Below are 46,148 nucleotides of genomic sequence, written 5' to 3' on the forward strand. Positions count from 1 at the left end.
TGAGCCTTGGCGATCGCTAATAAAAGCGTATTGGGTACAAGACTCCACCATCTGTATGGTGTTTTCAATCAGGTATGGTTCAAGACCATATTTAATTGAGCTTATAGCTTATGGCTAGGGCGAAGCCCTTTATTAGAGATCGAGCAAATCGCATATACACCTATAGAATAGTAATGCAAATACCTACTGAAGAAGTTCATCTTAATAATCACCTACCATATCGAGGACTGACATCTCAACAAGTAGAACACAACCGCCAACAATACGGAAAAAATATTCTCCAACCTCCCGAACGAGAACCAGCGTGGAAACTATTTTTAGCCAAGTTTAACGATCCTGTAATTCAAATTTTAGCGATTGCCGCAATTTTGGCGATCGCCGTAGGCATAGTGGAGAGAGACTATATCGAAGGTATTGGTATTATCGTCGCGATTTTGCTGGCAACTACTCTAGCATTTATCAATGAGTACCAAGCGGAGAAAGAGTTTGATGTTCTCAATCAGGTATACGATACTATTAAGGTCAAAGTAATTCGCGATTGCAACTTTACCACTGTTCCCCGTCAAGACTTGGTAGTAGGGGACATTATCTATCTCGAACGGGGAGAAGAAGTTCCTGCTGATGGCGTTGTTTTAGAAGAGGTTGCTTTTTATATCGACCAATCTAAGATTACTGGGGAATCTGAAGCGGTTAAAAAATATTGTCAAGCCGAAACACAAGACGAGATAGCCAAGACACAAACTTATCCCGTCGACAGAGTTTATCGCAGCACTCTAGTTGAAGGGGGACACGCTTTTGTCGAGGTCAGTGCTGTTGGCGATCGCACGGAAATCGGCAAGTTAGCAATTGCCGTAGCTGTAGTGGATGACAAAACAGTTACTCCACTCAATCTTCAGTTGGAAAAACTGAGCAAACTAATTGGTGTTACTGGTTTGGCATTTGCCAGTCTGACTTTTAGCGCACTACTATTTAGAGGCTTTTTCATCGGGGAATATAGTTTAACTACTGCCCAATGGTATTGTTTTGGCTTATCTGTTGTCAGTGTTTTAGCTGCTTTGACTCCCGTATGGTTGCCAATTGTCTATGATGGTTGGGAATTGGCTGGCAAAAAACAGCAAGTTCCAGAATGGTTAGAAGCATGTGGTATAGCGACTTGGTTAAAGGCTACAGCTATCGGACTGGCAATTTTAACGATCGGAGTTGGTTTGGGTTATTTTGTAGACTTACTGCCGAGTTCGTTAAATAATTGGTTGCCAGGTGATTTTGCCAGCGCACTGCTGCAATATTTCATGATAGCAGTAACTATTATTGTCGTGGCAGTACCCGAAGGCTTGGCAATGAGCGTTACCCTTTCCTTGGCATACAGCATGAGAAAAATGGCTGCTGATAATAATTTAGTACGTCAGATGCACGCTTGCGAAACTATTGGCGCAGCGACGGTTATTTGTTCCGATAAAACTGGTACTCTGACTCAGAATCAAATGCGAGTCAAAAAAGCTCATTTCCCCAGTCTCGATGCTTCCCTATTACCCCTACATCGAGATGCTCGAGAATTAATTGCCGAAGCAATTGCCGTTAATAGTACTGCCGATTTAGAAAAAAAACCTGACGGGGAGATTCGTCCTATTGGTAACGCTACCGAAGGTGCATTACTACTCTGGTTAGAAAGCCAAAAGCTTAACTATATTCCCTACCGCAGTGACTTTGAAATCGAGGCACAAATGCCTTTTTCAACTCACAATAAATATATGGGTACTTTAGGCATCTCGGCAGTTACCCAAAGCAAGGTTTTTTATGTCAAAGGTGCGCCAGAAATAATTCTCGATCGCTCTTGTCAAATTCTAACTACTACAGGATTAAAACCCCTAACAAACCAAGCAGAAATTACTGCTAAACTTCAAGACTATCAACGTCGAGGAATGCGTACTCTGGGTTTTGCCTATCACGACGCACCAGAACAGATAGATAATCTCGATCGATTAGCCACCAATCTAATCTGGTTAGGCTTTACAGCCATTCAAGACCCCTTACGTGCTGACGTTCCTGATGCGATCGCCAATTGTCTCCAGGGAGGCATTAAAGTAAAAGTGGTCACGGGTGATAATCTAGAAACCGCACGAGAAATTGCTTCTCAGATGGGTCTGGTCACAGATACGGATCGACACCAACAATATGCTTGTTTGACGGGACAACAATTCAGTCAACTCGACGACGAACAAGCCAAAATCGCTGCGGTCGAATTGAAAGTATTAGCCCGCGCCCGTCCTTTAGATAAGTTACGTCTAGTTAAGTTATTACAAGCTAATAACGAAGTAGTGGCAGTAACGGGTGACGGTACAAATGATGCTGCTGCACTCAAACAAGCACAGGTAGGACTGGCGATGGGTAGCGGTACGGCAATCGCTCTTGAAGCCAGCGATATTGTCTTATTAGACGACTCTTTCAAGAGTATTATTAACGCGGTGATTTGGGGACGTTCTCTTTACGAAAACATTCAACGATTCATTCTGTTTCAGCTAACTATTAACGTTGCTGCTTTGGGCATAGTTTTCTTAGGACCATTCATCGGCGTAGCCTTGCCTCTAACCATCATCCAAATGCTGTGGGTCAACTTAATTATGGACACCTTTGCTGCACTGGCATTAGCCACCGAACCACCAAACCCTGAAGTAATAACCAGAACTCCCCGTAATCCCGCAGCTTTTATTATTACTCCAGAAATGTTGCGTCATATTGCCATCGCTGGGTTGAGTTTTTTGTTTATTCTGACAGGATTCTTGTTATATCTCGACCGAAATGGAGAAGCCACGACTTACGAACTGTCTCTATTCTTTACTACTTTTGTGATGTTGCAGTTTTGGAATATGTTTAACGTCCGTTGTCTGAGTTTAAATCGTTCTGCCTTTGCTGGCTTAATTCACAATCGAGGCTTTATGGCGATCGCAACTGTCATTCTGGTCGGACAAATTCTCATCGTTCAATTTGGCGGTAGCGTCTTCCGTACTGTTCCTCTGTCTCTAACTGACTGGATCGCCATTACCGTACTTACTTCCGTCGTGCTTTGGGTAGGAGAGTTAGGACGTTTCTTTAAGCGCAATCCAAAAAAGTAACAAGTAATAAGTAAAGCCCGAATTTAGTATAAACAGTTGCGGACAAACCCTACTCATTACTCGTTACTCGTGAATTGCTGCTGCTAATTTTTGCCAATCTCGAACAATAATTATTCCGCCTCTTTTATAGATCGCTATTCCCTTCAATTTTTTAAATAACCGCACGCATTCTTCATAGGTGATACCGATACTGCGTGCGATTTGATAGTAAGGCAGTTTAATATTTAAACGATCGCCTTGGGCTACAGAATAAGTGCCATCGCGATCTGCGTAATATTCAATTAATCTAACCAAACGCACCATTGCCCGTTCGGAGATTAGTCCGTGTACTGTATTGTGAAGTTGTTGTAGACGTTGGTTAAAAACTTCTAGTATCCGCAAACTAATTTCTGGCGATTGAGAAATTACCTGTAATAAGGCTTGGCGATCGATAGTTAAGATTTGCGACTCTACTTGAGCGATTACGGTTGCAGGGGAAATTCCGTTACCAAAAATTGCTGGCGCAGCAAACAGTTCACCTGGAGGAATCAGGCGCACTATTGTTTCTTTACCGTTGTCGGCGGTCTTTTTAATTTCTAGTCTTCCCGTAATTAAACCATGCAGTTGTTGGGGAAGGCGATCSCCTTCGTGCATTACTATTTCATCCTGCTGATATTCTCTAACGTAACTGCACCCAACAAGACTTTCTAATTGGGCGATCGCTAAATCTTGAAGAATTGAAAGTTGCTGTAACTGAGCGATCGACGAGTAACCTTTGACAATCATTACTTATTGACTACTCCGCTAATATTTCTGTATATTTAAATACTTTATGCGTTTTTGTCATGATATATTGATGATAACGAATAACTGTTTGTATCCAGGCTATGTTGGCTAATTTCAATAAACTTATCTGCGCTCTGTCTCAATAATGCTTTTTAAGAAAAACTTCCATCGCAAATATATTAATGGAGCAGTTCTAAGACGTTGGAAGCGTAAATTTTATGTTTTGCAACAGAGCCGAAGACACCAACCAAAGTTTTCCTGGCAACATATCATACTTTCTTATGTTGGTAGTTTTATTGGAATAGCAGCTTTAGCTTATCTTTCGGTTTATAGTTCCTATCCCTTAATTGCTGCACCCTTTGGAGCAACTGCGGTTTTAGTTTTTGGCGTTCCCGATAGTCCTCTAGCACAACCACGTAATGTTATTGGAGGGAATTTAATCGGTGCATTAACGTGCGTATTTTTAGTACATTTATTTGGTACAGCCCCTTGGGTTATGGCTCTGGCGGTAGCTACTACTATTAAATTAACTCAATTAACCAGAACCGTACATCCACCAGCAGGAGCAGTCGCTTTAGTCGGAGTCTTAAGTAATGCAGATTGGCACTTTATTTTTACTCCAGCCTTGGGAGGGTCGATTGTGATCGTTTTAGTTACTGTAATTTTTAATAATTTAGTTGAGGGTAGACCTTATCCTAGACACTGGTTGTAAACTATTATACCCATGTGTTGGCAACTACCTCGGTGCTTTACTCCAACCACGGGCGATCGCTTCTGACTCGGTGCAAAACCACTTTTCCCCTTTTGCTGGATCGATAATTGTAGATTCATAATCTTCCATCCCAGGCAGGTGATAAACTTTATTGCCCTTGTTAAAAGAAATATTGCTTAATAGTTTGCATTGAAGAATTTAGCTTACTGGCTATAAAGTAAATTAAAAATGTAGGTTGGGTAGAGATCGGCGATCGGTTAAATTAAGAAGAATATGTTGTTGAGATTTATTTAGGTTCGTGCCACCAGAATATCCCTTTCCAACCAATTTACAGGGAGAACCAGTCGAACACTTTCATCTTCTATCTAGCGAAACAGCAGGATGGAATAATTTAGGCTTGGTATACGAATTAGAACCAGCAGGAGAAATGCCTGAAGGAGTGTCTCCCGATCATTCTTTAATTATTTGTTTGGGAGATTGTCAAGCAAATTTTAACCTTGATGGTAAGCAACATCAAGAACAATATAGTGCAGGAGATATTGTGATTTTCCCTGCGGGGGAACTTTTTCCCAGAGTCAGGACAGATCGTCAAGTACCCTTACTAGAATTATTTTTACCCCACGACACTTTAATTAACGCGGTTCGCGAAACCATACCATCCCAAATAACCTTGCGATCGCATTTTAAACTCCGCGATCCTCTAATTCAACAGATGGGATTGGCATTAAAAGCCGAATTAGAAACAGGATCTGATAGCAAACTATATGCAGATTCGATGGCGACAGCACTTGCAGTACATTTAATGCGTCACTATGGTTCTCGTAACCCCAACATCAAAGAATACAGAGAAGGATTGCCACCCCACAAATTAAGTCAAACTTTAGAATATATAGATACTAATTTAGATAGAGATTTGACATTAACCAAACTAGCTAACCTGGTGCAAATTAGCCCTCATTATTTCTCTAGCTTATTCAAACAATCTACAGGATTAACACCACATCAGTACGTAACTAAATGTCGTCTGGAGCGAGCTAAAATACTGTTAAGGCGATCGCCATTCTCGATTGTGGAAATATGTCATCAGGTAGGGTTTCAAAATCAAAGTCACTTTACCAGATTGTTTCGCCAGCATTTTAAGATTACTCCCAAAGCCTATAGGAATTTGTAAACGCTAAAATCGATCGGAAGATTTGCATATTTTTGGGAAGAATAGGCAATACAGATACAGGATCGAACATCTAAGCTCGATCTTATTGAAACTTAGATAATTAGTGATGTTGAAGCAAATAGATCGGCGTATCTGGGTTGCCGAACAACCTTTTAAATATTTAGGATTAGAAGTTGGAACGAGGATGACTGTTATTTTGCAAGCGGATCGTTCTTTGTTACTTATTTCTCCCATTAAAATTAATTCCAATCTCCAACAACAGTTAGATAATTTGGGTACGGTCAAATATCTAATTGCGCCCAATCTTTTTCATCATTTATATTTAGAACACTCTCAGAAACTATACCCTCAAGCTAAAATAATTGCCCCCATAGGAATAGAAAGCAAACAACCAGATTTAGCGATCGCGCTTACATTTGAGCGAGATTTAATCGATTTTAATGGCGAACTAGAATACATTTCCTTTAAAGGTTTTCAAGTTTTTATTCCGCTCAAAATCGCCAAGGTAAATGAAATAGTTTTTTTTCATCCAGACAGTAAAAGCTTGATTATTACCGATAGTGCTTTTAACTTCGATCGCAATTTTCCTACCATAACGCAACTAGCCACTAAAATAATTGGCAGCAATTGCTCTCTTAAACCTTCGTGGTTAGAAAAAGTTGCTACACGAGATAAAGAAACAACTCGTAAAGCGATAGATAAAATACTAGCTTGGGATTTTCAACGAGTAATTATGGCTCATGGAAATATTGTGTCAGAAAACGCTAAAGAAAAACTAACAGCAGGTTATCAATGGTTAGTTAGTTAATAACAGAAAAAATATGAAAACTATCTACAATATTCAAGGATGGAATTTAGTAAAAGTTAGCACGATCGCTGTTATGAGTCTTTTGACTTTAATACTAATCTTTCATGGTATTAACGAACAAAGTATGGCAATAGCTATTAGATTAACTGCTCGTACTTCTTGTATCTTATTCTTGTTGGCTTTTTGTGCTTCTTCTTTGCGTCGGTTTAAATCTAATAAATTTACCCGATGGTTATTACAAAATCGTCGCTACTTTGGTTTATCGATGGCGGTATCTCATGGCTTTCATGCGATCGCAATTATCGGTGCAGCTATCTTGAGTACGGAAACAATTCCTACCGACAATCATGGGGGAAACTTGGGTTATCTGTTTATTATTGCCATGACAATTACTTCTTTTCGCTATCCTGCTAGCTTTTTAGGCGATCGCGGTTGGCAGATTTTACATACTGTAGGGATGTATTATCTTTGGTTGGCGTTTATTTATTCTTTTAGTAACAGACTAGATGAATCCTTATTAATATATCTCCCTTTTGTAAGTCTACTAATTATAGCGATCGCTTTACGTTGCCTAGTTCGCGTATTTAATCAAAAATCTATCCTCAAACATGAGCTACCTCAAAGACGGGACTGAAATTTAATGTCAGAGTATGAGTATCGAGTTTGGATGCTCTTTCATGATAACTACTCTTAATTTTGCCACCGCACCTGGTCATCAAGTATTAGCAGCAGCAGGAAAAAAAATTCTGCGTCCTGGAGGAAAAGCAGCCACAGAACAACTATTTACTTGGGCTAATTTCCAATCGGGAGAAACGGTATTAGAATTAGCAGCAAGCTTTGGCGAAAGTGCTATTGAAATAGCTAAAAGATTTAATGTTCGCGTTGTCGGAATTGAGAAAAACCCCGATAGCGTGGCTAAAGCGAAGGAAAATATTAAAGCTGCGGGACTATCAGACCGAGTAACTATTATAGAAGAAGATATCTTTCAATTACATAAGATTACGGACAAGTTCGATTATGTCTTGGCTGAAGCAATCCTTACCATGCAGTCGGATGCAGGAAAAGCCAAAATTTTATCAGGAATTAGAAACTGTCTTAAACCAGGGGGGAAGTTTCTTTTCCATGAGATGTTTGTCTGCGATAACGCCGAACAAGTGCGTAAAAGCTTATCTGAATCTATTCGAGTCAATGCTAATCCTTTAACTGTCTCGGAATGGTCAATAGCTTGTAAAGTTGCAGGTTTAACCTTACAGCAACAGCAAACAGGAAAAATGGGATTACTCGATCTCGATCGCATGATAAGGGATGAAGGTTTATTAGGAACAGTAAAAATTATCTCTAATATTTTAACTAAACCTAATCTGCGTCACAGAGTCAAAAAGATGCGCCGTAGCTTTCAACAGCAGCGTAATGATATCGGTTATATCGTTTTTACGTCATCAGTCACGTAGGGGCGAATGGTGAAGCAGTGCGGTCTTCGGTCACTCGGATGCAAGCTCCGAGTGCTGCGAAGACTTCGTCTTGGACGGGGGTTTAGCCGCATGTAGCAACTGCTGTTGGCGAAGCCTTCTCGAAGAGTACCCTTTAGGGTTATTCGCCCAGGTTGGGAAGGAATGAATGCAGTAGCTATAGATTTTGACAACTTCTCGAAGAGTACCCTTTAGGGTTATTCGCCCAGACAAACAAATAAACAACAAACAACAAAGGAAAAAATTATGACAACCACAACAGCTAACAGTTCTTTTAACGCTACATTACAGGATTTAATTAAATATCCCGCCAATGGTATTAATAGTAAAGTTCTACTCAAAGATAACAATAGCCAATACAGCTTATTCTGTTTGGCAGCAGGTACGAACATCGACGAACATACTTCTACTCGTAATGCGGTCATAACTGTAATTGAAGGTTCGGGAAATCTCAATTTAGAAGGAAAAGATATTGCTTTAACTCCAGGAGTATTTATTTTTATGCCAGCGAATGCGCCTCATGTAGTACAAGCAAAAGAAAACTTGGCATTTACCCTAGCTTTATCCGAACATTTACCAGCTAAAAAGGGAGTTAGCCAAAAAACCATCGATATTGTTAAATCTACTGCCCCTGTAATTAAACAACATGGTAAAAAAATTACTACTCGGATGTATGAAATTATGTTTGACACCCATCCAGAGGTAAAATCACAGTTTGATATGGCTGCACAGACTAACGGTACTCAACATGCTAAACTTGCTACTGCTGTTTATAGTTACGCTACCCATATCGACGATCTAGAATCTCTGAAAGCAATGGTAGATAAGATCGCCCATCGTCACGTAGCAACCCATGTTTTACCAGAACAATATCCGATAGTGGGAGAATGTTTATTAGAAGCAATTAAACATGTGTTAGGAGATGCAGCAACCGAAGATGTGATGACAGCTTGGGCTGAAGCCTATCAAGCTTTAGCTGGAGTGTTTATTAATCGAGAACAACAAATGTATCAAAATGCTTCCTAATTACTGTAATTGTGCTACTAAACTATTAATTTGCAGGCGTTGGTAAATCAAAGTATGATTCTAAAAATTACCAACGCCCTGATTTTATAACTGTTCAAACAACTCCAAACATTCTCACGGTGCGCTTCTAGCAGTTTTACTGGTGTTATCGCTGCTCATCCTCGATCGATGCTTGATAAATTTAGCTCAAAATCAAAGTCAAATTCTGACAAACCCGCTTTATTTAAATTTCCGCAGCCATAGGTGAAAAATTCAATAGCTCTTAGCTGTTCGATGAAACTTACACATCTACAAATTTTTTAAAAACAATGAATAATTCAACTACTCCTACTGTCATCGTTGGCGGAGGCTTCGTCGGACTTTTTACGGCTTTATATCTCAGCCATCACAATACAGTTCGGGGGGAGAGGTTATATGATAGTTGCCCTCGTAATCGAGGCTCAAATATATCTTTAATTGGAGCATTAAGCGTGGATGGTTTAATTGCCACGATGTGTTTACCTGGAAGTGTTAATACCGAAGTTTTCTTCACCTATGTTCGAGAAGTTTTGTTACCTCAACTGTGGAGAGGGGCTTTGCAGAGCCTATCGGCTCAAAACGCGCCTAGCGTCGCTTGCAGCGTTAGCTGCTGCATTATGGATAATCTTCCTGTTCATAAAGCCAGTAAAATCAGGGAAATAATCCAAACAGTCGGTTCAGAAGTTGTTTTTCTACCTCCTTATTCTCCCGATCTCTCCCCCATTGAATTATGCTGGTCTAAATTAAAACAGTGTCTGCGTTCTGCTAAAGCGAGAACTACTAAAACTATCAATCAAGCACTGAGTGAAATTATTAATCATCATATTTCTAATGATGATGCTGTTGGATGGTTTGAACATTGTGGTCTATTCATTTGAAAACTGCTGTAAATGTTGACGTTATCGGCGATGTAGGTATCACTCCTAATGAGGTAAGGCTTTTAGAAGAATTTGTGGAGAAAAAAATAGGTAAACGCTTTACTTTAATTCTGCGTGTGGCTCAACTGGAGAAAATTAGTAGAGACTCTGTGAAATAATGCCAAGGTTAACCCGATCTCGTTTTCAATTTAAAAAGCCTGTATAGGATTAGTTTGCCTGTATTTACCAATATTCCTCACTCTTCAAAAAACTCTCCTCATAAGTTCCTCAAAACTTCTGGCTATAAATAAGGTCATAGCTTAAAAGTATTTCAACCGAAGCGATACAGCGTATTTTCTGTCGAGAAATATCGATAGAGCTTTTTAAATAATTCGACACAATATGAGGAGTTCAAAATTAATGTTTTATACAAATACCAGAGCGACTGGTATATTCTTCTGTCTTGGCGCATTATTGCTACTAAAACCATTATCGGTTAATGCTCAATCGATCGAACCCTCAAACGTTAGCGATCGCCGAAACTTAGAGTCTTTGAATATAAAATCCGATGCAGAAAAGCTGGCTCAATTTGAACGAGAAGAAGTAGAAGTAGATGTAGTTGAACCTATAGAGACCAGAGAAACAAATAGAGCGCGTAGCTATATAGGCGTTGGTGGAAATATTGGTTTGGGAGGTGACGATACTCAAATTGGAGATGATGCTTTCGCTGTCTTAGGTAAAGGGGCGTTAACCAGGCATTTTGCCTTACATCCTGCGGTGTTATTTGGCGACAAAAATACAATTCTATTACCTGTAACCTACAGAATTCCAATTCAAAGCGGTTCTTCAAAAATACTTCACTCCTTCATCGGCGGCGGAATATCAATTAAAGAAATATTTGATGATTTCGATTTGGGTGGTTTGGCAACAGCAGGAATAGATGTTCCTATTACCGAAGGTCTGACAGGAACAGCCCGCGTGAATCTGGGTTTTGATGACGATACTGATGTTGGCTTACTTTTGGGAGTTGGTTACGGTAACTAACTTAGATAAACTACTCAAGTTGCATAAAAACAAGATCGAATGAAGCAAAAAAATAGCCTTTTATCATTTCGTACTTCTAAAAATCTATTAGCGCTCGCCATTGCACTCAGCATTATATTTTCTACTGTTATGAGTTCCCCCGCACAAGATAGTCAAGACAAACAATATCTTTCTGCTAGTGAAAGCAACCCGATAAAAATAAGTTGGATGCAAGGGTTTCCACCGCCAGAGGACAAACGCTTAAGTGCTGCCGACGGCTCTTTCTTTGAATTTCCCGCTTTGCGCTATAGTGTGGTGCACATGAGGCAGTTTATGCCTACAGTTAATGTTTCTCGTGGCATAAAAAATCCAGCAGTTCTCTTTGAATACGATCTAGATGAGAATATTGAATCGCTAACTTTTGTTCCCTGGGATTCGGATGAAGAGATGACTTTTGAAGCTTCTTTAAGAACAAATTATACCGATGGCATACTTATCCTACACCAAGGAAAAATCGTCTTTGAAGAGTATTTTGCTGCTCTAACCGAAGTTGGTCAACACGCAGCTATGTCAGTTACTAAATCTTTCACTGGAACGCTGGCTGAAATGTTAGTTGCTGAAGGAACTTTAGATGACAGTAAGACCGTAGTGGAATACGTACCCGAACTAGAAAATTCTGCTTTTGCCGATGCCACTGTCAGGGAGGTAATGGATATGACCACTGCCCTCAAGTTTAGCGAAGACTATTCCGACCCCAATGCCGAAATCTGGCAATATGCCACTGCGGGAAGTCCATTACCCAAGCCCAAAGACTATGACAGACCAATCGGCTATTACGAATACCTACAAACGGTACAAAAAGATGGCGAACATGGCGAGGCATTTGCTTATAAGAGTGTCAATGCAGATGCTTTGGGCTGGATAATTTCTAAAGCGACGGGAAAACCAGTAAATCAATTACTGTCAGAAAAAATCTGGCAAAATCTCGGCATGGAACAAGATGGTTACTACAACGTAGATGAATTAGCAACTCCTTCTGCTGCGGGCGGATTGAGTGCAGGTTTACGAGACTTGGGGCGTTTTGGAGAAATGATGCGTAGGGGTGGAAGTTGGCAGGGCGAACAGGCCATACCTCAAAGTGTCGTCGAAGATATTCAACAAGGCGGAAGTCAAGAGAAATTTGCTAAGTCTGATTATGACAAGTTGAAGGGCTGGTCTTATCGAAATCAGTGGTGGATTACCAACAATGAAGACGGTGCATTTGCTGCCAGGGGCGTACACGGACAAACCATTTACATCGATCCTACTGCGGAGATGGTCATCGTGCGTTTTGCTTCCCATCCCGTTGCAGCTAATTCTGCCAATGACCCCTATTCTTTACCAGCCTATCAAGCTGTAGCCGATTATTTGATCGAACAAAATTAATCACAAACAATAAATATCATGAACACAGAATTATTTAACTTAGAAGGCAAAACTGCGATCGTTACTGGAGGCGCAAACGGTATCGGTAAGGGATGCTCTATGATGCTCTCCGATTTTGGTGCGAATGTCGTCGTGGCGGATTTGAAACTAGAAGATGCTCAAAAAGCAGTAGATGAAATTAAGGAAAAAGGTGGAAAAGCGATTGCCGTATCCTGTAACGTAATGAAAGATGCAGACCTGACCAATTTAAACCGCATCTACTTTGAAAACCGTAGTTTTTCTTCTTCTGGATCGAGGTGTTTTTTAACCCACAAGCGATCGCTTAAAAACAGTGGAGTAGTATTAATTAGATGCTGAAAATCAGCAACAGCAGAAATTAACTCTTGTTGTTGGTCATAACAAACATGATAAGTTATGTCTTCTCTGAGCCATTGCCAAAGATGTTCGACAGGCATAAAATCTGGGCTATAGCCAGGTAATTGTAGAAGATGGATGTCCATTGCTGATGCTGCCTCGGTGACCACTTTAGCACGATGATATGGTGCGCCATCCCAAACCACAGTTATTTGTTGCTGGGGAAATTCGACTCGCAACTTTTTGAGAACATCAATGGTATTAATTTTCTCTGCTTTCTCATAAGGAAAAATTCTGGTTTGCGCCTGATTATAGAGGTAAACACCATAAAAAGAGACTTTCTTTCTTCCAGGAGAACTAGAGCTGACCCAAAACCTTTCTCCCCGAATTGACCAACCGTAACCTTCATCGGTATCTAAATGTATATGGGCTTCATCAATATAGATAATTAATCGCTTTTGATGAAGTGCATCCTCTAATAATTCAGTAATTTGTTCGACAAATTCAGCTCTTTTGGCGGTATTGCCTTTATTAAGCAACTTCTTCGCTTTCTTCCAGGAAAAACCCATCTGCTTAAGAGTTTTTCTGACTGTCTCTCGACAACAATTTATCTTCCACTTCTGTTTCAGCCAGTGGACGAATCTTTTTAACGTCCAACGTGGAAACCCTTGAGATTTCCTCCCTCTTTCTTGTGGTGCTAATGCTGACCTTAAAAGAGCTTTCTGGATTTGATTCCCTAAATCTTTTCGCACCGTTTCGGAAAAAAAGGGTTTCTTCCTCCCGTTCTTTGATACTCGACGGCTTTGAGACCTTCTTGATTATAACGATGCACCCATTCCATTACTGTTTGGGGATTTCTTCGGGTTTGTTCCCCTACCTTTGTAGCACTTTTCCCTTCACTAATTTCATACAATGCCATCAGTCTCTCTCTTGTTCGAGGATGTTTGGCAGCCAATGCCTCTGTTCTTAATAACTCTTTGCTTTGATTCCAACGAGCGTAATCTACTTTTAACATCAAATCGATCTTATTTTTCTTCTCTTAATCAGCCTATTTGATTTTGAGCCAAAACTCCAGTTTTCAAACTGGACGGGGTTTAGTAGAACGCACAATTGAAGAATTTGGCAGTATAAATATTTTAGTCAATAACGTTGGTGGTGGGGGTGCGGGCAAAGAAAGCCCCTCTGATATTTCGGTAAATGACTTTGCTCGAACTTTTCAACTTAATGTATTTAGTGCTTGGCGGTTATCGCAACTATGCGCCCCTGAGATGAAGAAGTCTGGGTATGGTTCGATTATCAGTATGTCTTCTATGTCTTCAATCAATAAAAGCCCTGCTATCAGCGCCTACGCTTCATCCAAAGCAGCAATCAATCACATGACTGCCAATCTAGCCTTTGATTATGGTCCTGATATTAGGATTAACGCAGTAGCACTAGGAGCGATAAAAACTGATGCTTTAGCTTCTGTGCTAACACCAGAAAGAGAAGAAAAAATGCTATCACACACGCCTTTAGGACGACTGGGTGAAGCAAAGGATATTGCAGGTGCAGTACTTTATTTTGCAGCACCCATATCCTCTTGGATAAGTGGACAAGTGCTGTTTGTCAACGGTGGTGGCGTACAAACCTTAGATTAATTAATTCAATAGTAGTAAATAAAACATTTAAAGGAATATAATGCGTAATTTGATTCAAAACTTGTCGGCAGGAATTCTTTTCTCTTTTGTCTCAACCGCAGCCCATGCAGAAGGAATATCAACTCATGTACTAGATATAGCAAATGGTGTTGGTAGAGCAGACGTACCAGTCACACTTTCGATGCAGGATGACAACAATTCTTGGACCGATATCGGTAGTGCGATAACGGAAGAAAATGGTCGTGTCGAATCTTTTGGCGAAGATATCACAGTAGAAGAAGGTGTCTATAAACTTACCTTTGATATGTCAGAAACGGGAGAGACTTTTTTCCCAGAAATTGATGTGGTATTTAACGTTGAAGATCCAGAAGAACATTATCACGTACCAGTAGTTGTCAGTCCTTATGGTTACAGTACCTATCGTGGAAATTAATCTTTTGCTCCACCTCCAATTTCTCAAGGAAAATAGCAAAAATTCCCGCTATGAACATAGCTGTTAGTTAAAGCGATCGCTTTATTAACGTCAGTTCGGGTTAAGAAAATTAATCTGTTGAGGTAGCTTAGAGCTTAAAGCTTTCGATCGTTCATAATAATTGTCATGAAATTTAACTTTAAAGCTGTAACACAGCTTCTACTAATAGTTACGTTAAGCACTACAGCGATGCCTACGGCTAGCTTCGCAATCGCTTGTACGGATAATTCCGAAGAGCCTACAATTATCCCACCTGCAAACGAAGAATCTGAAGTTGGTCGGGAGTCAGATGTGGCACAGCTAACTGCTATTGAAGGTACAGTTTGGAATTTAGTCAGCTATAACCAGCAGCCAATTCTAGCCGAAAGCGAAATAACCGTCGAGTTTGCCGAAGGGCGTGTAAACGGTTCGGCAGGCTGTATTTTTATTTTGCAGACTATCAACTCGACGATACATAGCTTAATATTGAGAGAGTGGGTTCGACCAAGAGAGCTTGTCCAGATGACTTGATGCAACAAGAGACTACCTACTTAAACTTACTGGATAAAGCAGAAAGTGCTGCTGTGGTAGATAATGTGCTGACTATTAACACTCCCGATGGAGACTTATTGTTTGAAGCTACTAAGGGAAATAAACAATGAACAATTAACAGTAAACATTAAACAAAAATTGATAAATGCTAAATGTTAAATGCTAAATGATATCTAAACCGATTTTAATTCCAAAGACATCTTGCAAAGTTCTTGACATTTGGTTTTTACCTTGGATTTACTAAGCAAAGAGATTTACATCAATGAAGAACCCAACTAAAACTATTGTTGCTACACTTTTATCAACGATTATAGGTGCAGGAGGGATGGCTGCTATCGTCTATGCAGAAAATTTTGAAGAACAGCAAGAAACCAAAAGCCTGCAATCTTTAGCCAAAATCACTCTCGAACAAGCCAAGCAAGCTGCCGAAGAAGCTGTAGGCGGGACGGCGAGCAGCGTTGAATTAGAAGTTGAGGACGGCAGCCTAGTGTATCAAGTTGAGATCGGTCAGACAGAAGCGGTTGTTGATGCTGGGAATGGAGAAGTTCTGTATACCGAGTCAGAAAATGAAGCTAATGAAGCTTCTCGACCCCAAGGCAGCATTCAAGTTCCCTATACTGATGATTGATGAACAATTCTACAATTTCTGCGATTGCGCTAGAGCCGAGCGCGTTGATATCTAGCCCAAACACACAATGGATTCCTCTATCTGAGATTCCTACTCTTGGCTCTGCTCGTTATTACCATCGTTCCTTAATTAAGTAGAATTTACGCTCGTGTGTGTAGCTGGGAGGCAAACTTGAAAACAACTGCCAACTCCAATCTGACTGGTAACGGTAATTACGCCACCGTGATTTTGAACGATCGCCCTGGCAATAGCTAACCCCAAACCAGAGCCAGCCCGAACGTAAGAACGAGAGCGATCGCCGCGCCACAACCGCTCAAAAATCTTGTCTAAATATTCGCGCTCGATACCGATTCCCGTATCTGTCACCGTTACTCGAAGCTCTCGACCGTGGCGATTGGCAAAAATTTCTATGTTTCCACCTTCTAAGGTATACTGAAGCGCGTTTTGAATTAAATTAGTAAAAACTCGCGTTAGTTTGGCTTCATCCCCAATTAGCTCTAGATTACTTGCAATTTCGGTCTTAAGTTCAATTTGCTTTGCTCGTGCTTGAACTCGATACAGGTGAACTAAATCTGCTAGTAACACCGAGAGATCGAGCCTCTTACGCTCAAAATCGGCAATGTTATCGGTTCGGGCTAGCAGCAATAAATCTTCTGTTAGCTGAGACATTTGGTTAGTAGCAGAAGCGATCGCCTGAAATTTTTCTTCATCGCTGGTTCGCATCCCTTGGGGATAAGTTAAGGCAACTTCGGTATTAGTACTAATTACCATTAGCGGACTTCGTAGTTCGTGAGAGGCATCGGCAGTAAACTGTTTTAAACGCTTGATACTTTCCTCAATTGGCTGCATTACCTGTCGGTTAAGCCAAGTTGACCCAGTGCAACCTAAAAGCAGTGCCACAAGCGCACCAAAGCCAAAGCCGTAATCTAATTGACGAATGGTTCGCTCGAACTGTTTGAGAGATTGACTGACACGAAGATAGCCAATCAATTGTCTATTATCACTATCAAAAATGGGTAAAGTCACCGCCTGAACTGGTGGTGCTTGGGACTGAATCTGCACTGTTAGCTCGGAGTCGAAAGGTAAAGTTGTCGTATCTTCACCTTGCTGTTCGAGCAAATGACCACGAAGGTCAAATACCTGTAAAGCTTGACGGCGTTCTAATAGTTCTCGTTCTTGAAACTCTGCTTCTAAATCTAGCTCTCCCTCCTCAAGTTCTGCACCTGCTGCTGCGCCTTGTCCCAAAGCAGTCAGTCGCTCTGTTAGTTGTTGTCTCAAGTTTCGCACGAAGACAAATCTAACAGCCCCTGCAAATCCAGTGATAACAATAGCAAAAGCTAATAAATTAGATAGAAAAATGCGAGTTCTAATTTTTTTGAAGTCAGTCAACTCATTTAGCATTTATTGGAACTCAAACGATAGCCAATGCCATAAACCGTTTCGATCTCAGAACCCGAACCTCCAGCAGCTTTTAGTTTGCGACGTAGGTTAGTAATATGGGTCTTGATTGTACCTTCCATCGATGAGTTATCGAATTCCCAAAGGCGATCGAGAATTACCGCTCGCGTGATAATTTGTCGGGGATGGCGTAAAAAGTATTCTAAGATTAGGTACTCTTTGGGGGTTAAAGACAATAAATTGTCTCCATAGGTGACTTCTGCCGTACTCGGAGCGAGCTTGAGGTTGCCATAGCTCAAAATCGGGGGTTGAGTTTCTGGGCTTCTGCGAGCTAAGGCTCTGATTCTAGCTGCTAATTCCTTAAGTTTGAATGGTTTTACCAGGTAGTCATCTGCACCAGCATCCAAGCCAATTACTTTATCGTCAGTAGTATCTTTAGCCGTTAGCATTAAAATTAGTGCTGGAGATTTAGCTTCCCGTAGCTTTTTGCAAAGGCTAATGCCATCTAGTTTGGGCAACATTAGATCTAACAAAATTAGATCGTAAGCGCTCGCCTGGGCGTACTCCCATCCCTCAACGCCATCTCCAGCGATTTCAACGACGTGATATTCGTTTTTTAAACCTTCTGCTAGGGGTTTAGCAATGCGATCGTCGTCTTCTACTAATAAAATTCGCATAACATTTAATCTAATTTCTCTCAAATTGAGTTGAGGGCAATTTTACCGCGATCGAATACTTTTCCGTCAGTACCTATTCCTAAAATTTCTAAGCGGTCGCGATATACTTCCACGACGGCAAAACCCAATCTAGAAACACTATAAGCCGTCCAATCTGACTTTCCTACCTCACGCAGTTTAGCACCGATACCGCAGGTTAAATAAGTCGTACCTTCTATTGGTTTGGTTCTTTCATAGTGATGTTCGTGTCCATTAATATAAAGTTGAACACCATAGCGAGATAGGAGAGGAATTAATTTTTCAGCTAGTTCTCGAGCTACTCCTCGCTTACCCGAAGCATAGATTTGATGATGTCCGAAAACCACTTTCCAAGGCTGTTGGGCGTTGGCTAATTCTCGTTCGAGCCAATCTAATTGCTCTTGCCAAGGTGCTTCTGAGTTCGTATCGAGAGCGAAAAATTGAACTGGTTGGCGGGTGAAGGTATAGTAGCGACCGTTCATATTAAAACCCGCGTAGCGAATTTGATCCTCTCCGTTGTTGGTGCGGATATCATGATTGCCGAGGGCTGCGTAAAATTTTACGTCCTGCTGAAGAAGTTCTCGATAGGGAATTTCAAAAGTTGTATCGATTTTTTCTATTTCTCCATGCTCGTAAATATTATCTCCTGCCATCAGAACTAAAGGAAAGGGATTGCGCTCGCCATAACAACTCATTGTTTTAGCAACTAGATACTGGTTTGCATCTCCCGTACCGAAATCGGCGATTGCTGCAAAACGCCACAAAGATGTAGATGTTGCCGAGGCGATCTTGGAACAGCTTTTAAAAGTTAAGGGGTGCCGAGCGACTAAATATTGATGACCTCCTAAGACTAATCCTAGCCCTCCTAAAGATGAGATGAGAAATTTACGGCGTTTCAAAGATTTTGGTTCTCCCGATAATCGAACGGTTTAAACCTATCTAGAGAACGTCAAGAACTTTGCAAGATAAGCGCGCTCGCTACTCGCACCTACTTGTTAAATTTTGCCGACGCTGATGAACTACTGTTTACGACTTTTAGTTCCTAGTTTTTGTAAATTCAGCATCGTAATACACAAAGTAATCCATAAAAACCCAACTCCATAACCAGCAATTACATCCGTCGGCCAGTGAACACCCAGATACAGCCGACTCAAACCGATCGCCCCAATGATGATAGTTGCCAAGATATAAATAACCTTGACAAACTGAGGATAGCGAGCGGCTAATAAATTAGCGATGAACCCATACAGTACCATCGAACCTAAAGCATGACCGCTAGGGTAACTATAGGTTTCTTCAGAAATTAGCGAATCCCAAAGCTGAGGACGGGATTTGTTAAAAGCCAGCTTTAGTCCATCACTGAGAATGACCCCTCCGATACAATTGACGATAAAAATTTTCGCTTCCGTGCGATAACGTCGCCACCATAGTATTGTCAGGGTAACTCCCGCAATAGTCCCTACAGTAACTGGATCTCCTAAATGCGTAATCCCTAACATAATGCGATCGAGAGTTGGGTTAGCAAAGGAATGGATTTCTAGCAGAATCGTTTTGTCAAAAGCAAAAGCTTCTCGCTCTAAAACCTCTTCTGAAAGTTCGGACAAGACGTAAATAATCAGCAGGCAGCTAACTAGTCCGAAGAATCCAATGGTGGCAATTAACGAAGCAATTCTGGGATAGATTCTTAGCTAAAAGCGAGCCAGTTTGCGGAGGGTAGCTTGGTATAATTTTTGCCATTTTTCCATTGTGATGAAATATTTTGGTGAGGATGTTAAAGCTTTTTGCTAAATAGCATCTTAGGGAAAAGTGAGATTAAGGGCTATGAGAATCTAGCACTTCAAAATCAGAGGCTTCTAAAGACAGCAGCAGCGTTTGGCTGGGATTAGCCAAGTTTTTCTCTAACCTCACTATCCAGCGACCTAAATTTTCTTGAGCGATAAGCTTTCCTCTAAGACCAGCCACATAGTCAGGATAATGCACTCTAACCCTCGTTCCTATCTTAAGCATTTACCAATTTATTCAACGTTGTCAGAAGCAGATCGAATACAAAGCTGCTTTTTCGATTGTTTTAACTGTTTCCAATTTGCCTTAATCTGTTGATAAGCGTTTTGGGAAGATAGTTTCCCGTTCGTTGCTAGCCCGCAGATATAGTTAACCCGTGTAGAAAATTCTTGTAGATTAGCGTTGAAAACCAGATTTTCTGGTTGAACTTCTCCGTGATAAGAATGTCGAGGATATAAAAAATCTGATTTTTTCATTTTTATCTCCTTTTTTTGTTAATAAGACATTAGATTTTTCTTAACGTCATCTTAACTAAACTTGGAACAGTAAAAATATTTGACTATGTTATCAATTTATTAATTTTTTCTAAATTCAAACGATTACTGTCGCCAGGGTATACGAACCGCCATTTCGGGAACTGATTTGTGTTCTGCATTCGATCTTTAGTCTCTTGCTTATCGTCCAGGCGATCTCCATACCAATTCGCTCCAGTGCTGCATCTGTAGGGGTCAAAATGGTAGCTAGTACCGCAGCCTCCCAAATATTTAAAGAGGGAAATAATAATAGGGCAAATATTGTACCCAAAGCGATTGTAATTGGTAAACCCAAACCGAGTAAGCGCAGGGGTAGATTATACTCTCTCCGCAATAGTTTTAATTGAATCCGTGACGCATCGGTAAATAAAACTAATGCTAGGGTAATTTCGGCTAAAACTCTAATCACTTCATTGTCGATCTCGACCGACTGTATTAACCCTAAAGCAGCAGAACTAATCAGTAAACCATAGACAACATAAGCCATCGGCGGAGTAATAACGCTTTTTTCTAACCTGCGGAAAATCGAACCAAACAGCAGCACGAAGATAGCGATTGCGCCTATTGCTTCTGTATTCATAACTATAGAAATAGGTAAATTCTATTCACGAGCGATAACAAAATCACAGGCAGTTTTTTACAACAGTCGTAAGTAAGGTATTCAAATTCGCTTTAAAAAATAATTTTTAAAACCAGATTTAAAAAACTATTTTCTGGCGCACATCTGGTAAGCGATCGAAATCGACCTGAGATGGTTGAGCAATTTCTCGATCGGCTATTTGAGCTATGGCTTTAACAGTAGAATCAGTATAGGCTAAAAAATTATTTGTTTCCTTAACTAAGGATAAAATTAGCTTGGTATTAAGCTGAATCTCTTCGGTAGGAAATTGGCGCATCAAATTAATTGCTGTCAAACCTTCCGAGTCAGATGCAGCCAAAATTATGGCAGCGCGAATGGCATAAATACCGTTACGTTCGGGATGAGTATAAACTACTTTTCCCATCTGTCTGAGAAACCGTTCGCCCAAAGGAGTATTAGTTAGCCTATAGATGGTAATAGGACTAATTTCAAACTGCTGCTGTAATAATTCACGCAGTTGGGCTAGAGTTTCTGGATCTAACCGTTTGGCATAAAAATCAAATTCATTAGTAATCTTTCCCTCATTGGCAAAAACTTCTAATGAATCTACAGAAAGGTGAAACTCACCAAAGACTGGGAGAGAAAAACTAATACGTTCTGCTCCTAAGCTGGGCTTAGGTTTTAATACTGTGGATACTACTCCTAAACTAGCAACAAGACTCAACAGCGCGATTCTATAAGTTGCATATCTAGCGCTCAATATTGAGGTTAAAACTTTTTGTTGGTAGAACCTTGGAATCATTTTTGCTTCAAATCTTTGCGCGATCGCATAGCTCAGATCGCATTTTTTCTTTAGCGAATTTCATTATCTCAGCTTTTGTCTCTTTAACAATGTAAAAAAAATTTGACGCGATCGCCAGAAATAAAAAGTGAAAATATTGTTGAGTTTCTAACTCATAAATTCCTCATAAGCTTTTTTGTAAACTTTTATATACGAGGTCAAAGGGTGTCTGTCACTCTCAGAAGACTCCTTCCTACTCTTATTCAATCAAAGGATGCTATAGGAAATAAAAATAGCCTATGCGCGGCATTCTTTGCGTTTGATGACAAATTAAAAAATTGACAAAATGAAGTTAATTATGAAAAACCATGCAATTATTGCCTACTTCCTTGCTTTAAGTTTGACAGTCCTAACTGCCTGTAGTAATTCTGGTGACTTAGATAAAAGAGACTTAAGCTACGACGACATTGTAAATACAGGACTGGCTAACTCTTGTTTAACATTGCCCGATAGCAGCCGTGGTACGATTCCTATTGAAGCTGGCAAACAATATGCAGTTCAAGATATGTGTATTGAACCCAGACAATTCTTTGTTAAAGAAGAACCTGTCAGTAAGCGTCAAAAAGCCGAGTTTATTGAAGGGAAGCTGTTAACTAGATATACCTCCAGTCTCGACCAGATTCAGGGAACTATTGACACCAACGATGATGGGACTCTAACCTTTACCGAGATTGATGGAATCGATTTTCAACCAGTTACAATTCTTTTGCCTGGTGGCGAAGAGGTTGCTTTGCTGTTTACAGTCAAGCAGTTCCAAGGAACTACTGTAGCTAGTGCCGATAGCATTAATACTTCAACTGACTTTGAAGGTGAATTCCACGTTCCTTCCTATCGCGGAGCAGTATTTCTCGATCCTAAAGGACGTAGTTTTGCTAGAGGTTACGACCACGCTGTAGCCTTACCAGGACGCGCCGACGATCCAAAATTCTCCAACGTTAAAGAGTTTGTTTCTAGCAAAGGTAAAATGTCTTTGAACATCACCAAAATTGATAGCGATACGGGAGAAATTGCTGGAGTATTTGAAAGCGAACAGTTTTCTGCGACAGATTTGGGTGCAGGAGAACCACAAGAAATCAAAATCAAAGGCAACTTCTACGGCAGAATTACAGATAATGCTTAGTTAGCTTATTTACTAAATATTTGGATATTTGGGCATTGCACCTGTTATTGGACTTGGAGACTTGGAGACTCGCTTTGCGCCCCGCAGAAAGTCCTTTAGGGCAACCGCATCACGGAACTTCGCACTTTGTCCCGAAGAGGGATATCTCTTTGGGGACAAAGTGAAAACATATTACCGACATTCCGCAGGTAAATGAGGAGTAGATGGTATTTTTAAACCATGACATCATCTACTTCAGAAATCCAAGTACAAGATCTCAATCACTACGGCATTATCGCAGGAATAGTTGACCAAATTGGTTTAGTCGAACAAATCAACCAAATTATAGGAGTACATCATCAACAAATAGTGACTCCAGGTCAAGCAGTTAAGGCGATGATTATCAATGGTCTGGGAATGGTCAGTGCGCCCCTCTACTTGTTCGATAAATTCTTTGCAGGTAAAGCTACAGAACATTTACTGGGAACAGGAATCTATCCAGAACATTTAAACGATGATTGCTTGGGCAGAGTACTAGACAAACTGTTTGAAGCAGGTTTAACCCAAGTTTTCGTAACGGTGGCTCTAGCTGCGGCAAAAAACATGAATGTAGACAGAAAAAGTTTGCATCTCGATTCGAGTTCGTTTCATGTTGATGGCGAATATGCTGAATCTGATGAAGAGACTGAATCTACAGCAATCAAAATCCAATACGGCTATTCGAGAGATCATAGACCAGACTTAAAACAATTTATGGTCGATTTAATCTGTAGCGGAGATGGTGATGCGCCACTGTATTTGCGAGTAGCAGATGGGAATGAATCAGACCGTGCTATTTTTGCTCAAATTCTCCGAGAATTTCGCGCCTCATGGAATGTAGACGCGCTGTTTGTCGCTGATGCGGCTCTGTACAGCAAACAAAATTTACAACAAATGAAATCTTTGAGATGGTTGTCGAGAGTGCCAGCCWCCCTGAGTGATGCTCGACAACTGTTAAGTATTAATGACGAAGCTTTAGTCAGTAGCGCAGTAGAGGGATATGCCGTTGCTGAATGCTGTAGCAATTATGCTGGTATTCCACAGCGTTGGCTAGTCGTCGAAAGTCAAGCCAGACAAGAAGCTGCTCTCAAGCAATTGGAACAGCAGGTAGCCAAAAGCCTTGATTCGGCTCAAACTAAACTCAACCAATTATGCCGACAAAGATTTGCTCGGTCTTCCAGATGCACTCCAAGCAGCAAGAGATTTTGAACGCCAATTAAGATGGCATCAACTGGCTGATTTAGAGATAGTCGAACGTTCTGAATATAAACACTCTGGTAGACCCAGTAAATATCAAAAGCCAACCAACAGCTATTACCAGATTAAAGCTCGTCTCAGTTCTAATCAACTAGCGATCGCTACAGAAAAGCAACGTGCAGGAAGATTTATTTTGGCTACCAATGTTTTGGATGCCAAACTTATTAGTAATTCCGAGTTATTGGTTGAATATAAAGCACAACAATCGCCCGAACGTGGTTTTCGCTTTCTCAAAGATCCATTGTTTTTTACCAGTAGTGTTTTTCTTAAGTCTCAAAAGCGAGTAGCTGCATTGGCTATGGTTATGGGCTTGTGTCTTTTAGTCTACAGCATCGGACAAAGAGCTTTACGCAATTCTCTAGCTCAAGCCCAAGCTACTGTTGCCAATCAATTAGGTAAACCCACTACTACACCTACACTGCGCTGGATATTTCAATGTTTTATGTCCATTCATCTAGTTCACTTTGCTCAACTCAAGCAGATTAGCAATTTGACTTCAGAACGAAGTCGTATTCTTCAGTTTTTTGGCTCTCCTTGTCGAAAATATTATCTACTCTGCTAAGCTACCTGCGGAATGTGGGATATTATCAAAACTATTGAAAAAATAGTCAAAAATCATAAACGAATAAGATAGACAGATTATGGAAAATACAGCAGATAATAAAGAATTAGAAATGGATAGTAGCGGTTTTACTCTTGAAATTGCTATTAAAACTTATTTTGTCGATATCTATAACAGTAGTGCAGACAACGATACTTTACTTATCAATATCGATGGAGATGAAGATAATGATGCTCTAGCATTAGCAGGAGACGGTAAGGATACCCTAAATGGCGGTGACGGGGATGATATCTTTATCAACAGTATGGACGATGACAGTTTTCATGGAAATGATGACAGCGAAGAGCTTCACGGTGGTGCTGGTAATGATTTTCTTGATAGTGCAAGCGACGAAGATTTTCTTGATGGTGGTAAAGGCAACAACAGTATTATTGGTGGATATGACAATGACACCCTTTTAGATGCTTCGGGTAATGATAACTTAACTACTAATAATTTTCAAAATTAATTATTAACTAGATCGATAAATGAGAATTTCTGATATTATCGAACTCCTTTTAATAGCTGCATTGTGGAGTGGTTCGTTCTTATTGATGCGAATTGCTGCGCCCGTATTAGGTCCAGTTTGGTTAGCTGAAATGAGAGTATTATTGGCAGGGTTAGCCTTACTGCCATTTCTCATTCGCTCGAAACTTTGGGGGAAGGCTCGTCAGAAACTAATTCCCTTATTTGTCGTTGGCTGTATTAATTCAGCGTTACCACTATTACTATTCGCTTTTGCATCTATATTTTTACCTGTTGGGTTTACAACTATTTTAGATGCAACATCGCCTCTATTTGGTACGGTGGTAGCTGCTGTTTGGTTGAGAGAAAAATTAACCCTCAATCGAATGGGTGGTTCGATCTTAGGATTTGCTGGAGTCACGATACTGGTGGGAATGAGAACGTTTGAGACAACGCCATTTACTTTATTAGCGATCGCTGCTGGTTTACTGGCTGCATTTTCCTATGCAACTGCTGCGCCCTACAGCCAACGTCAACTATCTGGGGTTCCTCCTCTGGTAATTACAACTGTAAGCTTACTGAGTGCAGCTATATTTCTACTACCAGTCTTACCATTTACAGTACCAAAGACAATTCCTACACCGACTGTTATGCTCGCGGTATTAGCACTTGCTCTATTTTCGACAGCACTGGCATATGCTCTTTATTATCGGCTGATTAAAAAGGTAGGTTCGACAAAAGCATTAACAGTGGCATATCTCATCCCCGTGTTCGGTGTAATTTGGGGTAGTACAATTTTACATGAGCCTGTCACTTCATCAATTATCTTTGGCTGTGGCTTAATTTTATTAGGTACGGCAATCGCCAATAACCTTTTCTCGCACTTGCTCCAAAAAATTAACTAATAGTTAAGTTCAAAGATATCTTTATACTCCTCATAAGTTCCTCATAAGTTTTCTTTTACTCTGAATCTATGGAATATTAACAGGAATCTAGCTTATGAATTTAGTAAATGAGATTTCCAGAAATTTTTGGAAATGGCGATACAAAGTGTTAGACGAAGACACCACTATGTACTCACGTCAGTTCTCTGACAATACCTACCATCAGCTTAAAAGCAATTTCCATAGTGCTTTTAACTGTTTTGTCGAAGGGGACAAAACAACCGTAGTCAATTGTTTTAACTCTTATTCGAGCATTGTTGTCTTTCTGGAAAAAGCAGTAGAAAGTAGAAATGCTATCAAGCCTTATAACTCAGAGATTACAAGGGCGGAGAATAGAGAATAAAACTCTAACATCGTTCATCTTTTCTACGAGTTAAAGAAAAGACGGAAGTAGGGAACTATTTCAATATCCTGAAGGAACGCACCTCAAATCGACACAACAATAGAGGTGAAGAAAATGAAACTAACTTATCGCGGAAGACAGTACGAAGAAAATAAACAAAATTATTTAGCATCAGTATATACAACAAAGTCAGGGATTATTTATCGCGGAAATTCTTTTGAAGTAAGTGTTAATCCTAAGTTTCCTTGGATAAAATATATTAAACAGTTAATAAATAAACCTAGAGCGAATGCGGTTTTCGATCCGATCGCCTTTTGGTACGACCATAAACGAGAATTTTTAGAAGCTTGTTGGTGTTTGGACAGTAAAGAACTCAATCGCTGTTGGGATTTAACTTTACAAATTGAGAGAAATAAAGCTCTAAAATCTCAACAGAAAGTAAAACTAAAATATCGTGGGGTTACTTATTATCGTTAATTAAACTTGTGATTACGCGCTCTTAGCTACAGATCGCACTTATTACCGCTAATCTGGCATCGCCAAGCATATTTTAAATGCATGGATGCAATACGCTCGCTTTGCCTTAAAAACTACCCCTGCTTAATTCGCGCCTAAAAAAATATTTATTAACACTACGATTTAATCGCTCTATTTACGCTAATCATAGAACATAAGCGGTTAAAAAATATTCAGAAAAAGTATTAATGTTTGAACTATCCTAATTTTTTATGAAAGTCAAATCGACTATCAAAAGGCGGTTGTCTCCTATGCTAATAGGGGCAACTCTTTCCATTTCATTTTTAAGTACTGCCTGCAATTCTAGTTCCGATGTCAAAGCCGATGCCGAGGCAAATGCTGAACCAAGGGCGATACCCGTTCGAGTAGTAGAATTACAGTCCGATACCATTAGCGATCGCTCATTATTTGTCGGTAACTTAGAAGCGGTGAAAATCGTTGAGGTAAGTCCCCAAATCCAAGGTCGCATTGCCAGCATTCTAGTAGAAGCTGGAGAGCGAGTTGAAGCGGGACAAACGATTATGGAATTAGAACCTGATGAAAGCGCGCCAAACTATCAAGCAGCTTTAGAACGGGTAAATATAACGGAAGACGATTATCAAAACGCTCTCAAACAACTAGATATCGCTAAAGCCAAACGGGATAGCGCCCAAGCTGAATACGACTTGGTTAGTAAATATGTACCGCGAGTCCAGAAGCTAGCCGAAGAAGGAGGAATAGCACAAATTCGCTTAGACGAAACATTACAGAAAGCCGAAGCAGCAAAAAACAATTTAATTAGTGCAGAACAAGAGGTTTCCGAAGCCGAAGTTAAAGTCAATCAGGCACAAACGAATATTCGCCAGGCACAAGCACAGGCAGAGTCAGCTTCGGTGAGTGTGGGTTATAAGACAGTTAAAGCTCCAATATCTGGAATTATGGACGATCTACCCGTGAAAGAGGGAGCTTATGTCAGTGCTGGTCAGTCGGTAGTGGCAAAAATAGCCCAATTAGATAATTTGTTTTTAAATGTTCGAGTCCCTTCGAGTCGGGCAAACCAACTCGAACCAGGTCTGGAAGTAGATTTGCTCGATCCTACTAGCAAAGACAAATTATCTACAGGTGAAATAACCTTTATCTCGCCTACGGTTGACCAAGAGAACCAAACAATTTTGGCAAGAGCGCGTTTTAATAATGTAACGGAAAAATTGCGCGATGGACAATACGTACAGGCGCGTCTGATTTGGGTCACCGAGCCAGGAATTTTAGTTCCCACTGGGGCAATTTCTCGCACGGGAGGAAAGGAATTTGTCTATCAGGTTAGCGAAACAAACGAAAACGGTCAAGAGGTAGTTAGCCTGACCCCCGTAGAGTTGGGAGATCTTCAAGATAATAGTTATCAGGTCGTTTTGGGGCTAGAAAGTGGCGATCGCATCGCCGTCTCAAATATTCAAAAACTCCGAGATGGTGCGCCCATTCAACCTGAATCCCAAACAAGTTCTAGTACCGCTTCTGAGTAACAGGTAATAAGTAATATCATTTTACTTTTTGATTAAGAATAGCTAATAGCGTTCATGCTAATAGCTAATAGCTTTCAAAACAAAAAAACTCCAAATATATGAACTGACTATGGCTTTATTCTCGATCGCCACAAACTTTATCAAACGCCCCGTCCTCACTACAGTTTGTACTATTGTTATTGTCCTGGTGGGAGGAGTTTGTATTCCCCTACTGCCAATTAACTACCTGCCCGATGTTTCTCCCGTGCAAATTGAAGTGTCAAGTTCCTATACAGGGGCGGATATAGAAACCGTTGAAGATACCGTTACCACGATTTTGGAAGAGCAAATTAACGGTGTCCCAGGAATGGATTACTCAACCTCTCAAAGCTATGCTGGTACTAGCAGCATTTCCGTTTATTTCCCCACTGGCACTGATAAAGATATTGCTCAAGTAAACGTCCAAAATCGTGTTGCTCAAGCTTTACCGCAATTGCCCACTCCCGTTCAACAACTAGGAGTTACTACTCAAGCAGCATCTACTAGCATTTTGCTGATCTTCGGCGTTTATAGTGAAGCAGGAGCATACGACAGCATTTTTATTAGTAATTATGTCGATGCCAACATTACTGATGTTTTAAAACGAATAAATGGGGTAGGAGACGTTACCATATTTGGGGCAAAACAAAATGCGATGCGGATTTGGCTCAATCCCCAAGATTTAGCAGCTAGAGGATTAACCGCCCTGGATGTGGCTCAGGCTGTGCGATCGCAAAATGTGGTAGTGGGTGCGGGTTCTATCGGACAAGAACCTATTACAGGACAACAAGAATACGAACTACCAGTTCAAATTCAAGGTCGCCTTCAAGATGCAGATGAGTTTGAAAATTTGGTGGTAAAAACTTTAGACAGTGGGGCTGTAGTGCGTTTGCGGGATGTGGGCTATGCAGAACTGGGAGCGGAAAACTACGGACAAAATGCTAGCGTTAATGGACAGCAGGGAGTTGGGATTGCCATATCGCAGCTTCCTGGAAGTAATGCCTTGGATGTCGGTAACAACGTTAAAGATGCTATGGAGGAATTGAGTAACAATTTTCCCCCAGGTATGGTTACATCGTTGGTTTATGACACCACTGAGTTTGTCCAGGTATCGATCCAAGAGGTTTTTACTACCTTGCTTCAGGCGATCGCTCTAGTCATCATCATCATCTTTGTCTTTCTACAAGATTGGCGCACCACCGTTATTCCCGCCGTGGCAATTCCCGTATCGTTAATCGGGGCTTTAGGATTTGCCTTTGTCTTTGGATTTTCTCTTAACAGTTTGACCCTGTTTGGCTTAATTCTGGCAACAGGATTGGTTGTAGACGATGCGATCGTTATTGTCGAAGCAATTACCGCCAAGATTGAGGAGGGAATGACACCGAGAAAGGCATCTTTGGCAACGATGGATGAGATTGCGGGAGCAGTTCTCTCTACATCTGTAGTGCTAATGGCAGTATTTATTCCCGTGGCATTTTTTCCAGGAACAACTGGAATACTCTATCAACAATTTGCTTTAATTATTGCTTTTTCTGTGGCGGTGTCAACCTTTAACGCCCTAACTTTTACTCCCGCTATGTCGGCGATTTTGCTGCGTTCTCCAAAACAAAGACAGTCAGAAAATGGTAAAAAAGGATTTTTAGATAAAATATTTACGCCATTCAATCGGTTCTTGAGTTGGATTATAGACCGATACACGGCTTTCGTTAAATTTCTCATCCGCATTCGCTACATTGTAATTGGCTTGTTTGTTTTGGGTCTGTTTGCCACCTATATGGTATTAAAAGCCGTACCTGGTGGCTTTGTCCCTCCAGAGGATCAGGGGGTTATGTTGGGGATCGTACAGGCTCCTGATGGAGTATCCTTAAGCTATACGAGTCGAGTAACCGAATTTGTCTCCGAGACTTTTGAAAATACTCCCGAAATAGAAGATTATTTTGTTGCCAGTGGTGTTGGTTTAGAAGGTGCTGGTCCTAATAAAGGGGTGTTCTTTGCCAAACTCAAGTCCTGGGATGAGCGGGACCAAACCGTAGAGAGCGTAATCGAACAGCTAAACCAAAAATTTTACGTAAACCAAGACGCTACTATTGCTGCATTTAATCTACCGCCAATTCCTGGGTTTAGCTCGACTGGAGGTATCGAAATGCAGTTACAAAATCAAAGTGGAGGTAGTTTAGGTATCGATGATTTTCTAGCAAATGCCCAAGAAATTATCGCTCAAGCAAATCAATCACCTGCGGTTGGCTCGGCTTTTACTCAGTTTACAGCCAGTACACCTCAACTAAAAGTGGACATCAATCGCGACCAGTTAGAAGCTTTAAATGTTGATTTTCAGTCGGCACTCCAAACCATTGGTGCTTTTATCGGTTCGCAATATATTAATGATTTTACTCTAGAAGGACGCAGCTATCGAGTATACTTGCAGGCTGAAAGCGAATATCGCAACTCCCCCGATGACCTAGAGAGCCTATACGTACAGTCGCGGGTCGGACAGATGATTCCTCTGGGTGAAATAGCCACAGTTTCTCGTATTGTCGGACCGCAGATTATTTATCACTACAACGGCAATCGCTCGATTAAAATTCAAGGGTCAGCATCCGAAGATTCTTCCAGTGGTCGGGCGATCGCAGTGATTGATGAAGCAGTAGCAGAAGCGTCTTTACCTGGGGTGACTGGAGATTGGATCGGTTTGGCTAAAGAAGAACTGGCTGCTGGTAGTTTAGGGGCTTTGGTGTTCCTTTTTGGTATCATCATGGTCTTTCTAACTCTTTCGGCGCAGTACGAAAGCTATATCGATCCCCTAATCATTCTCTTAACCGTTCCTTTGGCAATCTTGGGAGCTTTATCTTTTGTGGCATTGGGAGGATTAGATAACAACGTTTACGTTCAGGTAGCACTAGTAATGTTGATTGGTCTTGCCAGTAAAAACGCCATCTTGATCGTGGAACTTGCCAACCAAACGCGGGAGACAGGAGTTTCCATTGTTAAATCGGCGCAAGAGGCTGCCAAAGAACGTTTTCGTCCCATCTTGATGACTGCGGTATCTTCTTTAGTTGGTTTCTTCCCCTTGGTAATTGCTTCTGGTGCTGGTTCTGCTTCCCGTCGCTCAATTGGAACGGCTCTGGTAGGCGGACTGCTGGTATCTACAATATTAAGCTTTTAAATCGTACCCGTTCTCTATGTGGTTATTAAAGGCTTGGAAGCCAAATTCCTCAACAACAAACCACCGAAAGGCAATGATGACGATCCTAAATATAACGGTCGTGTAAAAGGTGTCGAAAATGTAGAGAGCGATCGCGCTGATACTCCTGCTTCAACTCGCTTTCAAGGTGAAAATCCAGTTTAAACGAAGCTAAAGCTAAAAGCTACGAACTATTAACCTCTTAACGCAGCAAATTCACACAAAACGAAAACAATGAACCAACGTAAAATTTGGTTTGCTGGAGCAGTAACCGCAGCACTTGGTGTCGGCATTGGCTTAGTACTGGCAAAGATTGTCGAGTCTCCCTATACCAGCAAAAACTATCAAAATCTAGAACAGACTTATATGTTAATCTGTGGCACTGGAGGGCTGATTGTCGGGACAACTCAAGAAGCTCTACGACAGCTTCAAGCACAGCGAGATTTAGAAGAAGCTGAAATGATGCGCGATCGTCTAAAAAACAAACATATTTCCCGAAATAATGGAATAATCGAAAATTAATATTATTTATAGTAATGATGTTTGAAAGCAAGTTTCCACGCTGGCTGTATTGGGGATCGTTAATCACGTTCATTGTGGTCAACGGTTATTTTTTATTTCCCATATTTCGCTATTTGCAACCGACGCTGGTTTTGATAATAACAGCAGCACTACTTGCCTTTTTGTTGAATTATCCCGTGAAATTACTCGTGTCTTGGAAATTTAAACGCGGTTATGCGATCGCCCTGGTATTTTTGTTGGCACTAATAATTTTAGGTACTATAACTTTTACTTTACTTCCCGCACTACTACAACAGCTATACGAATTTCCCCGTCGCCTACCAAGCTGGATCGATTCTGGACAGGCACAGTTACAGGCTTGGAAAATTTGGGCAACTGACAAAAATCTGCCCTTCGATGTTACCGCTTCGATCGTTCAACTAGAAGAACGTTTTGCTACCGAAGTAAGGGCTTTACCCAGCTACGTCATCAATTTTTTAATTGGAGTATTTGACAGCAGTTTAGAACTTTTAATAACAGTAGTATTGACTTTCTATTTCTTAATTCATGGCAATCGCTTTTGGGCGGGAATTTGGCAATGGTTGCCCGATGATTGGGGCGATCGGGTTGAGTCATCTCTCAAACAAAGCTTTGAAAATTATTTTATCGGTCAAGCTACAATCGCTCTTTTAATGAGTGTCAGTATTACTACAGCATTTTTATTGCTCAAAGTACCCTTTGGTTTACTATTTGGTCTGGCAATTGGGGCTTTAGTACTAGTTCCTTTAGGAGATATTTTAGGCATCCTTAGCGTTAGTTTATTGATGGGACTTAGAAGTGTTGGGTTAGGAATAGAAGTTTTAGTAGTAGCAATTGTTATCGACCAGGCGATCGATAATACTCTCGCACCGCGTATTTTTGGTAGTTTGGTCGGGCTTAACCCTATTTGGATTATTATTTCTTTGTTGTTAGGGGCTAAATTAGGCGGGATTCTAGGTTTAATTTTAGCCGTACCTTTAGCAGGAGCGATTAAAAGAATTGCAGAAAGTGGACGAATTAGTGAACAATGAACAATCCGTCTGACAATCGAAGTTCGGATGTTACCATCTTTACTATTACGAGTAATGCACGCTAATATCTAAGTATATACGAAACGTATATTTCGCTACAAAACGGAGGTAAATATGACTATTATTAGCAAAGCAACTCGCCACAATAGAAATTGGACTAATCAAACACTTGTCAACTTAAGCCAAAACTTAGGTCAAGCTTACTGCCCTGGATTAGACAACGCTAAATCGAGTCAAAGGTCTGATTCTTGGACTACAGACAAGTTTATTGAAATGAGCAGAAATTTAAGTTCGGCATATGGTGTAGACTTCTAGTTCATTAGCAGAAGATCGAATGTGTAAGGTAACAAAATGCGTAACTTGATTCAAAGCTTGTCAGCAGGTATGATTTTCTCTCTTTTCTCTACAGCAGTCTATGCAGAGAGAATTTCTACTCACGTACTCGATGTTTTTGATGTAGAAGATCCAGAAGAACACTATCACGTACCAGTAGTTGTCAGTCCCTACGGCTACAGTACTTATTGTGGAAATTAATCTTTGTAACGTTAGTTTGGATTGAGTAAATTAAATTATTGACAAAAATAACTGCTATTACTTTTTATCCTGAAGATTAAGTTTGTCTTCAATATTAGCTCCTGGATTATGTTCCCAGCGATCGCCGACATGAGCATAAATCGAAGTAGTTCTGGGATCGGCATGACCCAGCAAATCTTGCACCTGTCTCAAGTCCGAACCAGTTCTCAGTGCCAGCGTACCGGCAGTATGTCTTAAACTATGGGCGGTAAGAGTTCTACCAGGTGTATGTTTGAGATTGCATTCAATCAAAGCGCGATCGCATATCTCCCGAATACTGCGTCTGGATAATTGACCTCCTTTATTGTTGTTACTAAGCGAGACAAAAACATAATCTGTAGGCTTGATTTTTCTTCTAAGAACTTTGCGTCTCAACTGAAGATAATCTTCTAGCTGAGTTGTCAAATTTTCAGTTAGAGGGACGATTCTGCTACTGCGTTTAGCAGATACTTGTAATCCTGTTTTAATACCCTGCCTGACGATATCTGATACTTTTAGTTGGTGCATTTCAACCGTTCTGCATCCTTCTAAGCTCATAATGCCAATCAAAAGGCGATCGCGCAACAAGCTCAGTCTGTCTTTATTCGTCCTCGCCCGCTCTAATTGAGACTGTAGATGGTCGAGTAGATATTTCAATTCCTCTGCCTCCATAAAGGTAATCTGAGCGGCAGGATCTTTTCTGTCCTTGGGAGCTTTAATCTTTTGAGCGGGATTATTGCCAATCAGCCCATGAGTTTGTGCTGCTTTGTAGAAGATTCTAATAATGTTGAGTTTGGTAGCAATGGTCGAGTTAGCGTATCCCGATTGAACCAAATATTGACGGTATTCCCTAATATCTTCTGCCTCTGCCTCGGTGGGCGAAAGTAAATTATCTCCACACCAATTTAAATACTGCTTGGTTTGAGACAGGTAGTTACGAATGGTATCAGAGGACGCTGCACCATCTCCTACTTCCATCATTAGGAATCGGGCAAAAATGTCTTCTAGGTCAGTGGTTTTCGTTTTAGGGACAACTATAGCTGGTTCTTCCTTGCTCCGTCCTATACGCTGAGGAAACCTCAGACGGGGCATTCGCCCCATCGTCTCGCTTTGCGAGACTGGCAACGCATTCGCGTTGCGTGGCGGTGCGCTTTTTTTCCCTGTATTATTTAATCTGGTTTCTGCTACTGGAACAATCTCAATTTTCATAAGCCAAACTCTTGTTTAATAATTTTCAACGGCAGAAATAACGATAGGGGACTATCCTGAAAAGGAATAAATTCATGCTTGAGATAGAATTGTTTAGCCCTCTCATCAATGGCATCTACTCTTACTGCATAAATACCAATCTCTGATGAGGCTCTGACTATTCTCCAGAGTGCATTGACTAATAGTTCCGTTCCCAATCCCTCTCCCTGACAAGAAATATCTACAGCCAATCTCGACCAATCAATGCTGCTGGTAAGGGATAAGCAGGCAGCTTTCGCCTTTTCTCTTCTGGTAAAGATTGAAAATCAATCGTGCTAGAACTGATTGTGTAATAACCATCAATAATCACGGGCGTATCTGACTTGACAGCAACAAAAGTTTTATTTATCCCCGACTTATCGTTCTGTCTAGCATATCGCTTCAGATATTCATTTAACTCCCAATTGCCACAATCAAAATTTTTACGATTGTGTTTCTTCTCCAAAGGTATGAATTTCCAAAAATCATTCATATTTATTTCGATATTCTGCTATGGCTGACTTTAACTTCCCTTGTAATTTGGGCGGATTAGCCATAGCAGACAGAAATAAGTCGCGATCGCGATCTGTCAAAATAAGTTTTTCTCGCTCTTCTAGATCTTTTTGTGCCTGGGGTAATAAATGTAGCAAGGTATAGGCACTCAAGGATACTCCTAATTGAGAAGCTGCTTTTTCCAACAATGCTTTCTGTTCGGCCGTGACTCTTAAATCGATACGACTATCTTTTGATGAAGCTGACATAACTAAAAGAGCGATACATTACTTTACTATTTTATTCTATATGCGGAAGATATACGTACATTTTATTTAACCTCCGATTAGTGTCCTAATAAGATGTTAAATTAAAACTTTTGTTTCTGTAATTGTTTCTGTATATGCACTGTAGATGCTTAGTATTTCTACAAGCCACAACTGTTATGCAATTGTTATGCAAAAATTAACTGGGAACGTCAGCCGATGCTAAAATTACTTTAATTGTCGGTTAACGCATAAGTTGAAAAAATCATGACAGCAATAAATTTGGCTACTTTTACCGACCGAATCAGCGATACCCAACTCGAACAGCTTTGTGCGGATAATCCAGAGGCGAGATTTGAGACTACTCCATCAGGGGAACTAATTATTATGTCGCCAACAGGTAGCCTAACAGGTGAAAAAAATTCAGATCTTTTAATCCAGATCGGGATTTGGAATCGTCAACACAAATTGGGCAAAATATTTGATTCTTCTACAGGTTTTAAATTGTCTAATGGGGCTACACGTTCTCCTGACGTAAGCTGGATTGAGATAAATCGATGGCTAGCCATACCCAAAGCGCAGCAGCGTAAATTTGCTCCTATCGATCCCGATTTTATCATCGAGTTAATGTCCCCTACCGATGACTTGGATGAGCTACGCAATAAAATGAACGAGTATATTAATTGCGGAGTCAAGTTGGGTTGGTTAATTTGCCCTGATGAGAAGCAGGTAGAAATATATCGTCAGGGACAGGAAAAGGAAGTTTTAGATAATCCTGGTAGTTTGTCTGGGGAAGATGTCTTACCAAAATTGATAGTAGATTTTACAGATATTTTTGCTGATTGATTAAATTGTGGGAAGAAAAGCCGATTCCAAATGCGTTTACTGCGCCAGGAACTATGTCACCGAAGCAGAGGCACAGACCAAGCATCCAGAATGTTATGTTGCTAAAGAGCGTCTTTGCTATTACAAACGCTATCGGTTGAGAAATCGGAGTCAGGTAAATGCTAAGCGTCGTCAAAATTCTGCTAGAGCCAAAGGTATCGAAACACTAGAGCCAATACTACCCGAAGCCTATCGAGCAGAATTAGAAATATATGGCAAAGAAAATCAGTTCGTTCACGCAATCGCACTTAAAATCTATCAGGGTAAGAAACTATCACATCAAATGTCACCCCAGCACACCCAAGGACTCAGACAACCTGAATTAGAAGATTATATTCAAAAACTTTTGGCTTATTTGGAAACAGAATATGGCATAGATTGTTTTGGTTTAATTTATTGGCTAAATCCAACTGATTGTCCCGAATGCAAAATCAATTATTAAGCAACAAGAATTTGAACTGAAGTATTGTGAACTACTCATTTGGCAGTATCATTCAACAAGTTAACTTAATTAATTCATCTCGGTTGCCAGATGAAATCAAACTACGCCAATCGGGTGAGTTGTTTTACCAGGGTAGTCTAAGTATTCTGGCACGAGCAGAAGCAGCCTTAGAAGATTCTCTACAACCAGAAATAGAGCTAACCGACACCAAAATAGATAGTAGCTTTAGTCTATTTTTAGCTTCTTTGACACAACGAAGCATTAGCACTAATTTCTTTAAAAAATATCTCCAACCCAAAGTCAGAGCAGAATACCAACGCGAATCGTCGGTCGCAATTCAAGCTTTAACATCTGGCGAAGCCATAGAAAAATATAGTTTAGAGAAAATAAGTTCGGAGGTTAGTTCCCTGGCTTACGATGAAAATATCAATGCTTGGATAGACAAAGTAGCAGAATGTCTGAGAGGTAATCCTCAAGTTAACACCTTAATTCAGATTGTTAGAGCTACCGATCTATCTACGGCTCAAGTTTTCATTTCTTTACTATTTGGCAACTTTGAACTCGTGCCATCAGAAAACTTCTATGATGGCTTTAAAATTCTCGCTCGAAATATTTAATAAAAGCGACTCAAATGCTTAAAAATTCATAACCACGCACTTGACGACGAATCTGCTGTTTTTGGTACTCTTCCAATCCACATTGATAGTCGGAACAAACTACCGAGTTAGAACGACCGAAATCTAAACTTACAGCACTACCCCAGGTTTTTTTGACAATCCAATCGCCAAAAAGATTTTGACAGAGTTCGACCGTATAAAACCGAGTATTTTTTTGCCAAAACGAACGCTGCCACAGTTCAATTTGATACATAATGTTTCAAAGCCAAAATTGTGAAAGTGAAAAAGCCGAGCCATTAGCAACCTCAGCAAGCTCTAAATTACCGCTCTACCCACATTAAGTTTCATTTAACATTTTACCTGGACGTTCAGGTAAAAACTCATGAAAGCATCTGTTCGATTTCAGTCAAACAAACTTTAACAGTATCTTTAAGAGCCATTAGTTCATCCTGCGAAAAATCTTGAAGTTTTAAACCGTCTATTTGCTTTTGAATCTTTTTAAGTTGTTTTACAGAGGACTTTTCTGTTTTTTTGCCAGAATGCTCCAGCAGAATGTTTTTCACTAAAGACTTTGTTTGAATAAAACTTAACTTTTCTTCAAGCACTTTTTCAACTGCYTTGTCTCTGATAGAGCGGATTTCGCATTCTGCTTTATTGGGCAGATATTTTTGTTTTAATTTGCTGAGAGGAAGAATATGACTACATGGCATTTCTTTCATACGTACCGCAACTTTGAGATCTTCTGGAACTGGATAAAACGCAAGATCTGTTTTTATAAACGATTTAAAATCTATTTGCARTAAAGACAACAAAGTAAGAATTGATACTTGTTCTTGCGAAAATTCCCGTAAAACTGTCTCGTTTTCTCTCAAAACTTCTGATTTTGTTGATTGCTCTATTATTTCGCCAAGCTGAGGATTCTTTTTTATTTTGTAGGCGATATTATTGAGTGCTTTAAAAGCAGTGTCAGAATCTATCTGGCATTTATCCTCAATTTCCATCATTACCGAGTCGATGCGATCGAGAGTATTAAGAGTCTCTTTATGTAAATGATGTAGTAAAGAGCGAAAGTGGAGTTCAGATTCAGATTTAGCGTTTGATAAAGATGCTGTAAGTTSTTGCCAATCGTCTTCTCCTTGTTCGACCAAAGCAGACGCGGCTCTCCAAGTCAATTCTCCATCTTCAATAGCATAGTTGTTTGTTATTTCTCCTTCTAAGGGAAACAAAACAAGAGGAGAAAGTTGACCTTGAGTTCTTAGCGATTCCATTCGCTCTGCAATCATTTTTTGAGTAAAGGTTTGACGAGATTGATTGCTAGGGCGAATATTTTTAATATCGACTAAAAATTTTCTTGAAGATTGCGAAGGAGCAAGTGGTTGGTTTTGCTTTAAATCTTCAATTTGTCGCCTAAGATCTTCAATCAAATCATGTTGACCTTTTAGCTCGGCGGTCTTRGTAAAGCGCGATTTCATCCGTTCCGACACATTTGTTTTAGCCATAGTCTATTTAGAAAATATATCGTCAATAATCTCAGAAAAAATTATATTCATAGAATCGGTAGACCTCAACTGTTTTAGAGATTTACCTTCAATGGCAGCCCTCTTAAGATTTAGCCAATACCGAATTGCTGGATATATCTTCAGTTTTAGCTCTTTTGCTACATCTTTGAGGGCTTTAAGTACCATGCGATCGCTAGAAGACTTATTATCATATTGATTGGGAAGTAGCCCCAAAATTTTAGGTGGGGGACTGAGTTCTAGCTCTTCAAAGCTTTGTAGGATTCTTTCTACAAGGTCTGGAACGCTAAAGGTTTTAACGCCCACATTGACGGGGATCAAAATATCAGTGCTAGCAACAACTACATTTTCTGTAAGAATGTCGTATCCTCCAGGAAGGTCGATAATTATTAAATCGAAGTTAAGAGGATAAGAAGAAAATATTTTTTGTAAAATATATTCCCTTCGTCTTTTTTTAGAAAGTACCTCTTTTAAATGCTCGATATCAGGATGACCTTGAATTAAGCCAATTTTATCAGTTCCCAAAATAGGAGAAATAAAAGGATAGTCTCCTTTGAAGTTAGAGTCAAAAAGCGCGAGGGAAGTTTTTGTAGGATCTTGTTGGGGTTCTGTTCCCACAAACTCTTCAATGCTGTGATTTTGATCTAAATCTATAATACCTACGCTATGTCCGCGCAAGCTAGCTTCATAAGCTAAGTTTACTGCCAAAGTTGTTTTGCCAACTCCACCCGCATTCGACAACTTGGCTAAAATTCTTGGCTGCATATTTTATTTTCTAAAAATTTTACAAATATACTAGCTGATATACTAGCTGATTAAAAATATTTGAGGTTATCTTTCCCAAGAAAACTTGTGCACTTTTTGAGAATCAATAATGTTTTCTCTAATTTGATTTGCTTCTTGATAAGTTTGATAAATATAATCTTGAGCTTTTTCTTTGTACTGAGTTTCTGGCATTGACTGTTTCCATTTTTTTAGGCGGTCGCTTTGAGACAAAACCTGTCCAACTCGCTTGAGGTTAGAATTGCAATCAATCGCGCTTCGCGATTCGCCGTTCGCGGTAGCGAACGTCGGATTGCCGAAGGCAATCGCTTCTTTAATTACCAGCATAGCTACAGCAGTATCTATTTCTTCATCTCCAGTTTGAAGAAACTTAGGATTGGCTTCGACGACTTGATTTTTAAACCTTTGATATTCTTGTCTGAAAACTTGTCTTTGCCGTTCGATACTTGTTTGAGACTGACCCAATTGTTCTTGCAACTTGGGATTCATTTCTTGAAAAAACTCTACTTCCGATTGGCTTAAATTATTGATTTGCTCCTGCCATTTTCCTTTATTGAATTGTGCTGACAATTTTGTCGAACCTTGTAGATCCTTCATTACCAGAAGCTGCTTGTCTTTATTCCAAGTAGCCGTATATTTTTGTCCTTCAAAATGTTCCGTACCTTTCAGCTTGAGAAAGTCGCGCAAGATCGGAGCAACAGTTGCGACTGCTGAAGAATTATTAACTTCGGCAGATTGCCAGGGATAGTTGAGAGTTTCTAAATCTACTTTTAAATCAGTCGTGGTAGCTGGAGAGCGAACCAAGTTKACAGGCAGAGTAACTTTATTGGATATAAGAGATAGCTTTTCTAATTTTTTAACACTATCGCGATCGATAACTCCCAAAATCTTGCCGTCCATTATCGCTACGGGCTTCTTTTTATTATTAACAAAAGCATAGTCCAAATTAATTTTGGCTGATTCTCCCTGCCAATCTCGATTCGCATAAGCAAAGTTTTTAATTTGCCCGATCTCGATCGTATTGCCTTTAGGAGTAGTAGCAATAATCGAAGCTCCTGGTGGCGAGCGCAGGGTAGCTGTAAATTTAGCTCCCTCAGCTAAAGATACCGACTCATCACTAAACTTGGCTAGAAATTTACCTTCTACCAAAACTATTTTTTTGCCATAGTTGTAGCTTTGAGGGTCTTTATCTTTGACAACCTCACAATTTACTTTTTCTCCCTGCCAACGTTTATTGCCATAGTCGGTAGAATAATGACTCCCTACTAAAGTTAAATCCCGAATGGGTGGCTTTTCTAATTGTTTGACTATCCGTTCGGGAAACAGGTTAAAGGCAACACTGGCTTTTTTGACATAGTTAGTATTTGCACTTTTGGTATGAGACACATCCCACAGTGCTGCTRCCAGAGAAGCTTGTACGAGTTCTGGCGTATTCTGTCGAATTTCGTCTAAGTAGTTAGTAACTCTGGCAAACATCGCCCCGCTCTGAGTTTTAGTAACTCCAGGTTCTATTCGTATTGTTGCTCCTTTTAGAGTATGCCCAGGTTTCAAACCAAACTGTTTTATCTGTTCGACATTAATAGTGCCAATTTCTTTGTTCCCTGTAGGCTCAATGACTACTGCCAGAAGCGTGTTTTTATTTTTAGGGTTGGTTTTGATGCCTACATCTAACTTTTTGGCTTTCCAAATTGGTGAATCTGATTTGGCAAACTTAAGTAGATTGTCGATCTCAATAGTTCTACCGCTCGTTGCTGAAGTTATTTTAAGTACGGGCTGGTCGATTTGTTTTTCAGTAGCGATCGCCTCAGCTATTAAAGAATTATAGGTATCCCTAACCGAACGTGCTAATTCCTCCTTTTGGCGATCGAACTTAATGTCGGAAAATAGTGGGCGAAACGACACGGTAGGCTCAGGAGTAAGCTGATTTTGCTGAAAATGCTTATTTGTCTCGGCTACTATAAAGTCAATTGGGGAGTACCCATTAGTCTGCATCGAACGTTTTTGATAAGTTTCGGGATTTTTCTTATCTAACAACCATTGTGGATATTTATAGCTACCGATCGCCTTTAAAGTTTTTAGTAATTCCCCATCGGGACGAGCCGCACTCTTCGGTCCATCAACGGCAACCTGCAACTCGTTACCAAGATCGGCTACTAAATCGAAATTAATTCCTTCAACTGTTTTCAAGGCTCGATTAGTTTCTTCTGCTGAAAGTCGCTCTGGCAATTTGGCTAAAAACTTGACGCGATCGCCATATTTGTCGGGTAGAGAGCGATCTTTTTCTAATAATCCAGACATCTTTTTAGCAATGGTTTTGACATAGCCTACCTTTTGTGGTTCGGGAAGTTCGCGGGCTTCCCATCTTAAAGCCACTGCCCTTTGAATTTGATTGGCGATCGCACCAATTTGATTGTCGGCTGCCGATAGAGCAATTTCAGTAAAAGTTCCTTGATAAGGAATTTTGTCTCTTTTGACAATATCGGGGTAACGATTTTGTTCGAGGTTATATTCTTTAACTTCTTTGGCTAGAATTGGAAACTTTTCTGCCATCTCAAAGGCTAAACGATCCCCATCATAATCCGCCTGAAGGTGTTTGGCGGCGGCAACTGGATTGATATGTACTACTCCTTTAAGATGCTCTACGAATGGCAGGTGGCGGTTCTTGAGAACTATTACTCCGTTAGAGTTGATTAAAGGCGATCGCGTAACGATAACTTCTTTTCCTTCGGCAATATGAGGAACACAAATTTCATCCTCTTTTAGCTTCAGACTCGGTTGTGCCATTCCTGCCTGAAACTTAACGCTTCTGCCTGTCGCTATGTCTGTCCATCTTTTTCGGACAAACTTGTTTAATTCGTCGATAATTTTAGGGTGTTCGGTTAGTTTTCCATGCTCGTCAGCTTTGAGCAGTTTGTATAAATTATGGTCTTCTTCGGTAATTGGTGTTTCGCGATCGCCAAAAGCTTCGTCGATTACTCGGTCAAATCCCTCTAGCTCGTCATAGTTTTGGTTTTTGTCGTCTATCTGACTTAAATCTTTTCTTTTCTCGTACAGTTCGATATAATTCTGGGCTAGCTTTTGCGGGGAAGTTTGGTCGGTCGCCAATTTTTTGCCCTCACCCTTTACTAAAGCCAAAATCTCGTTTTTTACTGCTTTGGGATAGTTAACCAATACCTGAGTCCCTAAACTCTGTTCTCCATACTTGGCTAAAGTTTTTATACCTATCCCCACTTTGAGATTGTATTCTCCAGGCTCTATCGGTTCGTAACCTTTCTTTCTTCCCTTAAAGCTGCTGGTTGGTAAAATTAGATCGTAGCCAATTTTTCTTGAAGTTCTACCATTCTGGGATCTTTTGGTAGTTATTTCTGTTCCGCTTAAATTATCCAGTGCGGCGGGAGCTAACGTACCTTTGGCTATTCGGTATACCGAACTTTCTGACTGCGGTTTGATTCCCAATCGGTACTGAAATGGCGTATTGTCCAATCCCGTAAATTTTTCAGCCATTTCCAAACCGATTTTGCCATAGCAATCACCTACTAACTGTTTGGCTTCTTCAAGTGGCATGATGCCACCATTAACTCCAGTTTCATCATCGACAACTAAAACTCTAGCGTCTATTTCTTTAAGACTTTGACAAGGAGTAAAAATTAAGCTGCCGTATGCCGCTCCATCCGATTGATTGGGATATACTAAAGATCTAACTTCGCGATCGGCAAAATACAATCTCTGTCCAGAAGCAAACTGCAAGGTTTTGTTCTTGTAGTTTTCCAAGTGTTCTGGTGTTGTAATATTTTGATAGACTGCACCTATACTGAAGGTGGTATCGGGAAACAAATACTCTGCTAAAGAATTCTCAATTTTTTCGTTAATGTCTATATTCTGTCGAGTCAGAGTATCGAAACGATCGAGCTTTAGAGTCATATCAGCAAACGGTAGAAAAAATGACTAGTTTTGATTCAGCTTTTTACAGAGAACAAAATGATGACGGGTCAATGACTCCACAATACCGCCAACGTTTGAGAAACGATGGTTGGAGCGAAGCAGAAATCGATTGGGTAGAAGAAATTAATATGCGCCATACCAGGATCGATCGCGAAAATGCCATTGCCAGAAAAAAGCATGAGGAATATTGTGATGAATGGAGTAGACAACAAGCTATTGAAAGAAGAGAACGAGAAAAGTTGGGAATCGAGCCAACTTTTAAGATTTTATATAGCTCCAAAGATAAAGTAGATACTAACTCGATGAGTCCCGCCAGAAGACGAGCTTTTGAGATGTGCGGATTGGATACTGAAGAACTTCTTTCTCAAGGATACATCGGTTTTGACGATCTAGATGATTCTGGTGAGATTGATGAGGAAAGTGATTTTTCAGAACTTTCTGATGCGGACGATTCTCCACCAGAAATACCTTTTTAATAGTGGCTACTCCTCACTTGCAACTTCGTCCCGAAGATTGTTCTTCGCTAGGTTTGTTAATCCTAGAGCATATAAAAAAGCATAAACCAAAAAAAAACCTAAATAGTAGCTCGATCGATTCTGGCTGTCGCCAAACATTTCATGAAAGTTCTTATCCAAATTGTTAGGAAAATACCATGAAATTAATCCAAGCTACCGTTTCTAAAGCTGCAAAACAAATCCCTACCAAGTACGGCGATAGGGTTGTACTTAACTGCCTAACCTACACAGGAGAAGAAATTGCGGTTTGGGGCAATCCAGGGGATAGCACTCTTACCAATCGTTATCCTAACGAGCCTGTAAATCTTGCCGTAAACGAAAAGGGTAAATATTCTGTCGTCGAACAAGTCACAACAAACGCTACATTACCATCACCCAAAAGTGACAGTAAAGCCGAAGATATTAAAGACTACGCTCAACGTCTGGCTAAACTCTATTCCTATTGCTTTAAAACTGCTAAAGCTGAGTTGAACAATAGTGAATTGCCGATAGAATCCGTAAAGGACATCGCTACTACACTTTTCATTACCACTCAACGTAAATTTAATCTGTAATAACTTTAGCGATTTCCTTTGGCACTAGCAAAGACGCTATTCTTCAGGCAATCTTGGCTTTGTTACATCGCTTCGCGCAATCTCACTTCATCACTAAATTACAATATTAAGGTTTAGAAAAATGGAAAATCTAATCTTTTCAGCAATTCTCTATTTGATTCCAGTGCTTTTTTTCTATTGCCCAATAGTTAAAGCACTTTATAGAGCGATCGCGTTCGAGCGCACTAAAAGGGATCGCCTCAACAGCATCCCTTTTGCTAGCCCTCCAGAACTGTTTGCTCTAGCCGAGGAATACAGAATTTTCGTTCCTACTCAAATAGACCAATACGATTTGCAAAACGTTTTAATCGCACAACTCTGTTGATTCTTTATTCGTGCAGTCAAGGTCAACGATACAAAACATATAGACATTGACTGCTTTGGTAACACAAACTTTCTCGTAACTATCATCTCCTCTTTAACTCAAGAATTAAACAATCCTCGAAGATAATTATGACGAAGAAATTTGCGAAATTCCTCTTTTTGAATTTTAGATAGAAAACAGCGAGAACTTAACTGTTGAGGATTGGCTACCGCCAAAAATTTTGTGAAAAGGTTTGAGCATCTGACTCAAACCTAAAAAAAACAATGTATTTGGTGAATAACATTATGCCACATGAATTTGAATCGGGATTTTTCGTAGCTAAACCCGCTTGGCACGGTCTGGGCAAAGTTCTCAATAATCCTCCTACTACTCAACAAGCAATTGTTGAAGCCGATCTAGACTGGATTGTAGAAGAACATCCTATTTACCAAAGCCCAGAACCTTATGAATATACTTCATTACCAAACTACAAACTATTGATTCGCTCTAGCGATCGCCAAACTCTCGGAGTTGTCGGCAAAAACTACAAACCCCTTCAAAATCAAGATGCTTTCAAGTGGTTTGATTTTCTGTTGCATGAGGGAAATGTGTCTTTAGAAGCAGCTGGTTCTCTCAAACGTGGCA

General features: G+C 40.3%; 51 protein-coding genes, 4 pseudogenes and 1 riboswitch. Of the genes and pseudogenes, 36 read left to right on the plus strand and 19 right to left on the minus strand.

Features of this window, described 5'->3' with window-relative positions; translation table 11 throughout:
- Nucleotides 1-173 precede the first annotated feature (173 nt).
- Nucleotides 174-3,110, plus strand: a complete 2,937-nt coding sequence (locus KV40_RS23720; protein ID WP_036486622.1) for a calcium-translocating P-type ATPase, PMCA-type — start codon at nucleotides 174-176, stop codon at nucleotides 3,108-3,110.
- A gap of 63 nt (nucleotides 3,111-3,173) precedes the next feature.
- Here KV40_RS23720 and KV40_RS23725 read toward each other — a convergent pair whose 3' ends face one another.
- Nucleotides 3,174-3,875, minus strand: a complete 702-nt coding sequence (locus tag KV40_RS23725) for a Crp/Fnr family transcriptional regulator (RefSeq protein ID WP_036486625.1) — start codon at nucleotides 3,873-3,875, stop codon at nucleotides 3,174-3,176.
- A 145-nt stretch (nucleotides 3,876-4,020) separates the two neighbouring features.
- Here KV40_RS23725 and KV40_RS23730 point away from each other — a divergent pair, with 145 nt between their 5' ends.
- From KV40_RS23730 to KV40_RS33665, 11 genes and pseudogenes are all read left to right on the plus strand, one after another.
- Nucleotides 4,021-4,587 carry an HPP family protein gene (locus KV40_RS23730; protein WP_036486627.1) on the plus strand — a complete coding sequence of 189 codons (567 nt, stop codon included), beginning with the start codon at nucleotides 4,021-4,023 and terminating at the stop codon, nucleotides 4,585-4,587.
- A gap of 298 nt (nucleotides 4,588-4,885) precedes the next feature.
- Nucleotides 4,886-5,758, plus strand: coding sequence for a helix-turn-helix transcriptional regulator (locus KV40_RS23735; protein WP_036486629.1), 873 nt, complete (start codon nucleotides 4,886-4,888; stop codon nucleotides 5,756-5,758).
- Nucleotides 5,759-5,864: 106 nt separating this feature from the next.
- Nucleotides 5,865-6,566 carry a DUF4336 domain-containing protein gene (locus KV40_RS23740; RefSeq protein ID WP_036486631.1) on the plus strand — a complete coding sequence of 234 codons (702 nt, stop codon included), beginning with the start codon at nucleotides 5,865-5,867 and terminating at the stop codon, nucleotides 6,564-6,566.
- A gap of 13 nt (nucleotides 6,567-6,579) precedes the next feature.
- Nucleotides 6,580-7,200: a hypothetical protein gene (locus KV40_RS23745; RefSeq protein ID WP_036486632.1), complete on the plus strand. Its 621-nt coding sequence runs from the start codon at nucleotides 6,580-6,582 to the stop codon at nucleotides 7,198-7,200.
- Between the two features lie 43 nt (nucleotides 7,201-7,243).
- Nucleotides 7,244-8,017, plus strand: a complete 774-nt coding sequence (locus KV40_RS23750; protein WP_036486634.1) for a cyclopropane-fatty-acyl-phospholipid synthase family protein — start codon at nucleotides 7,244-7,246, stop codon at nucleotides 8,015-8,017.
- Between the two features lie 264 nt (nucleotides 8,018-8,281).
- Complete coding sequence (locus tag KV40_RS23755; RefSeq protein WP_036486636.1) at nucleotides 8,282-9,061, plus strand: globin domain-containing protein; 780 nt, start codon at nucleotides 8,282-8,284, stop codon at nucleotides 9,059-9,061.
- A gap of 308 nt (nucleotides 9,062-9,369) precedes the next feature.
- A complete protein-coding gene (locus KV40_RS23760; RefSeq protein ID WP_081942920.1) occupies nucleotides 9,370-9,957 on the plus strand; it encodes a transposase in 588 nt (195 codons plus the stop codon).
- On the plus strand, nucleotides 9,954-10,115 hold the full coding sequence (locus KV40_RS35215; protein ID WP_156114151.1) for a hypothetical protein: 162 nt from the start codon (nucleotides 9,954-9,956) through the stop codon (nucleotides 10,113-10,115). The genes KV40_RS23760 and KV40_RS35215 overlap by 4 nt, the downstream gene beginning before the upstream one ends.
- A 241-nt stretch (nucleotides 10,116-10,356) precedes the next feature.
- The gene (locus KV40_RS32500; protein ID WP_052055885.1) at nucleotides 10,357-10,980 is read left to right on the plus strand and encodes a hypothetical protein; all 624 of its coding nucleotides are present in this window, start codon (nucleotides 10,357-10,359) and stop codon (nucleotides 10,978-10,980) included.
- A 129-nt stretch (nucleotides 10,981-11,109) separates the two neighbouring features.
- Entirely contained in the window at nucleotides 11,110-12,384 is a 1,275-nt protein-coding gene (locus KV40_RS23770; protein ID WP_052055894.1) for a serine hydrolase, read from the plus strand.
- A gap of 18 nt (nucleotides 12,385-12,402) precedes the next feature.
- Nucleotides 12,403-12,633: pseudogene (locus tag KV40_RS33665) on the plus strand (SDR family NAD(P)-dependent oxidoreductase); the annotation flags it as partial.
- Between the two features lie 8 nt (nucleotides 12,634-12,641).
- Here the strand turns inward: KV40_RS33665 and KV40_RS23775 are convergent.
- Both KV40_RS23775 and KV40_RS23780 read right to left on the minus strand, forming a co-directional pair.
- On the minus strand, nucleotides 12,642-13,490 hold the full coding sequence (locus KV40_RS23775) for an IS630 family transposase (protein WP_072013741.1): 849 nt from the start codon (nucleotides 13,488-13,490) through the stop codon (nucleotides 12,642-12,644).
- A complete protein-coding gene (locus tag KV40_RS23780; protein WP_036476788.1) occupies nucleotides 13,475-13,753 on the minus strand; it encodes a helix-turn-helix domain-containing protein in 279 nt (92 codons plus the stop codon). Before KV40_RS23780 ends, KV40_RS23775 begins: the two co-directional genes overlap by 16 nt.
- 79 nt (nucleotides 13,754-13,832) lie before the next feature.
- Here KV40_RS23780 and KV40_RS23785 point away from each other — a divergent pair.
- The 5 genes and pseudogenes from KV40_RS23785 to KV40_RS23800 form a co-directional block, all read left to right on the plus strand.
- Nucleotides 13,833-14,375, plus strand: a pseudogene (locus tag KV40_RS23785) (SDR family oxidoreductase); the annotation flags it as partial.
- 40 nt (nucleotides 14,376-14,415) lie between these two features.
- On the plus strand, nucleotides 14,416-14,808 hold the full coding sequence (gene uraH / locus KV40_RS23790) for a hydroxyisourate hydrolase (RefSeq protein WP_036486638.1): 393 nt from the start codon (nucleotides 14,416-14,418) through the stop codon (nucleotides 14,806-14,808).
- A gap of 165 nt (nucleotides 14,809-14,973) precedes the next feature.
- On the plus strand, nucleotides 14,974-15,357 hold the full coding sequence (locus KV40_RS23795; protein ID WP_036486641.1) for an META domain-containing protein: 384 nt from the start codon (nucleotides 14,974-14,976) through the stop codon (nucleotides 15,355-15,357).
- The gene (locus KV40_RS33670) at nucleotides 15,357-15,488 is read left to right on the plus strand and encodes a hypothetical protein (RefSeq protein ID WP_081942922.1); all 132 of its coding nucleotides are present in this window, start codon (nucleotides 15,357-15,359) and stop codon (nucleotides 15,486-15,488) included. Before KV40_RS23795 ends, KV40_RS33670 begins: the two co-directional genes overlap by 1 nt.
- Nucleotides 15,489-15,733: 245 nt before the next feature.
- Nucleotides 15,734-16,006, plus strand: a pseudogene (locus KV40_RS23800) (PepSY domain-containing protein); the annotation flags it as partial.
- 129 nt (nucleotides 16,007-16,135) lie between these two features.
- On the opposite strand, the gene KV40_RS23805 reads toward KV40_RS23800, so the two are convergent.
- The 8 genes from KV40_RS23805 to KV40_RS23840 form a co-directional block, all read right to left on the minus strand.
- The gene (locus tag KV40_RS23805) at nucleotides 16,136-17,395 is read right to left on the minus strand and encodes a cell wall metabolism sensor histidine kinase WalK (protein ID WP_253274368.1); all 1,260 of its coding nucleotides are present in this window, start codon (nucleotides 17,393-17,395) and stop codon (nucleotides 16,136-16,138) included.
- Between the two features lie 5 nt (nucleotides 17,396-17,400).
- Nucleotides 17,401-18,081: a response regulator transcription factor gene (locus KV40_RS23810; protein ID WP_036486721.1), complete on the minus strand. Its 681-nt coding sequence runs from the start codon at nucleotides 18,079-18,081 to the stop codon at nucleotides 17,401-17,403.
- A gap of 20 nt (nucleotides 18,082-18,101) precedes the next feature.
- Nucleotides 18,102-18,998, minus strand: a complete 897-nt coding sequence (locus KV40_RS23815; RefSeq protein ID WP_036486647.1) for a metallophosphoesterase — start codon at nucleotides 18,996-18,998, stop codon at nucleotides 18,102-18,104.
- 120 nt (nucleotides 18,999-19,118) lie between these two features.
- Complete coding sequence (locus KV40_RS23820) at nucleotides 19,119-19,781, minus strand: phosphatase PAP2 family protein (RefSeq protein WP_371260827.1); 663 nt, start codon at nucleotides 19,779-19,781, stop codon at nucleotides 19,119-19,121.
- Nucleotides 19,782-19,911: 130 nt separating this feature from the next.
- The gene (locus KV40_RS23825; protein WP_036486649.1) at nucleotides 19,912-20,106 is read right to left on the minus strand and encodes a hypothetical protein; all 195 of its coding nucleotides are present in this window, start codon (nucleotides 20,104-20,106) and stop codon (nucleotides 19,912-19,914) included.
- Nucleotides 20,107-20,114: 8 nt separating this feature from the next.
- Nucleotides 20,115-20,357 carry a hypothetical protein gene (locus KV40_RS23830; protein ID WP_036486650.1) on the minus strand — a complete coding sequence of 81 codons (243 nt, stop codon included), beginning with the start codon at nucleotides 20,355-20,357 and terminating at the stop codon, nucleotides 20,115-20,117.
- Between the two features lie 115 nt (nucleotides 20,358-20,472).
- Nucleotides 20,473-20,994, minus strand: coding sequence for a cation:proton antiporter (locus tag KV40_RS23835; RefSeq protein WP_052055886.1), 522 nt, complete (start codon nucleotides 20,992-20,994; stop codon nucleotides 20,473-20,475).
- Nucleotides 20,995-21,112: 118 nt separating this feature from the next.
- Nucleotides 21,113-21,718: an alpha/beta hydrolase gene (locus KV40_RS23840; protein WP_253274369.1), complete on the minus strand. Its 606-nt coding sequence runs from the start codon at nucleotides 21,716-21,718 to the stop codon at nucleotides 21,113-21,115.
- Nucleotides 21,719-22,133: 415 nt separating this feature from the next.
- On the opposite strand from KV40_RS23840, the gene KV40_RS23845 reads away from it, so the two are divergent.
- The 12 genes and pseudogenes from KV40_RS23845 (at nucleotide 22,134) to KV40_RS23895 (ending at nucleotide 33,902) form a co-directional block, all read left to right on the plus strand.
- Nucleotides 22,134-22,955: a photosystem II manganese-stabilizing polypeptide gene (locus tag KV40_RS23845; protein WP_036486652.1), complete on the plus strand. Its 822-nt coding sequence runs from the start codon at nucleotides 22,134-22,136 to the stop codon at nucleotides 22,953-22,955.
- Between the two features lie 219 nt (nucleotides 22,956-23,174).
- A pseudogene (locus KV40_RS23850) lies at nucleotides 23,175-24,792 on the plus strand (IS1634 family transposase).
- 79 nt (nucleotides 24,793-24,871) lie between these two features.
- Nucleotides 24,872-25,300, plus strand: coding sequence for a calcium-binding protein (locus KV40_RS23855; protein WP_036486654.1), 429 nt, complete (start codon nucleotides 24,872-24,874; stop codon nucleotides 25,298-25,300).
- Nucleotides 25,301-25,319: 19 nt separating this feature from the next.
- Nucleotides 25,320-26,201: a DMT family transporter gene (locus KV40_RS23860; protein WP_036486656.1), complete on the plus strand. Its 882-nt coding sequence runs from the start codon at nucleotides 25,320-25,322 to the stop codon at nucleotides 26,199-26,201.
- Between the two features lie 391 nt (nucleotides 26,202-26,592).
- A riboswitch (Glutamine riboswitch) is annotated at nucleotides 26,593-26,666 on the plus strand.
- Between the two features lie 31 nt (nucleotides 26,667-26,697).
- Nucleotides 26,698-27,060, plus strand: coding sequence for a DUF4278 domain-containing protein (locus tag KV40_RS23865; protein ID WP_036486658.1), 363 nt, complete (start codon nucleotides 26,698-26,700; stop codon nucleotides 27,058-27,060).
- A gap of 251 nt (nucleotides 27,061-27,311) precedes the next feature.
- Nucleotides 27,312-28,598, plus strand: a complete 1,287-nt coding sequence (locus KV40_RS23870) for an efflux RND transporter periplasmic adaptor subunit (protein WP_036486660.1) — start codon at nucleotides 27,312-27,314, stop codon at nucleotides 28,596-28,598.
- Between the two features lie 109 nt (nucleotides 28,599-28,707).
- Nucleotides 28,708-31,779 (plus strand): efflux RND transporter permease subunit, encoded by a 3,072-nt coding sequence (locus KV40_RS23875; protein WP_216595693.1) that lies wholly within the window; start codon nucleotides 28,708-28,710, stop codon nucleotides 31,777-31,779.
- An 18-nt stretch (nucleotides 31,780-31,797) separates the two neighbouring features.
- Complete coding sequence (locus tag KV40_RS36345) at nucleotides 31,798-31,962, plus strand: hypothetical protein (protein WP_216595694.1); 165 nt, start codon at nucleotides 31,798-31,800, stop codon at nucleotides 31,960-31,962.
- Between the two features lie 69 nt (nucleotides 31,963-32,031).
- Nucleotides 32,032-32,319, plus strand: coding sequence for a hypothetical protein (locus KV40_RS23880; protein ID WP_216595695.1), 288 nt, complete (start codon nucleotides 32,032-32,034; stop codon nucleotides 32,317-32,319).
- Between the two features lie 17 nt (nucleotides 32,320-32,336).
- Nucleotides 32,337-33,368, plus strand: a complete 1,032-nt coding sequence (locus KV40_RS23885; protein WP_253274371.1) for an AI-2E family transporter — start codon at nucleotides 32,337-32,339, stop codon at nucleotides 33,366-33,368.
- 114 nt (nucleotides 33,369-33,482) lie between these two features.
- The gene (locus tag KV40_RS23890; protein ID WP_036486663.1) at nucleotides 33,483-33,683 is read left to right on the plus strand and encodes a hypothetical protein; all 201 of its coding nucleotides are present in this window, start codon (nucleotides 33,483-33,485) and stop codon (nucleotides 33,681-33,683) included.
- A gap of 36 nt (nucleotides 33,684-33,719) precedes the next feature.
- A complete protein-coding gene (locus tag KV40_RS23895) occupies nucleotides 33,720-33,902 on the plus strand; it encodes a hydroxyisourate hydrolase (protein WP_052055889.1) in 183 nt (60 codons plus the stop codon).
- Between the two features lie 57 nt (nucleotides 33,903-33,959).
- On the opposite strand, the gene KV40_RS23900 is transcribed toward KV40_RS23895, so the two are convergent.
- From KV40_RS23900 to KV40_RS23910, 4 genes are read right to left on the minus strand one after another with little or no spacing between them, the layout of a single operon-like run.
- On the minus strand, nucleotides 33,960-35,129 hold the full coding sequence (locus KV40_RS23900) for a tyrosine-type recombinase/integrase (RefSeq protein ID WP_305727906.1): 1,170 nt from the start codon (nucleotides 35,127-35,129) through the stop codon (nucleotides 33,960-33,962).
- Entirely contained in the window at nucleotides 35,126-35,359 is a 234-nt protein-coding gene (locus KV40_RS36350; protein ID WP_216595696.1) for a GNAT family N-acetyltransferase, read from the minus strand. The genes KV40_RS23900 and KV40_RS36350 overlap by 4 nt, the downstream gene beginning before the upstream one ends.
- A complete protein-coding gene (locus KV40_RS36355) occupies nucleotides 35,350-35,640 on the minus strand; it encodes a hypothetical protein (protein WP_216595697.1) in 291 nt (96 codons plus the stop codon). The genes KV40_RS36350 and KV40_RS36355 overlap by 10 nt, the downstream gene beginning before the upstream one ends.
- Nucleotides 35,633-35,908 (minus strand): DUF1778 domain-containing protein, encoded by a 276-nt coding sequence (locus KV40_RS23910; protein WP_036486664.1) that lies wholly within the window; start codon nucleotides 35,906-35,908, stop codon nucleotides 35,633-35,635. The genes KV40_RS36355 and KV40_RS23910 overlap by 8 nt, the downstream gene beginning before the upstream one ends.
- Nucleotides 35,909-36,172: 264 nt before the next feature.
- On the opposite strand from KV40_RS23910, the gene KV40_RS23915 reads away from it, so the two are divergent.
- From KV40_RS23915 to KV40_RS23925, 3 genes are read left to right on the plus strand one after another with little or no spacing between them, the layout of a single operon-like run.
- Nucleotides 36,173-36,751: a Uma2 family endonuclease gene (locus tag KV40_RS23915; RefSeq protein WP_036486665.1), complete on the plus strand. Its 579-nt coding sequence runs from the start codon at nucleotides 36,173-36,175 to the stop codon at nucleotides 36,749-36,751.
- Between the two features lie 7 nt (nucleotides 36,752-36,758).
- Nucleotides 36,759-37,232 (plus strand): hypothetical protein, encoded by a 474-nt coding sequence (locus tag KV40_RS23920; RefSeq protein ID WP_036486666.1) that lies wholly within the window; start codon nucleotides 36,759-36,761, stop codon nucleotides 37,230-37,232.
- A gap of 26 nt (nucleotides 37,233-37,258) precedes the next feature.
- A complete protein-coding gene (locus tag KV40_RS23925; protein ID WP_036486667.1) occupies nucleotides 37,259-37,849 on the plus strand; it encodes a hypothetical protein in 591 nt (196 codons plus the stop codon).
- 10 nt (nucleotides 37,850-37,859) lie between these two features.
- Here KV40_RS23925 and KV40_RS23930 read toward each other — a convergent pair whose 3' ends face one another.
- The 4 genes from KV40_RS23930 to KV40_RS23945 form a co-directional block, all read right to left on the minus strand.
- A complete protein-coding gene (locus KV40_RS23930; RefSeq protein ID WP_036486668.1) occupies nucleotides 37,860-38,102 on the minus strand; it encodes a hypothetical protein in 243 nt (80 codons plus the stop codon).
- Between the two features lie 127 nt (nucleotides 38,103-38,229).
- Entirely contained in the window at nucleotides 38,230-39,348 is a 1,119-nt protein-coding gene (locus KV40_RS23935; RefSeq protein WP_156114152.1) for a ParB N-terminal domain-containing protein, read from the minus strand.
- Between the two features lie 3 nt (nucleotides 39,349-39,351).
- Nucleotides 39,352-40,131, minus strand: a complete 780-nt coding sequence (locus KV40_RS23940; protein ID WP_036486670.1) for a ParA family protein — start codon at nucleotides 40,129-40,131, stop codon at nucleotides 39,352-39,354.
- A 66-nt stretch (nucleotides 40,132-40,197) separates the two neighbouring features.
- On the minus strand, nucleotides 40,198-44,070 hold the full coding sequence (locus KV40_RS23945) for a hypothetical protein (RefSeq protein WP_052055890.1): 3,873 nt from the start codon (nucleotides 44,068-44,070) through the stop codon (nucleotides 40,198-40,200).
- 20 nt (nucleotides 44,071-44,090) lie between these two features.
- Between KV40_RS23945 and KV40_RS23950 the strand changes: the two genes are divergently transcribed.
- The 4 genes from KV40_RS23950 to KV40_RS23965 form a co-directional block, all read left to right on the plus strand.
- Nucleotides 44,091-44,567 (plus strand): hypothetical protein, encoded by a 477-nt coding sequence (locus KV40_RS23950; protein ID WP_036486672.1) that lies wholly within the window; start codon nucleotides 44,091-44,093, stop codon nucleotides 44,565-44,567.
- Nucleotides 44,568-44,743: 176 nt separating this feature from the next.
- Nucleotides 44,744-45,160, plus strand: a complete 417-nt coding sequence (locus tag KV40_RS23955) for a hypothetical protein (RefSeq protein WP_036486673.1) — start codon at nucleotides 44,744-44,746, stop codon at nucleotides 45,158-45,160.
- 121 nt (nucleotides 45,161-45,281) lie between these two features.
- Complete coding sequence (locus KV40_RS23960) at nucleotides 45,282-45,524, plus strand: hypothetical protein (protein WP_036486674.1); 243 nt, start codon at nucleotides 45,282-45,284, stop codon at nucleotides 45,522-45,524.
- 284 nt (nucleotides 45,525-45,808) lie between these two features.
- Nucleotides 45,809-46,148 (plus strand): DUF932 domain-containing protein (locus KV40_RS23965; protein ID WP_036486675.1); only part of this gene is annotated, 340 nt, incomplete at its 3' end.

This window comes from Myxosarcina sp. GI1 (genome assembly GCF_000756305.1).
GTDB lineage: Bacteria > Cyanobacteriota > Cyanobacteriia > Cyanobacteriales > Xenococcaceae > Myxosarcina.

Bases quoted from the DNA above. Each gene is read 5' to 3' on its own strand.
- KV40_RS23720 (WP_036486622.1), top strand. From the start codon at position 174: ATGCAAATACCTACTGAAGAAGTTCATCTTAATAATCACCTACCATAT.
- KV40_RS23730 (WP_036486627.1), top strand. From the start codon at position 4,021: ATGCTTTTTAAGAAAAACTTCCATCGCAAATATATTAATGGAGCAGTT.
- KV40_RS23740 (WP_036486631.1), top strand. From the start codon at position 5,865: ATGTTGAAGCAAATAGATCGGCGTATCTGGGTTGCCGAACAACCTTTT.
- KV40_RS23745 (WP_036486632.1), top strand. From the start codon at position 6,580: ATGAAAACTATCTACAATATTCAAGGATGGAATTTAGTAAAAGTTAGC.
- KV40_RS23750 (WP_036486634.1), top strand. From the start codon at position 7,244: ATGATAACTACTCTTAATTTTGCCACCGCACCTGGTCATCAAGTATTA.
- KV40_RS23755 (WP_036486636.1), top strand. From the start codon at position 8,282: ATGACAACCACAACAGCTAACAGTTCTTTTAACGCTACATTACAGGAT.
- KV40_RS23760 (WP_081942920.1), top strand. From the start codon at position 9,370: ATGAATAATTCAACTACTCCTACTGTCATCGTTGGCGGAGGCTTCGTC.
- KV40_RS32500 (WP_052055885.1), top strand. From the start codon at position 10,357: ATGTTTTATACAAATACCAGAGCGACTGGTATATTCTTCTGTCTTGGC.
- KV40_RS23770 (WP_052055894.1), top strand. From the start codon at position 11,110: ATGAGTTCCCCCGCACAAGATAGTCAAGACAAACAATATCTTTCTGCT.
- KV40_RS23780 (WP_036476788.1), bottom strand. From the start codon at position 13,753: ATGTTAAAAGTAGATTACGCTCGTTGGAATCAAAGCAAAGAGTTATTA.
- uraH (WP_036486638.1), top strand. From the start codon at position 14,416: ATGCGTAATTTGATTCAAAACTTGTCGGCAGGAATTCTTTTCTCTTTT.
- KV40_RS23795 (WP_036486641.1), top strand. From the start codon at position 14,974: ATGAAATTTAACTTTAAAGCTGTAACACAGCTTCTACTAATAGTTACG.
- KV40_RS33670 (WP_081942922.1), top strand. From the start codon at position 15,357: ATGCAACAAGAGACTACCTACTTAAACTTACTGGATAAAGCAGAAAGT.
- KV40_RS23810 (WP_036486721.1), bottom strand. From the start codon at position 18,081: ATGCGAATTTTATTAGTAGAAGACGACGATCGCATTGCTAAACCCCTA.
- KV40_RS23825 (WP_036486649.1), bottom strand. From the start codon at position 20,106: ATGCTTAAGATAGGAACGAGGGTTAGAGTGCATTATCCTGACTATGTG.
- KV40_RS23830 (WP_036486650.1), bottom strand. From the start codon at position 20,357: ATGAAAAAATCAGATTTTTTATATCCTCGACATTCTTATCACGGAGAA.
- KV40_RS23835 (WP_052055886.1), bottom strand. From the start codon at position 20,994: ATGAATACAGAAGCAATAGGCGCAATCGCTATCTTCGTGCTGCTGTTT.
- KV40_RS23845 (WP_036486652.1), top strand. From the start codon at position 22,134: ATGAAAAACCATGCAATTATTGCCTACTTCCTTGCTTTAAGTTTGACA.
- KV40_RS23855 (WP_036486654.1), top strand. From the start codon at position 24,872: ATGGAAAATACAGCAGATAATAAAGAATTAGAAATGGATAGTAGCGGT.
- KV40_RS23860 (WP_036486656.1), top strand. From the start codon at position 25,320: ATGAGAATTTCTGATATTATCGAACTCCTTTTAATAGCTGCATTGTGG.
- KV40_RS23865 (WP_036486658.1), top strand. From the start codon at position 26,698: ATGAAACTAACTTATCGCGGAAGACAGTACGAAGAAAATAAACAAAAT.
- KV40_RS23870 (WP_036486660.1), top strand. From the start codon at position 27,312: ATGAAAGTCAAATCGACTATCAAAAGGCGGTTGTCTCCTATGCTAATA.
- KV40_RS23875 (WP_216595693.1), top strand. From the start codon at position 28,708: ATGGCTTTATTCTCGATCGCCACAAACTTTATCAAACGCCCCGTCCTC.
- KV40_RS23880 (WP_216595695.1), top strand. From the start codon at position 32,032: ATGAACCAACGTAAAATTTGGTTTGCTGGAGCAGTAACCGCAGCACTT.
- KV40_RS23885 (WP_253274371.1), top strand. From the start codon at position 32,337: ATGTTTGAAAGCAAGTTTCCACGCTGGCTGTATTGGGGATCGTTAATC.
- KV40_RS23890 (WP_036486663.1), top strand. From the start codon at position 33,483: ATGACTATTATTAGCAAAGCAACTCGCCACAATAGAAATTGGACTAAT.
- KV40_RS23895 (WP_052055889.1), top strand. From the start codon at position 33,720: ATGCGTAACTTGATTCAAAGCTTGTCAGCAGGTATGATTTTCTCTCTT.
- KV40_RS23900 (WP_305727906.1), bottom strand. From the start codon at position 35,129: ATGAAAATTGAGATTGTTCCAGTAGCAGAAACCAGATTAAATAATACA.
- KV40_RS36355 (WP_216595697.1), bottom strand. From the start codon at position 35,640: ATGAATGATTTTTGGAAATTCATACCTTTGGAGAAGAAACACAATCGT.
- KV40_RS23910 (WP_036486664.1), bottom strand. From the start codon at position 35,908: ATGTCAGCTTCATCAAAAGATAGTCGTATCGATTTAAGAGTCACGGCC.
- KV40_RS23915 (WP_036486665.1), top strand. From the start codon at position 36,173: ATGACAGCAATAAATTTGGCTACTTTTACCGACCGAATCAGCGATACC.
- KV40_RS23930 (WP_036486668.1), bottom strand. From the start codon at position 38,102: ATGTATCAAATTGAACTGTGGCAGCGTTCGTTTTGGCAAAAAAATACT.
- KV40_RS23940 (WP_036486670.1), bottom strand. From the start codon at position 40,131: ATGCAGCCAAGAATTTTAGCCAAGTTGTCGAATGCGGGTGGAGTTGGC.
- KV40_RS23950 (WP_036486672.1), top strand. From the start codon at position 44,091: ATGACTAGTTTTGATTCAGCTTTTTACAGAGAACAAAATGATGACGGG.
- KV40_RS23955 (WP_036486673.1), top strand. From the start codon at position 44,744: ATGAAATTAATCCAAGCTACCGTTTCTAAAGCTGCAAAACAAATCCCT.
- KV40_RS23960 (WP_036486674.1), top strand. From the start codon at position 45,282: ATGGAAAATCTAATCTTTTCAGCAATTCTCTATTTGATTCCAGTGCTT.